This window comes from Burkholderia mycopellens, from assembly GCF_964265025.1.
Classification (GTDB): Bacteria; Pseudomonadota; Gammaproteobacteria; order Burkholderiales; family Burkholderiaceae; genus Burkholderia.
Genome location: NZ_OZ183802.1, coordinates 2,449,427 through 2,505,906 on the forward strand (window position 1 = coordinate 2,449,427; position 56,480 = coordinate 2,505,906).

The window sequence follows — 56,480 nt, forward strand, 5'->3', positions numbered from 1 at the left end:
GCGCCGGTCGCCTATGAAGAACACGCACCGCACCTGAACGTCATCGATTCGATCAAGCGGATCTCGATCACGCGCACCCACCAGCGGCTGCGCGTCGGCGGCGGCGCCGTGCTGCAGAGTCTGCCCGACACCGCGAAGCCGCTCGCCGAGCCGCTGTCCGAGACCGCGCTCGCGCTGCTCGGGCAGGCCGTCCACGATTGGGTGCCCGGCGCCGCGCGGATCTCGGCCGCGTTGTCGTGGCAAGGCACGCAGTTGCTGTCGCCGGACGGCCTGCCTGTCGTCGGTCCGACCCCGCATCCGCGCGTGTTCGTCAATTTCGGGCACGGCCCGGCCGGCTGGGGACTCGCGTGCGGGTCTGCTAAAGTGGTGACCGACTACCTGGGCGGCGACGTGCAGCACTGGCCCGCCGACACGCTCGCCGCGCTGCGCGCCGCGCGCTTCACGACCTGACCGCCGCGGGCCCGTCCCCGGCGGCCTCCTTGCCAGCCGCCACGACCCCGCGATGACCGTTACCCGCCCACTCCCCGATTCCGATCCGATCGCGCTGCTGCGCGTCGCCGACCTGCGCACGGCCGAAGCCGACGCCGCGGCGGCGCTGCCGCCGCATACGCTGATGGGCCGCGCCGGCGCCGACGCCGCACACTGGCTGTCGGCGCGCGTGGCCGGCGATGACCGTCCCGTATGGTTCGCGGTCGGCCCGGGCAACAACGGCGGCGACGCGCTCGTTGCCGCCGCTCACCTCCAGCAGCTTGGCGTCGCGACGCAAGCGTGGATGCCGATGCCGGTGAAGTCGGACGACGCACAATGGGCGCTCGGCCTCGCGCGCGCGGCCGGCGTGCCGCTGTCGGCCACACCGCCCGCGTCGCTGGACGGCTATGCGTGGGTCGTCGACGGGCTGTTCGGCATCGGTCTCGGCCGCGCGCTCGACGGCGCGTTCGCCGAGCAGGCCGCGCGCATCGCCGCGCATGCGCGCAGCGGCGGCCACGTGCTTGCGCTCGATGTGCCGAGCGGGCTCGACAGCGATACGGGCCAGATCGTCGGCGCGGGCGTCGCTGTCGCCGCCACCCATACGCTCACCTTCATCGCCGCGAAGCCTGGCCTCTACACCGGCGAAGGCCGCGATCTCGCCGGCGAGATCGACGTCGCATCGCTCGACGTCGCGCCGCCCACCGCGCCGGCCATCGTGCTGAACGCGCCCGCCCGATTCTCCGCCGCCCTGCCCGCGCGCGCATTCGCGTCCCACAAGGGCACGTTCGGCAGTCTCGCGGTGCTCGGCGGCGACACGGGCATGTGCGGTGCGCCGATCCTGGCCGCCCGCGCCGCGCTGTTCGCCGGCGCCGGCAAGGTACACGTCGGCTTTCTCGGCGCCGGCGCGCCGCCGTACGACCCGCCGTTCCCCGAACTGATGCTGCATCCGGCCGACGGCCTCGATCTCGGCGCGATGACCGCAATCGCGGCCGGCTGCGGGCTCGGCACGCGCGAGGCTGCGGCGACGCTCGTGCGCGACGTGCTCGCACACGATGCCGCGACGCTGCTCGATGCCGATGCGCTGAACCTCGTCGCGACACATGCCGATCTCGCGACAGCCGTTGCCACGCGCGGTACGCGCGGCAATCCGTGCGTGCTGACGCCGCATCCGCTCGAAGCCGCCCGGCTGCTCGGCAGCGACACGGCGACGATCCAGCGCGACCGCGTGGCCACCGCGCAGGCGCTCGCGGCTCGTTATGCGGCGAACGTCGTGCTGAAAGGCTCGGGCACGGTGATTGCGGCGCCCGACGGCCGCGTGACGATCAATCCGACCGGCAACGCCGCGCTCGCCACGGGCGGCACCGGCGATGTGCTCGGCGGCCTGATCGGCGCGTTGCTCGCGCAGCGCGTCGCACCGTACGAAGCGGCGCTCGCGGGCGTCTACCTGCACGGCCTCGCGGCCGACACGCTGACCGCACACGGCACGGGCCCGGCCGGACTCACGGCCGGCGAACTCGCGCCGATGGTGCGCACGCTGATCAATCGCCTTTTTTATGCGCCGCCGCGCGCCGACACATAAGGCCGCTATACTGGCTGCCCCGCCGCACGGCGGGCCCTCTCGTCCGCCGGCCTTACGATCCCGATGAGCCGGCGCGGCATTCCTCCCGATTCACGCTTCACTCGAACCGCCATGACGCTGAATTCGCTCCCCGCCTGGACTGCCCTTCAATCCCACTTCGAGCAAATCCGCCATGCTCGCCTGCGCGACTGGTTCGCGCCGGAAAACGACCGCACGCCGACGCGTGCCGAACGCTTCACGCTCGCGGGCGGCGGCCTCGCTGCCGATTTCTCGAAGAACCGCATCAACGACGATACGCTGCGCCTGCTCGTACAGCTCGCATGCGACGCGGGCGTCGAAGCCCGCCGCGACGCGATGTTCGCGGGCGAGATCGTCAACCCGACCGAAGGCCGTGCCGCGCTGCACACCGCGCTGCGCGCGACCGATCCGCAGGCGCCGTTCCACGCACAGATCAGCGCCGAGCGCGCGAAGATGGCGACCTTCGCGCGCGCCGTGCGCAGCGGCACGTGGACGGGCTACACCGGCAAGCGCATCCGCCACGTGATCAACATCGGCATCGGCGGCTCCGATCTCGGGCCGAAGATGGTCGTGCATGCGCTGCACCACGTCGCGACGCCTGAAATCTCCACGCACTTCGTGTCGAACGTCGACGGTGCCGATCTGGCGCGCGTGCTCGAACAGGTCGACCCCGAGGAAACGCTCGCGATCATCGTGTCGAAGACCTTCACGACGCTCGAAACGATGACGAACGCACGCTCGCTGCGCGACTGGTTCGTCGCGCGCGGCTGCCCCGAGGACGCGCTCGCGAAGCACTTCGTCGGCGTGTCGGCGAATCCGGCCGAAGTCGTGAAGTTCGGCATCGCCGCAGACAACGTATTCGAAATGTGGGACTGGGTCGGTGGCCGCTATTCGCTGTGGTCGGCCGTCGGCCTGTCGATCATGATCGCGATCGGCCCCGAGCAGTTCGACGAGTTGCTGGCGGGCGCGAACGACATGGACCGTCATTTCCGCGAAGCGCCGCTCGAGCGCAACCTGCCCGTGCTGCTCGGCCTGATCGGCATCTGGTACAGGAATTTCTTCGGTTCGCAGAGCTATCTCGTCGCACCGTATTCGGAAGCGCTGCACTACCTGCCGTCATACCTGCAACAGCTCGAAATGGAGAGCAACGGCAAATCCGCGCGCCTGGACGGCACCTTCGTCGACTACCCGACGTCGGCCGTCACATGGGGCGAGCCGGGCACCAACGGCCAGCATGCGTTCTTCCAGATGCTGCATCAGGGGCCGACGATCGTGCCGATCGACTTCATCGCGGTGCTGACGCCCGAGCATCCGCTCGCGAGCCATCATCCGAAGCTGCTGGCGAACTGCTTTGCGCAGAGCGAGGCCCTGATGCTCGGCCGCACGCTCGACGAAGCCCGCGAGGTCGCAGGACCGGGCAAGGAGGCGCTCGCGCCGCACCTGACGTTCCCGGGCAACCGCCCGACGACGACGCTGCTGGTCGACGCGCTGACGCCGCGCACGCTCGGCGCGCTGATCGCGCTGTACGAACACAAGGTGCTGGTGCAGGCAACGGTGTGGGACATCAATCCGTTCGACCAGTGGGGCGTCGAGCTCGGCAAGATCCTCGGCAAGGTGGTGGAAGCCGACTTGTCGGCCGAGTCGCTCGATCCAGCGAAGCACGACTCGTCGACCACCGCGCTGATCGAGCGCGCCCGTGCGGCGCTGAAGCGCTGAGGTATCGGCGTCTTACCGATGCCGGCCACGCAGCCCTGGCTGCACGGCCGGCCTAAACATTCAGGCGCCGCGCTGCGCGGCTTGCGGTGCGACGATGCGTCCGGCGTCGAGCGTCACGGTCGTCGCGCAGCGGCGTGCGAGTTCGACATCGTGCGTGACGAGCACGAGCGTGGCGCCATGCGTGCGGTTCAGTTCGAACATCAGGTCGATGACCGCATGGCCCGTGGCCGCATCGAGGCTGCCGGTCGGCTCGTCGGCGAACAGGATCGCCGGGCGCGTGACGAATGCGCGCGCAAGCGCGACACGCTGCTGCTCGCCCCCGGACAACAGCTTCGGATAATGCGCGGTGCGTTCGCCGAGACCGACCTGCACGAGCAGCGCCCGGGCACGATCGGCTGCTTCACGCGCGCTGATGCCCCCCTGCAGCTCGAGCGGCAGCATCACGTTCTCGAGCGCCGTCAGGTGCGGCATCAACTGGAACGACTGGAACACGAACCCGACAGCGCCGTTGCGCAGCGCCGCGCGCGCATCCTCGTCGAGCTGGTCGAGCGGGCGACCGAGCAGGCGAACCGTGCCGCTCGTCGCGCTGTCCAACCCTGCAAGCAGGCCGAGCAGCGTCGATTTACCCGACCCCGACGCGCCGACGATCGCGAGGCTGCTGCCCGGCGTCACGGCGAGCGTGATGCCGTCGAGGATCGTCAGCTCGCCCGTTGCATCGGCGACCCGCTTGCACACGTCATGGACTTCGATGATCGGATCGGTAATCTTGAACATGGACACGACATTTCGCTGGAAAGGATGCGCGGCGATCGCCGCGCTGCTGGGCACCCTGCTGGCCGCCACCGTGCCGGCACGCGCCGCGACGACACCGGCCGCGACATCGGGACAGCCCGTGATCGTCGTGCTCGGCGACAGCCTGTCGGCCGAATACGGGCTGCCGCGCGACACCGGCTGGGTGGCGTTGCTGCGGCAACGCCTCACGACCGAGCGAATCGATTATAGCGTCGCGAACGCCAGCGTCAGCGGCGACACCACGAGCGGCGGCCGCGCGCGGCTACCCGCGGTGCTGCAGCGGCTCAAGCCGTCGGTTGTCGTCGTCGAACTCGGTTCGAACGATGCGCTGCGCGGCGTGCCGCTCGCAACGACCGAACAGAACCTGCGCGACATCATCGCCGGTGCGCGGCAGGCACAGGCCAAGGTCGTACTGGTCGGCATGTATGTGCCACCCAACTACGGCCCCGACTACACGCAGAAGTTCCACGCGGTCTACACGCGGCTGTCGAAGGATCTCGGCGTGCCGCTCGTACCGTTCCTGCTGGCCGGCATCGAGAACAAGCCCGAGATGTTCCAGGCCGACCAGATGCATCCCGCGCGGCAGGCGCAGGGCATTCTGCTCGACAACGTCTGGCCGGCGCTGAAACCGCTGCTCGGCAAGCCGCGCGGCTGACGCCGCCGCCCCGCCGGAAAACAAAAAGCCCCGCATGAAGCGGGGCTCTTTTTTGTTGCGTGCGAAACGACGCTCAGTTGTCGCCATCCTGCGACTGGCTGGCCGTCGAGCCGTACAGCTTCACCTTCGAACGATCGCGCAGCGCGGCGAGATACGCTTCGCCTTCGCTTTGCGCGTCGACCTGCGCCATCTGCTGCTGCGCGGCGGCCAGTTGCTGCGGATCGACCGCCGAACCCGGGATCACCGCGTTCACGCGGTAGATCGCATAGCCGTCGGCGCCGAGATCGACCCCGACATAAGCCGGCAGCGTCTTCGCGTCGACCTTGTACACGGCGCTCAGTGCAGCCGGCGTCAGGCCCTGCGACTGCGTGCGCGACACCTTCTGCGCGGCCGAGAACCCGTCGGTCGACTTCGACTTCTGCAGTTCGGCGAGCTTCGCCGCACCGTCCTTCTTCGCGAGTTCCGCGGCCTGCTCGGCAACGACCTTCTGGCGCACGACGTCCTTGATCGCATCGAGCGCGGGCACGGCGGCCGGCTTGTAGTCGGTCACGCGCGCCGAGATCAGCGTGTTGTTGCCGACGTCGATCGCCTGCGTGTTGTTCTGGCTCTTCACCGAGTCGTTGGCGAACACGGCAGCCAGGAACTTCGGATTGTTCAGCGGGCTCGTCGGCGGCAGTTGCGGATTCGGCGTCGGCGTGACGGTGGCCGTCTGGATCGTCAGCTTGTACTTGTCCGCGGCCGGCTGCAGCGTCTTCGCCTTCTCATACACGGTGGACGTGAAGCCTTCTGCGTTGTCCGTGAATGCCTTCGACGCGTACTGCTGCTTCAGGTCGGCCGCGATCTGGTCCTTCACTTCCGCGAACGGCTTGACGGCCGCCGGCTTCACTTCCGTTGCCTTCAGGATGTGGAAGCCCAGATCCGACTGCACGATGCCGCTCACGTCGCCCTGCTTCAGCGCGAACGCGGCGTCGTCGAACGCCTTGCCGCCCGCCGTCGAGCCGCGCGTGATGAAGCCGAGATCGCCGCCCTTCGCGGCCGACGGTGCGTCCTGCGAGTTCTTCTGCGCGATCTGCGCGAACTGGTCCGGATGCGCCTTCACGTCGGCCAGCAACTGCTCGGCCTTCGCCTTCGCTGCAGCCTTGTCGGCTGCGCTTGCGCTGCCCGGCGCGGCGATGAAGATGTGGCTCACGCGCACCTGCGCTTCGGTGCGGAAGTGCGTCGGATTGTCGTCGTAGAACTTCTTGATGTCCGCATCGGTCGGCTGCGCGCTCGCGGCGGCTGCGGCCGGCGAATAGACGAGGTACTGGATCGTCGCGGTTTCCGGCGTCGCGAAGCTCTGCTTGTGCGCGTCATAGTACGCGACGAGCTGCGCATCGGTCGGCTGGACCTTCGCTGCGAAGTCGCTCGTCTTCAGCACGAGCGCCTGCACTTCGCGCTGCTGCGCGGCGAGTTCGGACAGGCGTTGCGCGAGGCTCTTCGGCGTGAACGCGCTTGACACGATGCTGGCCGGGATCTGCTGCAGCGAGAGGCTGTAGCGTACGCGCTCCTGATACTGCTCGGGCGTCATCCCCTGGAACGCGAGTAACTGCGCATAGCGTTCGACGTCGATCGAACCGTCGGGCTTCTTCAGCGACGCGATCATCGGGTCGCTCATCAGCGCGTCGCGCACGGCGTTGTCGGAGGCGGTCAGGTGCAGACGCTGAGTCTCGTCGGCCAGCACGCGTTGCTGGATCAGGCCGTCGAGCACCTGCTTGCGGTGCTCGGGCGTATCGAACATCTTGATGTCGAACTGCCCGCCGAGCGCCTGACGCGCCTGGTCGATCTGCTGGCGGAACGCGCCGTCGAATTCGACCCGCGTGATCTTGTGCCCGTTGACTGCCGCGACGTTCGCGCTATCGTCGAAGAAGCCGCGGAAGCCTTGGATCCCAACGAAACCTAGCCCCGGCAACACGATCAGGAGCAGGAGCGCCATCATCAGGCGCTGGTGATTACGGAAGAAATCGAGCATGCGTGACGGGAAAATTGGACAAAACGACCGATATTACAACATACGAGGTGGGACGGGAGAAAAGCAGACGTGTTGGTGGCGAGTGCAACGCGACAACCGGGTGCGCAAAACGAAAATGCCCGCACAAGGCGGGCATCTTCGTTTGTTTGGCGGAGCGGACGGGTCGCCTGCAACCCGCAGGCCGCGGCTGCGCTTGCAAGCGCAGCCTTTCGAGTCCCGCCGGACGCCGGCCGCGCAGGCGGCTTCCTCCACCCCTCAGTCACGCGAGCGGGCGCAACCGGAAACGCAAATGAAAAAGCCCGCGCAAGGCGGGCTTTTTCATTTTCTGGCGGAGCGGACGGGACTCGAACCCGCGACCCCCGGCGTGACAGGCCGGTATTCTAACCGACTGAACTACCGCTCCTTGGTCTGGCTGAATCAGGAAACTGGTGGGTGCTGAGGGGTTCGAACCCCCGACCTACGCCTTGTAAGGGCGCCGCTCTACCAGCTGAGCTAAGCACCCGTTTCCGATTCGTTCTGGCTGCGATCTGCGTTTCGGCATCAACAACCAGCGAGCCCGCAAGTTTAATTCATCCCCGATCATTTTGCAAAGCCCTGACGCGAATTTTTTAGCGTTCGCGCACGCGATTCGGCTACGCATAAAAAAACCCGCGGCCACGCCGCGGGTTTCGTGAACAACCGTCAGAAAGGACGGCGTCCCAATGCTTAGTGCTTGACGAATTCCGTCGAGCCGGCATCCTTCGCTGCATCGGCGACCGGTGCCGCCGCCTTCGCCTCTTCTTCAGGCGGCAGCGGGGTCGGCGAACGCTCGAGCGCGAGTTCCAGCACCTTGTCGATCCAGCGGACCGGCACGATCTCGATCGCGTTCTTCACGTTGTCCGGAATCTCGGCGAGATCCTTCACGTTCTCTTCCGGGATCAGCACGAGCTTGATGCCGCCGCGATGCGCCGCAAGCAGTTTCTCCTTCAGGCCACCGATCGGCAGGACTTCACCACGCAGCGTGATTTCGCCCGTCATCGCGACATCGGCACGCACGGGGATACCCGTCAGCACCGATACCAGCGCGGTCGTCATCGCACCGCCGGCGGACGGACCGTCCTTCGGCGTCGCGCCTTCCGGCACGTGGATGTGGATGTCCTGCTTCTCGAACGCTTCGTCCTTGATGCCCAGACGACGCGAACGCGAGCGCACGACCGAACGTGCCGCCTCGACCGACTCCTTCATCACGTCGCCGAGCGAACCCGTACGGATCACGTTGCCCTTGCCCGGCATCACCGCGGCTTCGATCGTCAGCAGATCGCCACCGACTTCCGTCCACGCGAGGCCCGTCACCTGACCGACCTGGTTTTCCTTCGCGGCAAGGCCGAAGTCGTACTTGCGTACGCCGAGGAACGTATCGAGGTTTTCGCCGTCGACCTTGATCGCGCCCGATGCCTTCTTCAGCAGCAGCATCTTCACGACCTTGCGGCAGATCTTCGACACTTCCCGCTCGAGCGAGCGCACACCGGCTTCGCGCGTGTAGTAGCGGATGATGTCGCGGATCGCCTGCTCGGTGACTTCGATCTCGCCTTCCTTCAGGCCGTTGTTCTTCTTCTGCTTCGGCAGCAGGTAACGCTGCGCGATGCTGACCTTCTCGTCTTCCGTGTAACCCGACAGACGGATCACTTCCATCCGGTCGAGCAGCGGCGGCGGGATGTTCAGCGAGTTCGACGTCGCGACGAACATCACGTCCGACAGGTCGAAGTCGACTTCGATGTAGTGGTCGGCGAACGTGTGGTTCTGTTCCGGATCGAGCACTTCGAGCAGCGCCGACGACGGATCGCCGCGGAAATCCATACCCATCTTGTCGACTTCGTCGAGCAGGAAGAGCGGATTGCGCACGCCGACCTTCGTGAGGCTCTGCAGGATCTTGCCCGGCATCGAACCGATGTACGTACGGCGGTGGCCGCGGATCTCGGCTTCGTCACGCACGCCACCAAGCGCCATCCGGACGAACTTGCGGTTCGTCGCACGGGCGATCGACTGGCCGAGCGAGGTCTTGCCGACGCCCGGGGGCCCGACGAGACACAGGATCGGCGCCTTGACCTTGTCGACGCGTTGTTGCACCGCGAGATACTCGAGGATCCGTTCCTTCACCTTCTCGAGGCCGAAGTGGTCCTCGTCGAGCACCTGCTCGGCGTTCGACAGGTCGTTGTTGACCTTGCTCTTCTTGCGCCACGGCAGGCCGATCAGCGTGTCGATGTAGTTGCGCACGACGGTGGCTTCCGCCGACATCGGCGACATCAGCTTCAGCTTCTTCAGCTCGGCATCGGCCTTCTTCTTGGCTTCCTTCGGCATGCGCGCGGCGTTGATGCGCTTCTCGAGTTCCTCGAGATCGGCACCCTCTTCGCCTTCGCCCAGCTCCTTCTGGATCGCCTTGACCTGTTCGTTCAGGTAGTACTCACGCTGGCTCTTTTCCATCTGGCGCTTCACGCGCCCGCGGATGCGCTTCTCGACCTGCAGGATGTCGATCTCGGCTTCGAGCTGCGCAAGCAGGTGCTCGAGGCGCTCGATGACCGGGAACATCTCGAGGATGTGCTGCTTCTGGTCGAGCTTCAGCGGCAGGCGCTCGGCGATCATGTCGGCGAGGCGGCCTGCTTCATCGATGCCCGACAGCGACGTGAGGATCTCCGGCGGGATCTTCTTGTTCAGCTTCACGTACTGGTCGAACTGCGACACGATCGCACGGCGCAGCGCTTCCGTTTCAGCGCTGTCGGCGTGATCGGGCTCGAGCGGCATCACTTCGCAGGAGAATTGCGTTTCCTGCTCTTCGATCGACAACGCCTTCGCGCGCTGCAGGCCTTCGACGAGCACCTTCACGGTGCCGTCCGGCAGCTTCAGCATCTGCAGGATGTTGGCGATACAACCGACCTCGTACATGTCCTTTTCGGTCGGTTCGTCCTTGGCCGCGGTTTTCTGGGCGACGAGCATGATGTGCTTGCCGCCTTCCATCGCTGCTTCGAGGGCCTTGATCGACTTCGGCCGGCCCACGAAGAGCGGAATCACCATGTGCGGGAAAACGACGACATCCCGCAGCGGCAGCAGCGGGAGCGTGATGCGTTCCGGCGGGAGAAGTTGGGTGCCTGACATTTCATTTCCCCATGAGTGGAATCAATTGTTCGGTAATTGAGGCCGCCACAACGAATTGCAAGCCTTCAAGTGCGGGAAATATTCGGTAAAAAAGTAACCACCGCGTGTCGAGTCAGAGTTACCCACAAGATAAACGAAAAAAAGCCGCCCACGGTCTCATGAACGGCCCTTTTTCGCAGAACATCGTCGGCAAGCCGGTCAGTTCGAACCCGCCACCTTCGGCGTGTCCTCGTAGATCAGCAAAGGCTTGCCGTCGCCATCGATGACGTTCTCGTCGATGATGACTTTGCTGACCCCTTTCATTGTCGGCAGTTCGTACATCACGTCGAGCAATGCCTGTTCGATGATCGAACGCAAACCGCGCGCGCCGGTCTTGCGGCGGATCGCCTTGCGGGCGACTGCCTGCAGTGCGCCCGGCCGGATCTCCAGCTCGACGCGCTCCATCGCGAACAGCTTGTGATACTGCTTGACGAGCGCGTTCTTCGGCTCGACCAGGATCTTCATCAGCGCGGCTTCATCGAGCTTGCCGAGCGTCGCGACCACCGGCAGGCGGCCGATCAATTCGGGGATCAGACCGAATTTGATCAGGTCTTCCGGTTCCGTTTCGCGCAGCACTTCACCCGCGTCGCGCTCCTGCTTGCTCTTGACCGTCGCACCAAAGCCGATGCCGGTTTTCTCGGTGCGATCGGTGATCACCTTTTCGAGGCCGTCGAATGCCCCACCGCAGATGAACAGGATGTTGGTCGTGTCGACCTGGATGAAATCCTGGTTCGGGTGCTTGCGGCCACCCTGCGGCGGCACCGACGCCATCGTGCCCTCGACGAGCTTCAGCAGTGCCTGCTGGACGCCCTCGCCCGACACGTCGCGCGTGATCGACGGGTTGTCCGACTTGCGGCTGATCTTGTCGATTTCGTCGATGTAGACGATCCCGCGCTGGGCCTTGTCGACCTCGTAGTTGCAGTTCTGCAACAGCTTCTGAATGATGTTCTCGACGTCCTCGCCGACGTAGCCGGCTTCGGTCAGCGTCGTCGCATCGGCGATCACGAACGGCACGTTGAGCAACCGCGCGAGCGTCTGTGCGAGCAGCGTCTTGCCGGAGCCCGTCGGGCCGATCAGCAGGATGTTGCTCTTCGACAGCTCGACGTCGTCCTTCTTGTCGAGATGCTTCAGGCGCTTGTAGTGGTTGTACACCGCCACCGCGAGGATCTTCTTCGCGCGCTCCTGGCCGATCACGTACTGATCGAGGATGTCGCGAATTTCCTGCGGGCTCGGCAGATCCGACCGCGACAGGCTGGCCTCGACGCCGGCGGCAGCCGCCTCGTCGCGAATGATTTCGTTGCAGAGGTCGATACATTCATCGCAGATGAACACCGACGGGCCCGCGATGAGTTTTTTCACCTCATGCTGGCTCTTCCCGCAAAACGAGCAATACAACAGCTTCTCGCTGTTCGAACCTTTTTTGTCCGCCATGAATGTAGAGCCTCCGGACAGGTAAATGACATGATACGCCGAATGCTCCGAACGCCGCGCCTAGGGCGCGACCGGAGCCGGCCGGATGCGCTTGCCGCAGAGGCTCAGGGCGTGCGGAACATAGCAGGGGCGCCGCGTGAATCGGGGCGGCACCCCACTTAAGTTTACGGGCGCTTCAGCAGCACCTGATCGATCAGTCCGTACGCCTTCGCGTCCTCGCTCGACATGAAGTTATCACGGTCGGTATCGCGCGCGATGCGCTCGACGTCCTGACCCGTGTGCTGTGCGAGCAACTGGTTCAGCCGCTCCTTCAGGTAGAGGATTTCGCGCGCCTGGATCTCGATGTCGGATGCCTGGCCACGCGCGCCGCCGAGCGGCTGGTGGATCATCACGCGCGAGTTCGGCAGCGCGAAGCGCTTGCCCTTCGCACCCGACGCCAGCAGGAACGCGCCCATGCTGGCCGCGAGGCCCATGCACAGCGTCGACACGTCCGGCTTGATGAACTGCATCGTGTCGTAGATCGCCATGCCGGCCGACACCGACCCGCCCGGGCTGTTGATGTACAGGCTGATGTCCTTGTCGGGATTCTCGCTCTCGAGGAACAGCAACTGCGCGACCACGAGGTTCGCGGTCTGGTCGTTCACTTCGCCGACCATGAACACCAGGCGCTCCTTCAGGAGACGCGAGTAGATATCGTACGAACGCTCGCCGCGGCCGCTCGTTTCGACGACGATCGGCACCAGCCCCAGCGCTTGCGCCTCGAAACCCTGCGGCGCGTTCGAAGCAAGCATGTCCAGCAATTCAGCGCGAGTGATCATTCAATGAACCTTGTTCGATTGGAAAATTGAACGGAGGGAAGCCGCCCGCTCAATCGCCATATTAATGGCAACCGTGCGCTTGACGTGAAAACGGCGTGCGGGCCGTCGCTCCGACAGCCGGCACGCCGCTAGAGCGACACTTACGCTTGCGCCGATGCGCTCGCGAGTGCCTCGAAGCTCACTTCCTTGTCCGTCACCTTTGCCTTGCCCAGCACGAAATCGACGACGTTGCTTTCAACGACGAACGCTTCCATCTCGGCGAGGCGCTGCTGGTTGGAATAATACCAGCGGACCACTTCCTTCGGGTCTTCGTAGCTTTTCGCGAACTCGTCGACTTCCGCACGGATCTGTTCCGGCTTCGCTTCGAGGCCGTTCGACTTCACGAGCTCGGCCAGCACGAGGCCCAGCTTCACGCGACGCTCGGCCTGCTCGGCGAACATCTCGGCCGGGATCGGTGCGTCCTTCGCGTTCGGCACGCCGCGCTGCGCCAGATCCTGGCGAGCCATTTCGACGAGACGTTGCTGATCCTGCTCGATCAGCGCCTTCGGCACGTCGAGTTCGGAGATCTTCAGCAGCGCGTCCATCACCTGGTTCTTGACGATCGACTGCGTGCGACGCTTCGCTTCACGCTCGAGGTTTTCCTTGATCTCGGCGCGCATCTTCGTCAGGTCGCCGTCTTCGATGCCGAGCGACTTCGCGAATTCGGCGTCGATTTCCGGCAGGTGCGGCCACTCGATCTTCTTCATCGTGACCGTGAATTGCGCCGTCTTGCCCGCGACGTCCTTGCCGTGGTAGTCCTCCGGGAATGCCAGGTCGAACGTGCGCGATTCGCCGGCCTTCAGGCCCAGCGCCGCGGTTTCGAATTCCGGCAGCATGCGGCCTTCGCCGAGCACGAACGGGAAGTCTTCGGCCGTGCCGCCCTGGAACGCGACGCCGTCGATCTTGCCGACGAAGTCGACCGTCACGCGGTCGCCGTTCTTCGCTGCGGTGTCCGCGCCGCCGTCGCCGTGCTCGCCGGCTTCGCCACGTGCGTGGAAGTGCACGCGCTGCTTGCGCAGGATGTCCAGCGTGCGGTCGATTTCAGCGTCGCCGATCGACGTCGTCGAGCGCTCGACTTCAGCCGTCGCCAGATCGCCGATCTTCACTTCCGGGTAGACCTCGAACGTCGCGTCGAACGCGTATGCATCTTCAGCCTGCTCCTGCTTCGGCTCGAAGCTCGGCTGGCCAGCGACGCGCAGGTTTTCCGCGCGGCTGATCGTGAAGAATTCCTGGCCGATCTTGTCGCTCAGCACTTCCGCTTCGACCTGACCCGCGTACTGTTGCGCGACCATCTTCAGCGGCACCTTGCCCGGGCGGAAACCCGGCATGCGCACGTTCTTCGCGAGTTTCTGGATACGGGCGTCGATTTCCTTCTGCACGGTGTCTTTCGGCAGGGAAATCGTCACACGGCGTTCAAGCTTGCCGAGGTTCTCAACAACGTTAGCCATGGCTTCAATCGTCCTAAAATTATTCGAGCAAATCGGGTTTTCCTTGCCGTGCCTGCCTGCGGCGTGATGTGCGTCACATCCACTCGCCGCGCCGGAGCGCCACGCCATCCCTGCACGCGCCGGATGGCTAGCGCAAGCGGCTCGGAGCACGGCTTTGGCCGGAAGAATCGACTATTCTAGCAAACAATTTTCATCACACCGCCAGATCGGCGCGACGCGCATGCGTCTGCGCCGCGCCAACAGCCCTTCGCACGGCAATGCACGCGGATCGCCGCTATGCCGAACGCCGTATCCTCCACGGGCCCGCCATCCTGTAAGCTCCAACTGAGGGTGCGCCGCCGTCGCGGCCCCAATTATTCTTCACACCAATCACGCCGTCCGGAGACACCATGCCGCATCACCCGTCCGCGCCTGTCGTCGTCATCGCGCCCGATTCGTTCAAAGGTTCGCTTTCCGCCGAACAGGTCGCGGACGCGATCGCCACCGGCATTCGCCGCGCCCGGCCCGACGCTGTCGTGCGCCGCTGCCCGATGGCCGATGGCGGCGAAGGCACGCTCGACGCGATGCTGGCAGGTGGCGGCACACGGCGCGCGCTGCGGGTGGCCGGCGCATCGCTCGCGGCACGCGACGCGGCGGTCGGCGTGATCGACGCGCGCACCGCGATCGTCGAGACGGCCGAAATCGTCGGCATCACGGATCCGGTCGGCATGAGCGTGCCCGTCGACGCGCGCAGCACGCGCGGGATGGGCGAAGCGATCCGCACGCTGCTCGACGAAGGCGTGCGCCGCTTCTTCGTCGCGCTCGGCGGCAGCAGCACCAACGACGCGGGCGCCGGGCTGCTCGCGGGCCTCGGCCTCCAATGCTTCGACGCCGGCGGCCAGCCGGTCGAGCCGGTTCCGTCGCGGCTCGCCGACATCGCACGCATCGACGCGTCGGGGCTCGACCCGCGCCTGAAGGAAACCGAATTCATCGGCATGTCCGACGTCGACAACCCGCTGACGGGCGCGCACGGCGCGACCGCCGTGTTCGGCCCGCAAAAAGGCGTGACGCCCGAGCAGGTTGCGACCCTTGACGCGGCCCTCGCCCGCTTCGCCGACCTGCTCGAAGCCGCGCTCGACCATCGCAGCCGCGACCTGCCGGGCGCCGGTGCCGCAGGTGGCCTCGGTTTCGCGCTGCACATGCTTGGCGCGCGGTTCGAAGCCGGCGCCGAAGTGGTCGCGCGTCAGGTCGGGCTCGACGCGGCGCTCGCGGGCGCGGACTGGCTGATCACCGGCGAAGGCCGCTCCGACGTGCAGACGCTGCACGGGAAAGCGCCGTTCATCGCGTGCCGCCACGCGCAGGCTGCCGGCGTGCCCGCGTCGCTGCTGTCCGGCGCAATCGACCCGGCCGCGCTGCCCCGCCTGTCCGAACATTTTTCCGGCTGCTTCTCGCCGGCTCCCGGGCCGATCACGCTCGACGTCGCGATCCGCGACGCGGCCAGCCTGCTCGCGAACGAAGCGGAGCAATTGACACGCCTGAAGTACGGCGCACACTGACCGTTGACCCGAGCGCGCGATACAGGAACAATCGGGCCCGCCCTTTTTCTTCAGGATTCGACATGAAAGGCCGTCAAGCCGGGCTCGATCAGTTTCTGACCTATCGCCTCCACGCGCTCACGAAGCGATCCGACCGCGGGATCGGCGAGGTGTACCGGCACAAGCTCGACATCTCGTTGCCCGAGGCGCGCGTGATCGCCGCCGTCGGCGCCTTCGGCCCGTTCTCAATCATGGATCTCGCGCGCCACACCAATCTCGACAAGAGCCAGGCGAGCCGGGCAGCCGAGGCGCTGCTGCGCCAGGGGCTGCTCGAACGCAGTGCAAACGAGGAAGATGGCCGGATCGTGCTGATCGCACTGACCGCCGACGGCCGCGCGCTGCATCGCAAGATCATGCCGATCGTACGCAAGTGGAACGACGGCTTGCTCGCGTGCTTGTCCGACAGCGAACGCCAGACGTTCGAGCGGCTGCTCGACAAGGTGGTCGCGCACGCGACCGAGCGGGACGACTGAAGCAGCAACACGGGCAACGCGCCCATACCATTGATCCGATGAATTCGACGAGCCGCCCCGGTCGCCTCACCAGCGACGCGGGCGGCCCGCTTTGCGTCATGCGCTGCGCACGGCAAGCGGATCGCCGCGCTTCGCGTCACCGGCGTCGCGCCTGCCGCGGCCCCGCCCGTACTACAACCCGCTGTTCGTCGCGCGCTGCCGGAGCAGCCCGAGCACTGCGTCGCAATACGGGGTCGGCACGCCGAGCTTGCGCCCGAGTTCGGGAAACACGCCGAGGATCGGCCCGATCTCGAGCGCGCGCCCCGCTTCGAAATCCTGCAGCATCGACGTCTTGAACGCGCCGAGCTTGCGCGTGACCGCGATCCGCTCGGGCCCGCTCATCCCCGTCGACAGGCCGAGCGTCGCGCCGATCGCGGCCGCCTCCTCCATCATCCGCAACGCGAGATCCTGCGTGAACGGATCGTCGAGCAACTGCTCGGCCGTCGACCCCGTCAGCGCGCTCAGCGGATTCATGTTCATGTTGCCCCACAGCTTCGTCCAGATCTCGGTCCGGATCGCGGGCGTCGACTCGACGTCGAAGCCACCCGCCGCGAGCGCCGCGGCAAACCGGGCGGTAGCCGCGTCGAGCCGCGCATCGGGCGCACCGACGATCAGCCGGTTGCCGCGCCCGCGGCGCACGACGCCCGGCGCGTCGGTACTCGACGACAGGTGCACGACGCAACCGATCGCCTGCGCGGGCGGCAAAGCCGCCGACACCGCGCCGGCCGGATCGACCGCATCGAGCGGCACGCCGTCAAGCGCCCCTTCGAGCCCGTGCGTGAACCACCACGGCAGCCCGTTCATTGCCGCGACGATCACGGTGTCCGGCCCAACCAGCGGCGCAATGCGCGCGGCCAGAGCCGGCAGCGCCTGCGCCTTCAGCGCGATCACCACGTAGTCCTGCACGCCGAGCGCGGCCGCATCGTCGCTCGCTCGCATCGGAACCGACGATGTGACGCCCGCCTCGTCGATCACGCGCACGCCGTGGGTGTTCAACGCGTCGAGCGTCGCGCCGCGCGCATACGCGCTCACGGTCATGCCGGCCCGCGACAACGCGGCCGCGAGCAACCCGCCGATCGCGCCGACCCCGACCACCGCCGCGCGCACCGACCCTGAATTCGTGTCGTTCATGATGGAATTCCGTCTGCTGGGAGCTGACGAGCATAACGCTCAATGGTTGCGGGCACAACCATTCGCGCGAGCGCGTGCAATGCGTGGCGGTCGTGCGACTCAGCGCGATTCAGCGCCGCTCGTCACCGGCTTCCACCGGCTCGTCGTCGGCCGTGCCGCCCGGCGTGCCGAGCACGCCGGCGATCTGGCTCTTGTCGTGCATGCCGAGCTTGCGGTACGCGCAGCGCAGGTAGTGGCGCACGGTCGTCGGCGAAATCGCCATCTGTTGCGCGACTTCCTTGTGCGAGCGCCCTGCGCCGTAATAGCGGATCGCCGCGAGTTCGCGCGGGCTCAGCCGGTCGAGCAGCGAGCGCGGCCGCGCCTCGATCTGGAACAGCCCCGCAACCGGCACGCACTGGATTCGCAGCGCATCGCCGACGAACGGCTGGCCCGACTGGCGCCGCAGGTGCGCGACGAGCGGCTCCGGCACGCGCGCACCGGCCCACGCCGGCCATTCGGTGCGCAGCACGTCGTCGAAACCGTGATCGGCATGGTGGAGCACGCCGAAGTTGTCGCACAGTGCGCGCGCCGCCGGCGCGACGGTATCGCCGCGTTCGCGCGTGAGCTGCGCGGCGCGATTGATCGTCAGCGCCGCCGCGAGATGCGGAATCACTTCCTCGAAACGGCGCGCATCGTCGTCGCCGAACGGGCGATTCAGGCCCTGGCGGTAGATCGACATGAACGTCGTCAGGCCGAACCGGCGATCGAGCGTGCACACGCACATCAGCTGCGCGAGCCCGTACTTCACGCACCAGTCGCGAAACCGGGCATCGAGCCCCGGCTCGACGACCGACAAACGCACCGCGTGGCCGTGCGCGCCGCGCAGCGTGCGGTGCGCAAGCGGGTCGCAATCGCGCACGCGCTTCCAGTCGCTGAAGAACGCGTGCGGCAGACGGTACAGGAAGCTGTTGTGCATCACCGGGCCGGTTGGCACATGGGTCGCGACGCCGGTCCATGCGGCGTCGAATGGAATGAGCGCCTGCAGCAGCGAAAAGAAGCGGTATTCGAATTCACCGATGCCGGACCGGGCGGCAACCGCGTACAGGTCGAGCAGCATCAGCCCGAGTTCGCGCTGCGATGCGTCGCCGTGCGTAACGCCGTCGAAATCGGCACGCCGGGGCGGCAGTGGCGGCCACGCGAAGTCGTCGAGCACGATGGCTGCCGGCACGTCGCGCAGCGCATCGAGATCCTGCCCGAAATCCGTCGTGATCCTCACCTTCCGCTCCCCTGCCCGATCGGGCTGCTGATGTGCGCAACGACACCGGTCGATTATAGCGACCGGCTTTTTTGACAGGCCACGGCGTCGGAACGGGCGTCAGCCCCATCCATTTGAACGGTGCACGGCACGTTGCTGCCCCGCAGCACGCCGCGCCAAGGCAGCCCGCCGCGTGCATGCCGTGCACCACGGGTTTTCCACACCGTTCATCTGTACGACTGTTCGAAGGTTTTCCCGCTGCGGACACTGCGTCGCGACAACACCAACGACAAACCGATGCAGGACGGTATGGAGAACCCAACGTGACGAAAACCCGCTTCATCCGTACGGCCGCGGCCGTCGCGACGCTCGCCGCGTGCAGCGCTGCCGCGCACGCGCAGTCGAGTCTCACGCTGTACGGCGCGCTCGATGCCGGCGTGCAATACCTGACGCATGCCGACGGGCGCCACTCGGCCGTGCAGTTGCAGAACTACGGCATCCTGCCTTCGCAGATCGGGCTGAAAGGCCACGAGGATCTCGGCGGGGGCTGGCAAGCGCTGTTCAAGCTCGAACAGGGCCTCAACCTCAATGACGGCACCGCAACCGTGCCCGGCTATGCGTTCTTCCGCGGCGCGTACGTCGGCATCGCGGGGCCGGTCGGCACCGTCACGCTCGGCCGACAGTTCAGCGTGCTGTTCGACAAGACGCTGTTCTACGACCCGCTCTGGTACGCGTCGTACAGCGGCCAGGGCGTCATCGTGCCGATCAACGCGAACTTCATCGACAACGCGGTCAAGTACCAGTCACCGACGTTCGCCGGCTTCGACGTGGAGGCGCTTGCCGCGACGTCAGGCGTCGCCGGCAAACCGCGCGCCGGACGCGTGCTCGAACTCGGCGGCCAGTACACGAGCAACGGCCTGTCGGTCAGCGCGGTGCTGCATCAGGCGCACGGCGACGTTTCCGCGGCCGGCGACACGTCGGCGCGCCGCCGCGAACTCGGCACGCTCGCCGCGCGCTATGCGTTCGCCACCCTGCCGCTCACCGTCTATGCGGGCGTCGAACGCCTGACCGGCGACCTCGACGCGGCGCGCACGATCGTCTGGGGCGGTGCGCGCTATCAGATGTCGAGCGAGATTGGCCTGAATGCGGGCGTCTATCACACCGACTCGCGCACGCCGGCGATCGGCCACCCGACGCTGTTCATCGCGAGCACCACGTACGCACTGTCGAAACGCACCGTCGCCTACGTGAACCTCGGCTACGCGCGCAACCGCGGCCAGAGTTCGCAGACCGTCTACGAATACGACCCGACGCCGCTCGCCGGCGCATCGCAGTTCGGCGCGATGGTCGGCATCTATCACCTGTTCTGACTCCCCACACGAGATCCCGCCATGAAAACCCTTTCTACGGATGCCGCACTCCCGCCCGACAGCCGCGCGCCGACCTTCGCGCGCTCGACGCTCGTCGCGCTCGTCGTGTTCGCGGCCATCACGCCGCTGCTGCTGCTCGTGGCGCCCGCCGTCGCCGGCCAGCTCGCGACGCAGCTCGGGTTGTCCGCGTCGCAGATCGGCACCTACTTCTTCGTCGAACTCGGCGCGTTCAGCCTCGCGACCGTGCCGTCGTACCTGTGGCTCGGCCGGGTCGACGCGCGCCGCGTCGCGGCGTTCGCCATCGCGCTGTTCGGCGCGGGCAACCTGCTGACCGCGCTGTGGATGCCGGACTTCGTCGCGCTGCTCGCGCTGCGCGCCGTCACCGCGCTCGGCGGTGGCTCACTGATGGTGCTCTGCATGACGAGCGCCGCGACGAGCGAGAACAGCGACCGTGTGTACGGCCTGTGGGTCGTCGGCCAGTTGATCGCGGGTGCGATCGGCCTGTTCGCGCTGCCGCATGTGTTCGCGGCGTTCGGGCTGCGCGCGCTGTATGTCGCGCTCGCCGCGCTCGCGCTGCTCGCGGCGCCGCTGTCGCGCGGCTTTCCGTCATCGCTCGGCGCGCGAACCGCGCCTGCGCAAAACGCGCGCGGCGCGGCGGCACATGCGCCGCAAGGTTTCGTCGTGCTCGCGATCGGCGCGGTACTGACGTTCTATCTCGCGATCGGCAGCGTGTGGACGTTCGCAAGCCGTGCCGCGAACGAAGCCGGACTCGATCCGCAGTCGACCGGCAACGTCCTCGCGATCGCGAGCGTGATGGGCATTGCCGGCGCGGCGCTCGCGTCGTGCGCGGGCGGCCGGCTCGCCCGGCGCGCGATGCTCGCGGCCGGTTACGCGCTGCTGGCCGCCTCGCTCGTCGCGCTCGCGGTGATGCGACACGCCGGCGGCTACAGCGCGGCGATCTTCGCATTCAAGTTCGCGTGGACGTTCGTGCTGCCGTTCATCCTCGCGACCGTTGCGCAGATCGACACATCGGGCCGCCTCGTCGCCACGCTCAATTTCGTGATCGGCGCGGGCCTCGCGGCCGGCCCGCTGCTGGCCGGGCTGATGCTCGACGCCGGCGGCACGATGCACGCGCTGTTCGCGGCCGCGACGGCCGTCGCGATCGTGTCTTTCGCCGCGCTGCGCCACATCGATCGCCGCACGCGCCCTTCCGTTTCCTCCCAACCGTGACAGGTCACGCAATCCATGAATCGCACTGCCTTCTTCACCGACGAACGCACTTTCTGGCATACCGGCGGCACGCATGCGCTGTTCTTCCCGGTCGGCGGCTGGGTCCAGCCGCCGTCGAGCGCAGGCTACGCGGAATCGCCCGATTCGAAGCGCCGTTTCCTGTCGCTGGTGCAGGCCTCGGGCCTGGCCGCTCAGCTCGACCTGCGCGGCGCCGAACCGGCCTCGACCGCCGACCTGCTGCGCATTCATCCCGCGCACTATCTCGACGCGTTCCGCGCACTCAGCGATGCGAACGGCGGCGACCTCGGCGATCTCGCGCCGTTCGGCAAGGGTAGCTACGAGATCGCTGCGCTGTCGGCCGGCCTCGCGATCGCGGCTGTCGATACGGTCGTCGGCGAACGTGCGGCGAACGCGTTCTCGCTGTCGCGGCCGCCCGGCCACCACTGCCTGCGCGATCGCCCGATGGGCTTCTGCCTGCTGGCGAACATCCCGATCGCGGTCGAGGCCGCCCGCGCGAAACACGGCATCGAGCGGGTCGCGGTGATCGACTGGGACGTGCATCACGGCAACGGCACGCAGTCGATCTACTACGACGATCCGGACACGCTGACGATCTCGCTGCACCAGGACCGCTGCTTCCCGCCCGGCTACAGCGGCGCGGACGATCGCGGCCAGGGCGCGGGCGTCGGCGCGAACCTGAACGTGCCGCTGCTCGCGGGCAGCGGCGACGATGCGTATCGCTACGCGTTCGAACGGATCGTGCTGCCGGCGCTGGCGCGTTTCCGGCCCGAGCTGATCGTGGTCGCCAGCGGCCTCGACGCCAGCGCAGTCGACCCGCTCGCGCGCATGCAACTGCATACCGACAGCTACCGGTTCATGACGCGCGCGGTGAAGGATGCCGCGCAACGCCATTGCGGCGGGCGGCTCGCGATCGTTCACGAAGGCGGCTATTCGGAAGCGTACGTGCCGTTCTGCGGGCTCGCGATCGTCGAGGAGCTGGCCGGCATTCGCACCGACGTCGCCGATCCGATGCTCGACCTCGCGATCGCGCAGCAGCCTGGCAAGCGGTTCGTCGCGTTCCAGCGCGAACTGCTCGATGAACTGGCGGTGTCGTTCGGGTTGTAACGCGCGCTGGCGGACGCGACGAGGGCCGGCCTGCGCCGGCCCTCTTGCGCGATCGGTGCGGATGGGGTTTCCTGTGCTTTTATCCCCGCTCCGGCCCGAAGCCGCACTCTTCCGATGAAACCGTCCCCGCGCGACAACAATGACGATGCCAAGACGCGCCGCCAGCCCTCGAAGCTGGTCCTGAACATCGCCGCCGTGACGGTCGGCCTCATCACGTTCGCGATCGGCGCGGCGTGGGTGATCTATAGCTGGATCGTCGATCGGGAAGCACAATACTTCGCGATCCCACTGGTCTTCTCGGTGCCGGTGATCGTGGCGGTCGCGATCCGGAGTTTCTGGGAATAAGCGCGCCTGAAACGACGAAGCGCCGCGGGTCGGGCGACGCGCGGCGCTGGGTGTCGTGCTTGTTTCAGATGAGGCGGAGATCTCCGCGGTTCGCCTGAGGGCCGGTCACAGGCCCGGGCGCGGGCACGGATTGGAGACTGCGCCCTGATATCCGCCGGTGACGATGCCGAGCGCGGTAGCGGCCAGCGACGTGCCGACGGCTTTCAGCACGTTTTCCGTGGAGAACGTCTCGCCGCTCGTCATCACCCGCCCCGAGTACGCGGAGCACGCCGACGACGATGAAACCGTCTGCGCGGGCCTCGCGCTCCATGCAATGTTCTCGGCAGGCGTATTGGCAAAAGCCGGCGCGACCAGCATCAGCGCCAGTACGGACATCGGAATGCGTACGGTGTTTTTCATCGGTGGTCCTCGGTGTAATTGCGTTTCTTATATGGGAGGTGAACACGACATTACACGCGGCACGAATTTTCGCGCACCGCTTGCCCAGGCTCGCGTGCCGGGAAAGGCAACGACATCAACGAAAAAGCGCTGCGGTCAATCGACCGACAGCGCTTCTTGATGAACGGCCCCTGACAGAGGTGCGTTCGACTTCTGGTGCGTGAGGCCGGACTCGAACCGGCACACCCTTGCGGGCGTCAGGACCTAAACCTGGTGCGTCTACCAATTTCGCCACTCACGCGGATTTTCCGTCGCCTGACCACGCGGCACGCAAGATGCGTTTCCACGCGCCCGGGACACCGCGCCGGCCTGTAACCGACACGCCCGATCAGGCGAGCGCGAGATTCTACCCGATCCGCGCGGCGTTGTCTCGCCCTCGCCGACACCCGTCGTGCAGCGGTGCTAGAATGCCGCGCTCGACGTTTCGGCATCGCGCCGCCGCGCGTCCCCCGAACCCGCCCCCACCCGATTCCGCCCGTGAACTTCGACGACTACTGTCAGCAAAAGGCCGCCCCTGCGGGCTCCAGCGTCTACTACGCGCTGCGTCAGGCGCCGCTCGCCGCGCAACCGCGCCTGACCGCGCTGTTCGCGTTGCGTCGCGAACTCGAGGAAACCGTCAAGGAAACCAGCGACCCGACCATCGGGCACACAAAGCTCGCGTGGTGGCACAAGGAACTCGCGGCGCTGGCCGACGGGCAGCCGTCGCACCCGGTCACCAAGGCGCTCGCGCAGCATCATCCGGCGATCGCCGCCGAGACCGACGCATTGCGCACGCTCGTCAACGGTTACGGGATGGATCTCGAACAAGCCCGCTACCTCGATTTCGCGAACCTGCAGCGCTATATCGCCCAGGTCGGCGGCACCTTCGCGTCGCTGGTCGCGCGCGCCAGCGCCGCGAACCCGGCCGACCCGCAACCGTGGGCCGCGGATGCCGGCCGCGCGCTGATGCTCGCGCAATTCGTGCAGGAACTCGGCAACGATGCGCGCCACGGCCGCATCTACCTGCCGATCGACGAACTGCAGCGCTACAACGTGACCGCGGCCGATCTGCTGAACCGCCGCTACAGCCCGGCCTTCACCGAATTGCTGCAATTCCAGACGGCCCGCGCGCGCGAAGCGCTCATGGCCGCCGAAGCAGCGATTCCCGCGTCCGAACGCCGCGCGCAGCGCACGCTGCGTGCACAGATCGCCCTGGCCGGCGCACTGCTCGACGAAATCGAGCGCGACGGCTTCCAGGTACTGCACCAGCGCATCGCGCTGACGCCGATCCGCAAGCTGTGGGTCGCGTGGCGCACCGCGCGCCGACGCTGACCCGGGCGCCTCACGCCTTCAACAACGGCAGCGTGTCGAAGCGCTGCTGCAGCACGCGCGTCGCGTCGAGCCCCCACCACGGCCCGAGCACGGTCGCGTAAAGCTGGCGGAAATCGACCGCGACCGGCAGGTTGCCGTTGCCGTCGAGCCGCCCGAGCGCCGGCGGCGCACCATACAGCCCGCCGGCCACGCGCCCGCCCATCACGAAATGCGGCGCGGCCGTGCCGTGATCGGTGCCGTTGCTCTGGTTCTCCCGCACGCGCCGCCCGAATTCCGCATACGTCATCACGAGCGTCTGGTTCCAGCGGCCGAGTTCGATCAACGCACCGCGCATCGCGCTCATCCCCTCCGCGAACTGCTTGAGCAGCGCGGCTTGCTGCCCCGGCTGGTTCTGGTGCGTATCGAAGCCGTTGAGCGTCAGGCGCAGCACCGCGACACCATCCTGTGCGCCCGGCCCGGACGCTTCGCATGCGGCCAGCACCTGCATCGCCGTCTTGACCGACGTGCCGAACGCGCCGGCCGGAAAGGCCGTCCGGAATTCACGCATCCCGCCGCGCGGGCGCAGCCGGTCGGCCGCCTTCACGATATCGTTCTCGACGTCGATGATGTGTGCGAGCGCGGGGTTCTGTTCACGCAGCGACGACGGCTCGGCAAGCCGGGCCGCACGAATGAACTGCGCGGGATTGACGAGCGCGATCGCGCGTGCACCGTTCGAGAGCGGCCCCATCTCGGCGCTGCCGAGCACGACGCCGTCCGCCGCGAAACCGGGCGGCACGGGCGCCTGCGCGAACGTGCGCGTGAGCCAGCCTTCGTGCAGGTACTGGTCCGAACGCGACGCCGTATCCCAGATCTCGATCGAGCGGAAATGCGACAGGTTCGGCTGCGGATAGCCGACGCCCTGCACGACCGCGACCTGCCCGTCGCGCCACAGCGGCATCAGCGGCGCAAGCGACGGATGCAGCCCCGTGTGCGCGTCGAGTTGCAGCACTTGCTCGCGCTTGATGCCGATGCTGCGCCGGAACTGGTAATAGAGCGGGTCCGCATACGGCACCACGGTGTTGAGGCCGTCGTTGCCGCCCTTCAGCTCGACGAGGATCAGCACGTTCGCATACCCGGCCGCCGGTTGGCGCCCCGCCTGCGCCACGGAAGCCGCCATTGCAGGCGCCTGCCACATCGACACGCCGGCCGCGGCCGCAGCGCCCGTGAGCGTCAGAAAATCACGTCGGTTCATCGCGCATCCTTTGGTTCGCCGCCCGGCACCTTTGCCACACCGGCTCCCCGCTTCATCGTCGTTCGAATCATTTCAGTTGATAGGCCGGATCCATCAGCAGCGCTTCGAGATACGCGCTGCCGGTGGAATCCGTGTCGATCGCCGCGACCGGCGACAGTTGCAGCACCGCGTGCTGTAACTGAAGCTCGGTCGACAGACCCGCGGTCGCCTGCGGCCGTGCGCGATATTGTGCAAGCCAGCGTTCGAGGTCGAAACGCAGGCCGGCGCGCGCGGGCTTGGCTGGCGCTCCGCGCATGCCGGCTGCCGACGCCGTCTCGACCACCGGCATCGCATGCGCGCGGGCATTCGGCGGCGGCACCACCGGATGCGCCGGCGGGTGCATGCCGGCCGTCTCCGTCGCGCGGAACAGTTGCTCGACGAACTGCTTGCGCGCGAGCAGCGTGGTGCTGTTGATCCACAGCGCGCCGCCCGGCCAGCCCTTCACGTTCGGCGGGTAAAACAGGTTCTGCCCGAGCGTGCGCACGGTGTTCGCGAGCATCTGCGGATCGCCGTATGAAACGTCGAACAGCCGCACCGACCCGACGACGAATTCCGCCGGCGACTTGACGAGCACGCCGCGGTTGCGCGGATCCCAGAAGGCGTCGGTCGACCACAGCGCGGCGAGCGCCGCGCGAATGTCATAGCCACTCGATCGAAACCGCTCGGCCACCGCATCGAGCGCGCCCGGGTCGGGCGTATCGGACACGAACTCGCGCCACAGCTTGGCGGCGATGAAGCGCGCGGTGCCCGGCCGCTTCAGCAGGATGTCGAGAAAGCCGTCGCCGTCGAACGGCCCCGTTTCGCCGAGAATCGTCTTGTCGCCCGCATCGTGCCAATCCGGCCGCACCGCGAAGCGCAACGTATCGGGATCGACCGTCCAGCCCGTCATCGCCCGCGCGGCTTCGGTCACGTCGTTTTGCGTGTAATGCCCTTCGCCGAGCGTGAACAACTCCATCACCTCGCGCGCGAAATTCTCGTTCGGGCGCCCCTTGCGATTGCTCGCGCCGTCGAGATACTGCAGCATCGCCGGATCCTTCGCGACCGCGTGCAGCAGCGTGCCGAAGTTGCCGAGCGCCTCGCGGCGAAACAGCGCGTTCTGCGCGGCCATCGTCTGCGGGTATGGCACCTTGTCCTGCCCCGACGTGAAGTGCCCATGCCAGAACAGCGTCATGCGCTCGGTGAGCGGCGACGGCGTCACGATCATCTCGTTGACCCATGCCGCGCGCAGCGCATCGTACCGAACGTTGCGCTCGCGCTGCTCGTCGCGCCGCATGTCGGGGGTCAGCGCCTGGCGCTGCGCGCGCGTCGGCGGCAGCTCGGCGATCCAGTCGGGCCACGTCGTGACGGGGTCGCGGCGAACGTTGCCGAGCGTATCGGCCACGACCTGCGCGCGCGTCATGCCGACGACGCGCGCAACATCGGCGGGCGCGGGAGAGAAGCCGGTACGACTCAGGATAAACAATGCATCGTCGGCGTCGAGCGACGACTGCATCGCGGGCGACGGCGCCGGTGCGGCAGCGTTCGCTTTCATCGTCATGGACTCCCGGAGCGCACCGGCGGTGCGGATGCCGGTATAACGGCAATCGGCAGGCGAAAGTTGACGGGAAAATTGCTACGAATCTTTTCAGCGCGAAGGATTTCGCGCAGGGCGAAAGACGGCGCGTCAGCGCTTGTACAGCTCGCGAACGGCGTCCTCGATGTGCTGGCGCAAAAGGTGGCGCTCCTCGGGCGTCATGTGCCCGTCGCGGCGGCGCTGTTCGAGATCGGGAGGCACGGCGGAACGGGCCGTCATCTCGGCGGTACGATCGGCCTGCGGCGCCTTGCCGCGCGGCAGCTTGCGCGACGATGCGCCCTGCTCGGGGCGCTGCGCATACGCGAAGTTCGACGCATACGGACCGGCAAGCGCGATCGTCAGCATCAGTGCAATCCGGGCAGATCGCATGACCGTCCTCGCTTCTTTGGTCGATTTGTTCCCTTCGTCACGCGGCAACCGGTTACCTCTGGTACTTGAAAAACCCTGCGGAATTCGGGTGTGCAAAGATGAAAGATGGAGTGCAGGGGAGTATCTACCGAATTTCGGCTTCGAGTAAAGGAATCTCTATAGCCTGCCTTTACTCCGCGCGACACTACGGGTAAATTTTGTAACCGACTGTAACGCCCGAAAATACGCGGCCGTGCGTCAATTCCCATTCGCGATAAGATGCCGATCATGGAAACGAAAAACCCCTCCAAGATTCTCGTCGTCGACGACGACCCGCGCCTGCGCGATCTGCTGCGCCGCTATCTCGGCGAGCAGGGTTTCAATGTCTACGTCGCCGAAAACGCGACCGCAATGAACAAGCTCTGGGTACGCGAGCGTTTCGACCTGCTCGTGCTCGACCTGATGCTCCCGGGCGAAGACGGCCTGTCGATCTGCCGCCGCCTGCGCGGCAGCAACGACCGCACGCCGATCATCATGCTCACCGCGAAGGGCGAGGATGTGGATCGCATCGTCGGCCTCGAGATGGGCGCCGACGATTACCTGCCGAAGCCGTTCAACCCGCGCGAGCTCGTTGCGCGCATTCATGCGGTGCTGCGCCGCCAGGCGCCGGCCGAACTGCCCGGCGCTCCGTCGGAAACCACCGAGGTGTTCGAGTTCGGCGAGTTCTCGCTGAACCTCGCCACGCGCACGCTGACGAAGTCCGGCCAGGAAATTCCGCTCACCACCGGCGAATTCTCGGTGCTGAAGGTGTTCGCACGTCATCCGCGCCAGCCGCTATCGCGCGAGAAGCTGATGGAACTCGCCCGCGGCCGTGAATACGAAGTGTTCGACCGCAGCCTCGACGTGCAGATTTCGCGCCTGCGCAAGCTGATCGAACCGGATCCGGGCAGCCCGCGCTTCATCCAGACCGTCTGGGGCCTCGGCTACGTGTTCATCCCGGACGGCGCTGCCTGATCTTTTTCCTTCCCGGTTTCGCCCGCCCACGGCCCGTCCCATGCGTATCGACCGGCGCCTCCTGCAGCTTGCGTTCGGCGGGCTGTTCTGGCGCACCTTCCTGCTGATCGCGCTGCTGATCTCGGTCAGTCTCGCCGCGTGGTTCCAGAGCTTTCGCGTGATCGAGCGTGAGCCGCGGGCGCAGCGCGTCGCGCTGCAGCTCGTCGCGGTCGTGAAGCTCACGCGCACCGCCCTGCTCTACTCCGATCCCGATCTGCGGCGCGCGCTGCTGCAGGATCTCGAGAGCAACGAGGGCGTGCGCGTTTACCCGCGCGAGAAAACCGACAAGTTCAAGCTGCAGCCCGACGAATCGCTGAACCGCCTGATCGAACACGACATCCGCAGCCGCCTCGGCGACGATACCGTGATCGCGCAGTCGGTCAACGACATTCCTGGTGTGTGGATCAGCTTCAAGATCGACGACGACGATTACTGGGTCGCGCTCGACCGCGACCAACTCGACAACGTCACGGGCTTGCAGTGGGCCGGCTGGGGCCTGTTCGCGCTCGCGTTGTCGCTGTTCGGCTCCGCGTTCATCACGAGCCTCGTGAACCGGCCGTTCTCGCGGCTCGCGCTCGCCGCGCGCCAGATCGGCTCGGGCCAGAGGCCCGAACTGCTGCCCGAGCGCGGGATGGGCGTCGCGGCCGACACCAACCGCAGCTTCAACCAGATGGTGCGCGACCTCGAGCAGCTCGAGGCTGATCGCGCGCTGATGCTCGCGGGCATCTCGCACGACCTGCGCACGCCGCTCGCGCGGCTGCGGCTCGAAACCGAGATGAGCCCGTCCGATCAGGCGACCAAGGACGCGATGGTCGACGACATCGAACAGATGGACCGCATCATCGCGGCCTTCATCGACTACGCGCGCCCGTCGCAACGCAAGCCGGAACCCGTCGACCTGTCGTCGATCGCGCAGGAAGTCGCCGCGCGGGTAGCAGGCGAGGATGGCGTCGAGATCCGCACGCGGCTCGCGCCGAGCGCGGTGATCGAAGCCGACGAGACTGACATGCGCCGCGTAATCGGCAACCTCATCGAGAACGCGCGCAAGTACGGCCAGAGCAAGCAGGACGGCGTGTCGCACATCACGCTCGAGACACGCGTGTCGCACGCCCGCGTCGAGCTGTCGGTGAGCGACGAAGGCCCCGGCATCCCCGAGGATCAACTGCCGCTCGTGATGCGGCCGTTCTACCGCGTCGACACCGCCCGCACCAAGGCGGACGGCACGGGCCTCGGGATGGCGATCGTGCTGCGCCTCGTCGGCCGCTACCGCGGCGCGCTGCGCCTGCGCAACCGCAACCCCGAAGCAGGCCTCGAAGTCACGCTCGAATTCCCCGGCGCCGGCAAGGCGCGTGCGACGGCGTGACGCGCTCGCGCACGCTTCTTGCGCTGCACACTATCGATCCGGTTGAAAAAAACTATGAAGATAGTTAGTCAAAATCTATTGAAGCGCTTTACTAATAGTGTTATAGTTTGCGCAGGCTGTCACATCATCGTTGCAGCACCGAGGTAGCTTGACTCAGTCTTCTTCCCAACTCATACAGGAGTATCCGCATGAAAACCGTGGGCGATAAACTCGAAGCTTTCACCGTCGTAGCCGCGAAGCCGGGCTTCAACCATCACGAAGAAAACGGGCAGTCGGCATTCGAGACCGTCACCGAAGCATCGTTCCCGGGCAAGTGGAAGATCATCTACTTCTATCCGAAGGATTTCACGTTCGTGTGCCCGACGGAAATCGTCGAGTTCGCGAAGCTCACGAAGCAGTTCGAAGAGCGCGATGCCATCCTGCTGGGCGGCAGCTCGGACAACGAATTCGTCAAGCTCGCATGGCGCCGTGAGCACAAGGACCTCGACAAGCTGAACCACTACTCGTTCGGCGACGTCAAGGGCGAGCTGATCGACCAGCTCGGCGTGCGCGACAAGGAAGCCGGCGTGGCGCTGCGTGCAACGTTCATCGTCGATCCGGACAACACGATCCAGCACGTTTCGGTGAACAACCTGAACGTCGGCCGCAGCCCGGAAGAAGTCCTGCGGATTCTGGACGGCCTGCAAACGGACGAACTGTGCCCGTGCAACCGTGCAGTCGGCGGCGCAACGCTGTAAGCGCATCGATGCACGAAGCCCGCGGCGCACGTCCTGCCTGCGGGCTTTTTTAACGGCCAACCCATAGGAGATATCAATGGAATTCATCGATTCGATTAAGGCACGTATTCCCGACTACGCGAAGGACATTCGCCTGAACCTCGACGGCACGATCTCGCGCTCGTCGCTCGAGGGCACCGACGCGGTCGGCGTCGCGCTGGCGGCGGCAATCGCGGCGAAGAGCACGGTGCTCATCAAGACGATCCGCGAAGCCGGCGTCCTGTCGCCCGAAGAAACGAACGCCGTGCTGACGGCGGCCGCGCTGATGGGGATGAACAACACCTGGTATCCGTATGTCGAGATGGCCGACGATGCCGACCTGAAGACGCAACGCGCCGAGCTGCGGATGGGTGCGTATGCCACGCACGGTGGCGTCGACAAGCGCAAGTTCGAGATGTACGCGCTCGCCGCGTCGATCGTCGGCAAGTGCCACTTCTGCGTGAAGTCGCACTATGCGCTGCTGAAGAACGAGCAAGGGATGACCGTCACGCAGTTGCGCGACGTCGGCCGCATCGCGTCGGTGATCAACGCCGCCGCGCAGGTGATCGCCGCCGAAGGCGAATAAACGGCTGCTTGAGCGGTCTCGCCGTGCGACCGGCAGCCATGCCGGAGCGGCCGTCGCTCCAAACGAAAATGCCACGCATCAGCGTGGCATTTTTTCATTTCCGCAGCACGGCGCGCGGAGCGAACCGCACGCCGCCACCGCCGGGCGTCAGCCGCCCTGCCTGACCAGCAGCGCGGCGGCCTGCGCCTCGATGCCCTCGCCGCGGCCGAGATAGCCGAGCTTCTCGTTGGTCTTCGCCTTCACGTTCACGCGGTCGAGCGGCAGCCCGAGATCGGCCGCGATGTTCGCGCGCATGCCGTCGATATGCGGCGCGAGCTTCGGCGCCTGCGCGATCACGGTGCTGTCGACGTTCTGGATCGCGAAGCCGGCCGCTTTGACGCGGGCCACGCACTCACGCAGCAGCACGCGGCTGTCGGCGCCCTTGAACGCCGCGTCCGTGTCGGAGAAATGGCGGCCGATGTCGCCGAGCGCGGCCGCGCCGAACAGCGCGTCGGTGATCGCGTGCAGCAACACGTCCGCGTCCGAGTGGCCGAGCAGGCCGCGTTCGTAAGGAATCGTCACGCCGCCGATGATGAGGGGGCGCCCCGGGACGAGCTGGTGCACGTCGTAGCCTTGTCCAATTCTGAAATCCATGCGTGTTCCGATTGAGATGGGGTGAAAGTCAGGAAGCGTGCGCGGGGCGCGCGAGGATCGCTTCCGCGAGCGCGAAATCTTCCGGGTACGTGACCTTGAAGTTGCGCAGGCTGCCCTGCACGACGCGCGGCGTATGGCCGGCCCATTCGATCGCGCTCGCTTCGTCGGTCAGGTCGTGCCCTTCGCGCTGCGCGCGCAGGATCGCGTCGCGCAGCATGCCGATGCGGAACATCTGCGGCGTCTGCGCCTGCCACAGTGCGTCGCGCGACTCGGTGCGCGCGATCGCGTCGCCGCCGGCCGGCACGCGCTTGAGCGTATCGGCCACCGGCAGCGCGACGATGCCGCCGACCGGATCGTCCTTCAGCGTCGCGACGAGCGTGCGGATCAGCTCCGGCGTGATGCCCGGGCGGGCGGCATCGTGCACGAGCACCCAGTCGCGGTCGGTCGCGCCGAACTCGGTCAGCTCGAGCAGCCCGTTCAGCACCGACGCCTGGCGCGAGCCGCCGCCGCAGCGGCGCACCGCGAAGCGCAGGCCCGCGAAGCGGCGCGCGTCGAAATGGGAATCGTCGGGCGCGAGGACGACGAGCGTCTGCGCGAATTCGCTGCACGCATCGAACGCGGCGAGCGTGTAATGCAGCAGCGCGCGGCCGGCCAGCGTGCGATATTGCTTCGGCACGGCCGAACCGGAACGGCTGCCCGTGCCGGCACAGGGAATCAGGGCGAAAAGTCGGGGAGTCACGAAAGGAAACGCCGGAAAGATGAAATCGAGAAGCGGATTTTATAATAGGTCTTTCGTCTCGACCGGCGCACCGCGATGCGCCCGTGTACGCCACCCCTGCCGTCCCTATGCCAGATAACGCTTCCACCCCGTCCGCCTCGCCCGTTGCCCGCGTCAAACCCGGCCAGCGCTTTGCCTTCGACGGCGCGCACGGTTCCGCCGACGCGCTCGCCATTGCCCGTTATCTTGACGATAACCGCCAGGACGTGCCGCTTCTGGCGGTGATCTGTGCGAACGCGGTCGACTCGCAGCGGCTCTCGCAGGAAATCCGCTACTTCTCGCCCGATGCGCGCGTGCGCCTGCTGCCGGACTGGGAAACGCTGCCGTACGACACGTTCTCGCCGCACCAGGACCTCGTGTCCGAGCGGCTCGCGACGCTGCACGACCTCGGCGAAGGCCGCTGCGACATCCTGCTCGTGCCCGCGACCACCGCGCTGTACCGGATGCCGCCGGCGTCGTTCATGGCCGCGTACACGTTCGCGTTCGCGCAGGGCGAACGGCTCGACGAGGCGAAGCTGAAGGCGCAGCTCACGCTGGCCGGCTACGAGCACGTGAGCCAGGTCGTGCGGCCCGGCGAATACTGCGTGCGCGGTTCGCTGATCGACCTGTACCCGATGGGTTCGCCGCTGCCGTACCGGATCGACCTGTTCGACGACCAGGTCGACTCGATCCGCGCGTTCGACCCCGACACACAGCGCAGCCTCTACCCGGTGCGCGACGTGCGCCTGTTGCCCGGCCGCGAGTTTCCGTTCGACGAAGCCGCGCGCACGGCCTTCCGCAGCCGCTGGCGCGAGACCTTCGAAGGCGACCCGAGCCGTGCGCCGATCTACAAGGACATCGGCAACGGCGTGCCGTCGGCCGGCATCGAGTATTACCTGCCGCTGTTCTTCCACGAGACGGCCACGCTGTTCCACTACCTGCCGCAGGACGCGCACCTCGTGTTCACGGGCGATCTCGAGGCTTCGATCCGCCGCTTCACGGCCGATACGAAGCAGCGCCACGCGTTCCTGTCGCACGATCGCGAACGGCCGATCCTCGAGCCGCAGCGCCTGTTCCTGTCCGATGAGGATTTCTTCGCGTTCGCGAAACCGTTCGCACGCGTCGTGCTGCCCGCGCAACCGGCCGGCGGCTGGGCAACGGCGCTGCCCGAGCTCACCGTCGACCGGCATTCCGACGATCCGCTCGCGTCGCTGCGCACGTTCGTCGAATCGTCAGGCAAGCGCGTGCTGCTGACCGTCGAATCGGCCGGCCGCCGCGAGACGATCCTGCAACTGCTCGCCGAGCATCACCTGCGCCCCGCGTCGAACGACCACTTCGCGGGCTGGCTCGCGAGCGACGAACGCTTCGCGCTCGGCGTCGCGCCGCTGTCGAGCGGCTTCGCGGTGCCGGGCGAAGGTTATGCGATCGTCACCGAAACCGAGCTGTACGGTGCGCTCGGCCGCCGCGCGGGCCGCCGCCGGCAGGAACAGGCCAGCAACGTCGACGCGATGGTGCGGGACCTGTCGGAGCTGAAGGTCGGCGACCCGGTCGTCCACGCGCAGCACGGCATCGGCCGCTACATGGGCCTCGTGTCGATGGATCTCGGCGAAGGCGAGACCGAATTCCTGCATCTCGAATACTCGGGCGACAGCAAGCTCTACGTGCCCGTCGCGCAATTGCACGTGATCTCGCGCTACAGCGGCGCCGATCCCGACAGCGCGCCGCTGCACGCGCTCGGCTCCGGCCAGTGGGAACGCGCGAAGCGCAAGGCCGCACAGCAGATCCGCGACACGGCCGCCGAGCTGCTGAACCTGTACGCGCGCCGCGCGGCCCGCGAAGGCCACGCGTTCTCGCTCGATCCGCGCGACTACGTGAAGTTCGCCGAAAGCTTCGGTTTCGAGGAAACCCCCGACCAGGCCGCCGCCATCGCGGCCGTGATCGGCGACATGACGAGCGGCAAGCCGATGGACCGCCTCGTATGCGGCGACGTCGGCTTCGGCAAGACCGAGGTCGCGCTGCGCGCGGCGTTCATCGCGGTGCTGGGCGGCAAGCAGGTCGCGCTGCTGTCGCCGACCACGCTGCTCGCCGAGCAGCACACGCAGACCTTCGTCGACCGCTTCGCGGACTGGCCGGTGCGGATCGTCGAGCTGTCGCGCTTCAAGACCACGAAGGAGGTCAACGCGGCGATCGCGCAGATCAACGAAGGCAGCGTCGACATCGTGATCGGCACGCACAAGCTGCTGTCGTCGGACGTGCAGTTCAAGCGCCTCGGCCTCGTGATCATCGACGAGGAACACCGCTTCGGCGTGCGCCAGAAGGAAGCGCTGAAGGCGCTGCGCGCGGAAGTCGACGTGCTGACGCTCACCGCGACGCCGATCCCGCGCACGCTCGGGATGGCGCTCGAAGGGCTGCGCGATTTCTCGGTCATTGCAACCGCGCCGCAGAAGCGGCTCGCGATCAAGACCTTCGTGCGTCGCGAGGAAGAAAGCGTGATCCGCGAGGCGATGCTGCGCGAACTGAAGCGCGGCGGCCAGGTGTACTTCCTGCACAACGAAGTCGAGACGATCGAGAACCGCAAGGCGATGCTCGAGGCGCTCGTGCCCGAAGCACGCATCGTGATCGCGCACGGCCAGATGCATGAGCGCGAGCTCGAACGGGTGATGCGCGATTTCGTCGCGCAGCGCGCGAACGTGCTGCTGTGCACGACCATCATCGAGACCGGCATCGACGTGCCGAGCGCGAACACGATCATCATGCACCGCGCGGACAAGTTCGGCCTCGCGCAGCTTCACCAGCTGCGCGGCCGCGTCGGCCGCTCGCATCACCAGGCATATGCGTACCTGCTGGTCCACGATCCGCAGGCGCTGACCAAGCAGGCACAGCGCCGGCTCGAAGCGATCCAGCAGATGGAGGAACTCGGTTCGGGCTTCTATCTCGCGATGCACGACCTCGAGATCCGCGGTACCGGCGAAGTGCTCGGCGACAAGCAGTCGGGGGAAATTCACGAGATCGGCTTCCAGCTCTATACGGACATGCTGAACGACGCGGTGAAGGCGCTGAAGAACGGCAAGGAGCCCGACCTCACCGCCCCGCTCGCCGCGACGACGGAAATCAACCTGCACGCGCCGGCGATCCTGCCGGCCGACTACTGCGCGGACGTGCAGGAGCGGCTGTCGCTGTACAAGCGTCTCGCGAACTGCGAGCACGGCGACGCGATCGACGGCATCCAGGAAGAGCTGATCGACCGCTTCGGCAAACTGCCGCCGCAGGCGCACGCGCTCGTCGAGACCCATCGGCTGCGGATCGCCGCGAAGCCGCTCGGCATCGTGAAGATCGATGCAAGCGAGGTTGCGATCGGGCTGCAGTTCGAGCCGAATCCGCCGATCGATCCGATGCGGATCATCGAGATGGTGCAGAAGCATCGGCACATCAAGCTCGCGGGCCAGGACAAGCTGCGCATCGAGACGCGCTCGCCCGACCTCGCGATCCGCGTGTCGACGATCAAGGAAACGCTGCGCGCGCTCGCGCCGAAGCAGGGAGCGGCTGCCGCGGTGCGCTGACGCGATCCCGACGGGTGCGGCGTTGCTGCACCGCACTGCGCCCGGCGCGGGCGGGCCGACGCGTTTTTGAGTATGATTTTCCCATTCATCAGACGGAGTTTTGCCATGTCCACTCTCGACGCGACGGCGCCGTCCGCCGCCGACCAAGGCGACACGTCCCTCGTCAGCCTGCCCTGGATCAAGCAACTGGTGTCGATGGACACGACGAGCCGCGTGCCGAACCTCGGCCTGATCGAAACGGTGCGCGATGCGCTCGCGGCGAAGGGCATTGCATCGACGATCACGCACGATCCGCGTGAAGGCTGGGCGAACCTGTTCGCAACCGTGCCCGCGCACGACGGTTCGACGAACGGCGGCATCGTGCTGTCGGGGCATACCGACGTCGTACCGGTCGACGGCCAGCAATGGGACAGCAACCCGTTTGCGCCGGAAATCCGCGACGGCCGCCTGTATGGCCGCGGCACCTGCGACATGAAGGGCTTCATCGGCGCCGCGCTCGCGCTGCTGCCCGAGATGCAGGCGACCAGGCTCGCGAAGCCGATCCATTTCGCGCTGTCCTACGACGAGGAAATCGGTTGCGCAGGCGCGCCGCTGATGATCGCCGACCTCGTCAAGCGCGGCGTGCAACCGTCCGGCTGCATCGTCGGCGAGCCGACCAGCATGCGGCCGATCATCGCGCACAAGGGCATCAATGCGTACCGCTGCTGCGTGCGCGGCCACGCGGCGCATTCGTCGCTGACGCCGAAGGGGCTGAACGCGATCGAGTACGCGGCGCGCCTCATCTGCCATATCCGCGACATCGCCGAGCGCTTCCGCGCCGAAGGCCCGTTCGACGCGCTGTACGACGTGCCGTTCACGACCGCGCAGACAAGCACGATCCAGGGCGGCAACGCGATCAACACGGTGCCGGCCGAATGCCGGTTCGACTTCGAGTTCCGCAACCTGCCGACGCTCGATCCCGAGCAGATCTTCACGCGCATCGAAGCGTATGCGCGGGAAACGCTGCTGCCGCAGATGCTTCGCGAGCATCCGAATGCCGCGATCGAGTTCTCGAAGATCGCCGCGGCGCCCGGCCTCGACGCCACCGAACAGGCCGCGATCACGCAGCTCGTACGCGCGCTGACGGCCGACCAGGACAAGCGCAAGGTCGCCTACGGCACCGAGGCCGGCCTGTTCGAACGCGCGGGCATCCCGAGCGTCGTGTGCGGGCCCGGCAACATCGAGCAGGCGCACAAGCCGAACGAATATGTCGAGCTCGCGCAGCTCGCCGGCTGCGAGCAGTTCCTGCGCAAGTTCATCCGCAGCATGTCGGTCGACGCACACTGACTGCCCCCGCCACGCCGGCCCGCGTGTGCGGGCCGGCCCACTCCGCCACCCGCCACGTCATGTCGACTGAACAACAGGGCAACGCCCATACGACGATCGACGGCGAGCCGATCCCGACGCTCGACGACATCGCCGCGCAGCATTTCGCGCTGTCGCCGTGGGTCGCGCGCACGCCCGTGTTCGAACGCGCCGACCTGCCGTCCCTCGAGGGCACGCACGTCAACTTCAAGTTCGAGTTGCTGCAGGTCAGCGGCAGCTTCAAGGCGCGCGGCGCATTCACGCACTTGCTCGCACTCGACGAGGCGCGCAAGAACGCCGGCGTCACCTGCGTGTCGGCCGGCAATCACGCGGCGGCCGTCGCGTATGCGGCGATGCGGCTCGGCAGCAGCGCCAAGGTCGTGATGTTCCATACCGCGAGCCCGTCGCGCATCGCGCAGTGCAAGCAGTACCGCGCGGAAGTCGTGCTGGCCGGCAGCGCGTCGCAGGCGTTCGATCTCGTCCGGCGGATCGAGGCCGAGGAAGGCCGCTTCTTCATCCATCCGTTCAACGGCTATCACACGATCCTCGGCACCGCGACGCTCGGTTACGAATGGGCGACCCAGACGCCCGACCTCGACGCGGTGATCGTGCCGATCGGCGGCGGCGGGCTCGCGGCCGGCATGGCGACCGCGCTGCGGCTCGCGAATCCGCGCGTGCACGTGTACGGCGTCGAGCCGGAACGCGCCGACGCGATGAGCCGCAGCTTCGCGGCGAATCACACGATCAAGATGAGCGCGATGCAGACGATCGCCGATTCGCTGATGGCGCCGCATACCGAGGAATACAGCTACCAGCTGTGCCGGCGCCACGTCGACCGCATCGTCACCGTCTCCGACGACGCGCTGCGTGCCGCGATGCTGTTCCTGTTCTCGCAACTGAAACTGTCGGTCGAACCGGCGTGCGCCGCCGCACTGGCCGCACTGCTCGGCCCGCTGCGCGAAACGCTTCAAGGAAAGCGCGTCGGCGTGCTGCTGTCAGGCACCAATACCGACCCCGGCACGCTCGGCATGCACCTCGCGCACGCGAAACTGCAGCACTGACCCCACATCGGGCACGCGTGGACAAACCTAGGGTTATCCCCAGATTATGTTGACAGCCCTGTTGATAACCCGCCGGACAAGCACGCAAGTGGTTGAGCGCGCAGCGTTTTGCACGCGCGAAGGTCGATCGTCACGAATTGGGCAAATGCGGTCGCTGGCCGTATGCACAATGGCGATCGCGCTGCTCGCCGGTTGCGCGGCACCACCCTCGCCCGTCGTCGGCGCGCCGTCGGCCTGCACGCAGCCGGGCGGGAACCCTATGCTGCTGGCCGACCTGCTGTTCGGGCGAGACATCGCGGGGCGCGGCCCCGTCACCGATGCCGAACGCGCGGCATTCCTCGCCGACACGGTCACACCGAGGTTCCCCGACGGCCTCACCTACTGGGACACGCACGGCCAGTGGCGCGACCGCGCCGGCGGGGGAATCACCCGCGAAGACAGCTTCGTGATCCGTATCATCGCCGACGATACGCCCGACACGCGTGCACGGCTCACCGCGATCCGGCAAGCGTACATACAGCGGTTCCATCAGCAATCGGTCGGCATCACGCTCGTACCGGCCTGCGCGTCGTTCTGATTCCCCTTCTCCCTACCGACACTTCGCTCAAAAAAAACGGGCGCCCGAAGGCGCCCGTCGCATGCCGGCACGGCGGCATGCCGCTTACTTGTTCTCGAACATATCCATGATCTGCTGCTTCTCCTGCGGCGTGACGGGCGGCGGCGCAAGCCCCGCCGCGCCGGCCGAGCCGAGCGCGTCGTTCGCGCTGATCGAATTTTCGGCCGGGTTGATGTCGACGTTCGCGACGAAGCCGTTGCCCGGCGTGCGATCGGCGTAGTACAGCTCGCCGTCGATCGAGGTCAGGCCGTCCGGCATCGGCATCTGCTGCTCGGGCACGCCGTTCAGCGCGGTGCGCATGTAATTGACCCAGATCGGCAACGCGAGCTGCGCGCCGAATTCGCGGCTGCCGAGGCTCTTCGGCTGGTCGAAGCCCATCCACGCAACCGCGACGAGCGACTGCTGGTAGCCGGCGAACCAGCCGTCCTTCGCGTCGTTCGTCGTACCGGTCTTGCCCTGCAGGTCGCTGCGGCCCAGTACGTTGGTGCCCGCGCCCGTGCCGGCCGTCGCGACCGAATGCAGCAGGCTGTTCATCACGTACGCGTTGCGGCCTTCGATCGTGCGCGGCGCCGTGCTGCCCGCGAGCACCGGCTGCGACTTCTGCAGCGGCTGGCCGCGTGCGTCGTCGACCTCGGCGATCAGGTACGGATCGACCTTGTAGCCGCCGTTCGCGAACACCGCATAGCCGGTCGCGAGCTGCAGCGGCGTCACGAGGCCCGCGCCGAGCGCCATCGGCAGGTAAGGCGGCGTCTTCGCGGGATCGAAGCCGAAGCGCTGCGTCACGTACTGCTGCGCATACTGCGTGCCGATCGACGCGAGGATCCGGATCGACACGAGGTTCTTCGAACGCTGCAGGCCGGTGCGCATCGTCATCGGGCCGTCCGGCTGGTCGTCGTCCTTCGGCTCCCATGCGGTGCCGCCCGGCACGCTCGGCGGGAAGTACAGCGGCGCGTCGTTGATCATCGTCGCCGGCCCCATGCCCTTGTCGAGCGATGCCGAGTAGATGAACGGCTTGAACGACGAGCCCGGCTGCCGCCACGCCTGCGTCACGTGGTTGAACTTGCTCTTGTTGAAGTCGAAGCCGCCGACGAGCGAGCGGATCGCGCCATCCTGCGGCGCGATCGCGACGAGCGCGCCTTCGACCTGCGGCAGCTGCACGACCTGCCAGCCCGTCTTGCCGTCCTTCAGCACGCGCACGACCGAACCCGGCTTGATGCGCAGCGTGTCGTTCGCGCGGGGGCCGAGCGCGGCCGCCACGAAGCGCAGCCCGGCCGGACCGATCGTCGTGGTCGCGCCGCCGACGAACTGCACCTCGACCGCGTTCGGCGACGCCGACAGCACGACCGCCGACTGCAGGTCGCCGTTGTCCGGGTGATCGGCGAGCGCGTCGTCGATCGCCTCGTCGCGGTCGTCGCCGGCCGCGGGCAGCTTGATCGACGCTTCCGGCCCGCGATAGCCGTGGCGGCGCTCGTAGTCGAGAATGCCGCGACGCACGGCCTGGTACGCAGCTTCCTGGTCGGACGAGTTGATCGTCGTCGTGACGGTCAGCCCGCGCGTATAGGTCTCGTCCTTGTACTGCTGGTACATCATCTGCCGCACCATCTCGGCAACGTACTCGCCGTGCACCGCGTACTGGTTGCCCGGCGTACGCACGTGGATCTCTTCCTTCACGGCCGCGTCGTACTGCGGCTGCGTGATGTAGCCGACCTCGAGCATGCGCTTCAGGATGTATTCCTGGCGCACCTTCGCGCGCTTCGGATTGACGACCGGGTTATACGCGGACGGCGCCTTCGGCAGCCCCGCGAGCATCGCCGCTTCCGCGAGCGTAATGTCCTTCAGGTCCTTGCCGAAATAGACGCGCGCGGCGGCTGCGAAGCCGTACGAGCGCTGGCCGAGATAGATCTGGTTCATGTACAGCTCGAGGATCTGGTCCTTCGTCAGGGCCCTCTCGATCTTGTACGCGAGCAGCATTTCGTAAATCTTGCGCGTATAGGTCTTCTCGCTCGACAGGAAGAAGTTGCGCGCGACCTGCATCGTGATCGTGCTCGCACCCTGGCGCGCGCCGCCGTGCATCAGGTCGGCGACGCCCGCGCGAAGGATACCGACGAAGTCGACGCCGCCGTGTTCGTAGAAGCGGTAGTCCTCGATCGCGAGCACGGCCTTCTTCATCACGTCCGGAATGTCCTGGAAGCGCACGAGGCTGCGGCGCTCCTCGCCGAACTCGCCGATCAGCACATGATCGGCCGTGAACACGCGCAGCGGCACCTTCGGCTGGTAGTTGGTCAGCGCGTCGAGCGACGGCAGCTGCGGCGCCATCACGACCAGCGCGTAGCCGACGATCAGCGCGCCGACGATCGCCAGCGTCGCGAACAGGCCGGCGAACCACAGCACGACGCGCGAGCCGAACGAGCGGCGGCGCCCGCCGCCGCTGCGCTGGGTGCGGCGGTCGTCGTTGCGAGGGTCGCGATCGTCGTCATCGGGGTAATAGGCTCCGGACGGCGAACGGCGCAGCGTGTAGTGGGGTTCGTTCCTGTCGGAAGAAGAAGGCGGTCGTTTGATAATTGGCATGTCGGAATGGCGGGTGTACGTGGCACCCTCGGACGCATGCGGAAATGCAGGCGAATGAATCAGAGCGGATACGGCGTGATACGGCTGTCACGTCGACAGACCCCGCCGCGCGGCAATCCGTTCCCGCGACGTGACAGCGCATTTTAATGAAATCGACCGGGTGCCTTCGCGATTTTTTGTAAAAATTCCCGCAATGCCGTGATTTGAGGAACGTATTGTCGGCATCCTCTGCCTATCATGGACACGCAATATGGCGCGCATGGCCGATATTCTTTCAATCGCGAAAGGTTCGACATCCTGATGCGCAAGCCGCTTGAACTCGCGCGTTTAAGCCGTATTTAAGTGAACCGGTGGTGTAATATCCGCCGGCTCATGCGGGTCGAAACCGGCTCGCAACGGGCACTGCCGCGGTCACGCGGCGCCTTTCAACCACGGAGGATTTCATGTCGCTTTTCGACTCTGTTTCGCGCACGATCAAAGGCCTGCTGAACGATGCGGCCGATTCGGTACAGGATCCGTCGCGCGACGCACGGCAGATCGTGCGGGAGCTCGACGACAGCATCGGCCGTGCCGAGAATTCGCTGATCGAGATCGAGGCACAGGTCGCGACCCAGCGCAGCAAGCGCGATGCGGCCGACGACAAGGTGAAGAAGTACGAGGACGGCGCGAAGCGCGCGCTGCAGGCCGGCGATGAAGCACTCGCACGCGAGGCACTCAGCGCACAGTCGAACGCGGAAGCCGAGCGTGACGCGCTCGCGGCCGAGCTGTCGACGCTCGAGCCGTCGGTCGACAAGCTGAAGGGGCAGATCGCCGACATGCGTCAGCGCCGCAACGACCTGAATGCACGCTCGAACATCCTGCAGGCCAAGCAGGAAATCGCGCAGGCGAAGGACGTCGCGGCCAGCGCCCTGGGCGGCATCGGCGGCAAGAACCTGTCCGAGGATTTCCAGAAGCTCGAGGACAAGGTCGCGCTGCAGAACGCACGCTCGGACGCGCGCCTGAATTCGGCCGACACGTCGAGCGGCAAGGCGCTCGACGACAAGCTCGCCGCGCTGAACAAGGGCCCGTCGGTCGAGGATCGCCTCGCCGCGCTGAAGAAGCAGCTCGATACGCCCGCGCAGTAACGGCAACCGCGGGCAACCGCGCCGCCGCCCGCCCCGGGCGCGGCGCGAACCGATCGTCAGGAGACGGGCGCCTGCGCCCGGTTCGACCATGAAGAAATCTCTCGCCGCACTCGGCCTCTCGCTGATGTTGCTGTCGTCCGCCGCGTTTGCGGTCCCGTCGCTGCAGCAGGTCGAGCAATCGATCGCGCAACGCAACTGGCAGCAAGCCGACACGCAGCTGTCGCAAGTCATCGACGCCCATCCGAACAACGCGCACGCGCGCTACCTGTACGCACAGGTGCTGGATCGCGAAGGCCGGGCGTCCGACGCCCTCGAGCAATTACAGCGCGCCAAGTCGCTCGATCCGCAACTCAAGTTCACCGACGCATCGCGCTTCGCGCAGACGGAGTCGCGCATCCGCGCCGACGCCGCGCGCGTGAACGGCAACGTGCCTTCGGCCACGCAGGCCGGTACGCTGCAATCGTCGCTCGCGCCCGCCGTCGCGCCGGCCGAAAAACACGGCCCGTCGACCGGCATGTGGATCGGCCTCGGGCTGATCGTCGCGGTGATCGCGCTGGTGCTTCGCTGGACGCTGCGGCGTGCGCGCACGGCCGACGACAGCCGCGCCGACGACGAACGCCGCACGCAGCTCAAGCGTGCCACCGACGTGCTGAACGACATCCGTCCGCTGAAACTCGACGCGAAGCTGTCCACGGCGCCCGGCGCCGCGGCGCTCACGGGTGAACTCGACGCGATCGAGACCGATGCGCGCACGCTCGTCGAATCGCTATCGAACGGCAAGAATCCGGTGCCGCCGTATCGCATCGACGAACTCGAACAGCGTCATGCGAGCGTGAAGGCACGCGTCGAAGGCCGCCCCGATCCGGCCGCGCAACCCGCGGCACCGGCGAACGGCAGCGGCTCCGTGTATGCGCAGGAAGCCGATCGCATGACGGGCGCGCAAGGCCAGCCGTATCCGCAGCAGCCCTACCCGCAACAGCAGCCGCCGGTCGTGATCCAGCAAGGCGGCGGCGGTTTCGGCGGCGGCATGGGTGGGCTGCTGACCGGCGTATTGCTCGGCGAAGCGATGTCGAGCGGCCGCGAGCGCGTGGTCGAACGCGACGTGATCGTCGACGGCGAGCGCCGCCGGCAAGACAACGACCCGGGCTTCGACCTCGGCCGCGGCGACAGTTCGAACTGGAGCGACGGCAACGGCGGCGGCGGCATGGATCTCGGCAGCAACGACGACGGCTGGACCGACGACAACACCTGACGCTGCGCAGCGCGTCGACGCATCCGCGACGCGCTGCAATGCACGCCACGCTCCCCTGCATGCCGGCCGCGCGGACGCGCGGATTTGTCAATCATTTCAAGATGGACTACCGGCAATGGGGAGCGTTCGCTATCATGCGGCCATCGGCGTGCCACCGACCCTCATTCGACGCTCTGCATCCCTGCGCGTCGCGGCACGCCTCCTCTCGCCCCAATCAGGAGAAAGCCGCTCATGAGCATCATCAAGGAATTCAAGGAGTTCGCCGTCAAGGGCAACGTCATGGATCTCGCCGTCGGCGTGATCATCGGCGGCGCGTTCTCGAAAATCGTCGACTCGGTCGTGAAAGACCTCATCATGCCGGTCATCGGCGTGCTGACCGGCGGCCTGGATTTCTCGAACAAGTTCGTTCTGCTCGGCACCATTCCCCCGACGTTCAAGGGTAATCCCGATTCGTTCAAGGACCTGCAGGCCGCAGGTGTCGCGGCGTTCGGCTACGGCTCGTTCATCACGGTGGCGATCAATTTCGTCATCCTCGCGTTCATCATTTTCCTGATGGTGAAATTCATCAACAAGCTGCGCAAGCCGGAAGAAGCCGCACCGGCCGCGACGCCGGAAGACACCGTGCTGCTGCGCGAGATCCGCGATTCGCTGAAGCAGCGCTGATCGCCAAGCGTCCCGCCAGCCAGGCCCGCCCCGTGCGGGCCTTTTTATTGCGCGCGCGATGCACCGCCGCATGCGGCCTATCTCACTTTTTTGTGACGGGCGAATGCACGCGCGGGGAAAGCAGGTCTATGATGGAGACTAAACGACAGTACGGGCGCCAAGACGCTGGCTGTGTCGATCATGGCGAGCAGGTCGACGGGAGACATTGATCGTCGTACTGCACGAAGGCAGCATTTTCGTGTGCTATAAAGGATCGACATGCGGCGTACATAGCCGGGAGTGGGTCGCATGAAAGTGCCGCATTTCTTGCAATTGTTTTTGAGGCGAGTGTTTATGTCCTTCCCGAAAAAACGTCGGCGTGCCCAGCAGGATGGCCAGGAGTCATTCCTCGCGGTATTGCGCCACTCGAAACCGTTTGCCCAGCTCGACACCAAGATTGCCCGCGCCCGCGCGCAGGACGAACCCGTCCTGTACGCGCATGTGCTGCCCGGTCTCGACGTGCTCCTGTGCAGCGTGCGCGGCGCACAGCCGCCCTATCCGGCCATCGCCGAGCTGCGCAAGCGCTGCATCGAGTCGATCGCCAACGCGCTCGAGCAGCCGCTGGACGGCCTCGAGAACGGCGGATACTGGTATGAAGCAAATGGCTTCGGCTTCCTCGTGTTCGCCAGCCGTGCGCGTGCGCGCATCCTGCCCGAGTTTGGTGCAGGCACGAAAGCGAGCCTGCGCGGCGGGCTCGGCCGCCAGAACGCCGGCGACACGACACCACGCTCCCTCGGCTGATCAACCTGCCATTCGATGGGCCGCCTCCGGGCGGCCCATCTGCCATTCACGCCCCCTCCTGCCCGTCACGACGCCAGCTCACTGACGCCCGTTGCCGGGCCGCACGATGTCGATGAACGCAGCGAAATCGGCACCGGCGAGCCCTTGCGCGGCGCCGAGCCGCAACACCTGCTGGACGGTCGCCGACACGGGCATCACCGCACCGGTGTCGCGCGCCGCGTCGGCAATCGCATCGACGTCCTTCTGGAACGTACCGAGCGCGCCGATGGGTGCATGACCGCCCGACGTCATGCGCGGCACGAACGTCTGCAGCAGCACCGAATCGGCCCAGCCACCGGCCAGCGCTTCGGCCAGCCGCGCGGCATCGATGCCGCTCGCCTGCGCAAGACCGACGGCCTCGGCAATCGCGGTCACCGTCGCGGTGACGATCGCCTGGTTGCACAATTTCGCCGTCTGCCCCGCTCCCGCGTCGCCCATATGCGTGATCCGCGACGCGTACGTGTCGATCAGCGGCCGCACCGCGTCGAGATCGGCCGTGCGGCCGCCGGCCATCACCGCAAGCGTGCCGGCCTGCGCGCCGGGCACGCCGCCCGACACCGGCGCATCGACCCAGCCGACGCCGAGTGCGGCCGCGCGCGCCGCGTAATCGCGCGTCGCGGCAGGTGGAATGCTCGAATGATCGACGATGCGCTGCAGGCGGCGCGCAGCGGCGTCGCCGGAGAGCAGACCGTGCTCGCCGAACACGACGTCGCCCACCGCGCGGCCGTCGAGCACACACACGAATACCGTATCGACGCGCTCCGCCAGTTCGCGCGGCGTGCCGACCACCTGCGCGCCGTCCTTCACGAGCGCCTCGGCCTTGTCGCGCGAGCGATTCCACACGCTGACCCGATGCCCGGCCGCCAGCAAATGCCGAATCATCGGCGCGCCCATCAATCCCGGTCCGCAAAATCCGACTTCCACGATGTTCCTCGTCTCCGATATGGGTTGAACTTGCCGCCCATCATACCTATCACTCAAGAAGCCGGGCACGCGCGGCGCCGCCTCGGGACCACGGCTTGCACCGGCAATCCATACCGATATCCCAGGGAGCGCATCATGAGCGAGCACGTGTACAAGATGATCGAGCTGACCGGTTCGTCGCGGCAATCAAGTGACGATGCCATCCGCAACGCGATCTCGAAAGCCGGCAAGACGCTGCACAACCTGCACTGGTTTCAGGTAACCGAAACGCGCGGCCACATCGAAGGCGACCAGGTCGTGCACTGGCAAGTGACGCTGAAGGTCGGCATGCGCATCGACGACTGACGCGCACGCCACATCACACGCCGCGCCGCGATCCGGATACGCGCCCCGCGCATCCGCGCGGCGCCGCGCGCCCCGCATTCCGCCCCGTTCGGGCCCCTTGTCCATGCCCGGCCGGCGGGTGCCTGCGGGTATCCATCTCTTGACGCTGATTTTCGTTCATATTAAAAACGATATACCCACAGTACCCCTCGATCAGCCCAGACATATAACCCGGAGAAATCATGAGTCAGCAACGCGAGGCGATCGACACGTACCTCTTGCGCGTCTTGCACACCTTGTTGATGGAGCGCAGCGTCACGCGCGCGGCCGTCAAACTGAACCAGTCGCAACCGGCGATCAGCGCCGCGCTGCGGCGCCTGCGCGACATTACCGGCGATCCGCTGCTGGTGCGCGGCAAATCCGGCATGGTGCCGACCGAATACGGGCTGCGCCTGCTCGAGCCCGTGCAGAATGCGCTGCGTGAAATCGAGCGCATCAAGTTCCAGCAGCACAACTTCGACCCGGCCACGTCGATCCGCTGCTACCGGATCGGCTGCCCCGACTACCTGAACGTGCTGTTCGTGCCGACCGTCGTCGAGCGCTTTCGCCAGGCCGCGCCGAACGCAACGCTCGAATTCCATTCGCTCGGCCCCGCGTTCGACTACGAACTCGCGCTGGAAGACGGCAAGCTCGACATCGTCGTCGGCAACTGGCCCGAACCGCCCGAGCAGTTGCACCTGTCGAACCTGTTCGTCGACGAAATCGTCTGCCTGATGAGCAACACGCACCCGTTCGCGAAGCGTGGCGGGCTCACGCTCGACCAGTACCTGAACGCACCGCATCTCGCGCCGACGCCTTACTCGGTCGGCCAGCGCGGCGCGATCGACGTACATCTCGCGCGCGAACGGCTCAAGCGCCATGTGGTCGTCACGCTGCCGTACTTCAACCTCGCACCGTACGTGCTCGTGAAGTCCGACCTGATCTTCACGACGACGCGCCTGTTCGCCGATCACTACGCGAAGTTCCTGCCGCTGTCGGTCGTGCCCGCGCCGCTCGACTTCCCGCCGATGCAGTACTACCAGCTGTGGCACGAGCGCTGCCACTACTCCGACGAAGTGCGCTGGCTGCGCAGCCTTGTCGCCGAAGCCACCCGCACGCTGATCGAGGCGTAACGGCACACGCCGCCCGCGCCGTTACGGGCGCGGCGCGATGGCGCGCCAGCGGCAGGCTCGGCCAGGCCGCCGCAGCCCGGCTTCAGGATTGCTTCAGCGCGATGCCGCGACGAGCGCGTGCGCAAGCGCGTTGTGGCGCTCGATCACGGGCGGCAAGTCGATCGTCGCCAATCGCCCTTCCCGCACCACCACCTTCCCGTTCACCACCGTGTATGCCGTCTGCGACGGCGCGCAGAACACGAGCGCCGCAACCGGATCGTGCAGCGCACCCGCGAACAGCGGCTGGCGCAGGTCGAATGCGGCGAAGTCCGCGGCCATGCCGGGCTTCAGCGCGCCGATATCGTCACGGTTCAGCACCTTCGCGCCGCCGAGCGTCGCAATCTCGAGCGCTTCGCGCGCGGTCATCGCATCGGGCCCGAAACCGACCCGCTGCAGCAGCAGCGCCTGCCGCACTTCCGCAACCATCTGCGCGCCGTCGTTCGACGCGGAGCCGTCGACACCGAGGCCGACCGGCACACCTGCGAGACGCATCTTCTTCACCGGCGCGATACCCGACGCGAGCCGCATGTTCGAGCATGGACAATGCGCGACACCCGTGCCGGTGCGCGCGAACAGGCCGATGCCCGCATCGTCGAGCTGCACGCAGTGCGCATGCCACACGTCGTGACCGACCCAGCCGAGATCTTCCGCATATTCGGCGGGCGTCATGCCGAATTTCTCGCGGCTGTACGCGATGTCGTTGACGTTCTCCGCGAGGTGCGTGTGCAGCGACACGCCGTATTCGCGGGCGAGCACGGCCGCGTCGCGCATCAGGTCGCGGCTCACCGAGAACGGCGAGCACGGTGCGACGACCACGCGCAGCATCGCGTACCGGCCTTCGTCGTGATAGGTCTCGATCAGGCGCTGCGTGTCGCGCAGGATGTCGGCCTCGCGCTCGACGACGGAATCGGGCGGCAGCCCGCCGTCGCGCTGGCCGACGCTCATCGCGCCACGGCTCGCATGAAAACGCATGCCGATCCGCTGCGCGGCGCCGATGCTGTCGTCAAGGCGGCTGCCGTTCGGGTAGATGTACAGATGATCGCTCGACGTCGTGCAGCCCGACTGCAGCAGCTCGGCCATCGCGGTGAGCGTCGACACCTCGATCATCTCGGGCGTCAGGTGCGCCCAGATCTTGTACAGGTTCGTGAGCCAGCCGAACAGTTCGGCGTTCTGCGCCGCCGGCACCGCGCGCGTCAGGCTCTGGTACATGTGGTGATGCGTGTTCACGAGCCCCGGGATCACGAGGTGGCCGCGCAGGTCGAGCACTTCGTCGGCCGTAGCGGGCAGCTCGGCGGTCGGGGCGACCGCGACGATCCGGTTGTCTTCGATGTAGAGCCCCGCGTCGCGCAATTCGCGGCGCGCGTCGTCCATGGTCACGAGCACGTCGGCGTGCTTGACCAGCAGGGTTTTCGGACGGGATGGGGAAGTGTTCGTGTTCGGCGCGCGTGCGCCAGCGTGCTGCTCGAGGTTCATGCGTTCTCCGCGTCGGTCTGCCCCCAGGGGAGGATCCTGAGGACGGTCACACAGCCGTTCGAACGCTGAATCGCGGCACGCTCCGGTGCCTGCGTCCGTTCGAACGCCCTGGCCCGGTTACCCGGCGTGCTCGCCGTCTTCGGGGTACGCGCGGGCCACCGGCCGACGCGCACGGCGGCAGGATCGCCCAAGCACGCGCCGCACACAATGCGCGATCCGGAATACCGCGATTCACGGTTTCGATATGGTACGCCGCGCAACGCCCCGCCGGTGCGCCGAAACGCCCGCCGGAAGCCGTATCCGGCGTGCCGTCGACAGCCGCTCATGCGCGGCGCATTATCTTTGATATCGCGCCCGTATTTGCGCGGGGAACCTTTTTACAATACCTGCACGGCGCTCGCTTCAATCTCGCCGACGGGTATGTAGCCACGTGACGTGGAGCCTCGATCCGCCGCACAGTCAATGGATCGAGTCGCCGCCGAACCTCGCATTCACACAAGGACAATTGCGAATGGGAAAGCTCACTACCCACGTACTCGATACGGCGCACGGCCGTCCCGGCGCTGCAATCAAGGTTGACCTCTACGCGCTCGACGGCGAATCGCGCCGCGCGATCAAGACCGTGCTGACCAATAGCGACGGCCGCTGCGACGAACCCCTGCTCGAAGGCGCCGCGCTCGCCGCCGGCGAATACGAACTCGTGTTCCATGCCGGCGACTACTTCGCGTCGCTCGGCGTGAAGGTGCCCGAACCCCGTTTCGTCGATCGCGTCGTGCTGCGCTTCGGCATCGCCGACGCCGGCTCGCACTACCACGTGCCGCTGCTCGTGTCGCCGTGGTCGTACAGCACCTATCGCGGCAGCTGACATACGCATCAGCGCCCGCATCAAGACAAAATCTGAGTCTGGAGGAGTTTCATGGAAGGCTTCATCACCGACTGGCTAAACCTCGCATTGCGATGGCTGCACGTCATCGTCGCCATTGCGTGGATCGGCGAGTCCTTCTATTTCGTCGCGCTCGACAACAGCCTGAAACCGCCGACCGACCCGAACCAGCGCAAGCGCGGTGTGTTCGGCGAGCTGTGGCACGTCCACGGCGGCGGTTTCTACAACATGCAGAAGTACACCGTCGCCCCGCCGGAAATGCCGGATGACCTGCACTGGTCGAAGTGGCCGTCGTACACGACCTGGCTGTCGGGCTTCTCGCTGTTCTTCGTGCTGTACCTGCTCGCGCCGAACACGTACCTGATCGACAAGAGCGTGCTCGACATGGGCCCGGTGGTCGCCGTCGCCTCCGCACTCGGCTTCCTCGCGGCCGGCTGGATCGTCTACGACTCGCTGTGCCGCATCCTCGGCACCAACGACCGCGTGCTCGGCATCTGCGTCGGCATCTACGTGGTCGCCGCCGCCTACCTCGCGTGCCACATCTTCGCGGGTCGTGCGGCGTACCTGATCGTCGGCGCGATGCTCGCGACGATCATGTCGGCGAACGTGTTCTTCGTGATCATCCCCGGCCAGCGCAAGATGGTCGACAAGATGCTCAAGGGCGAAGAGCCGAACCCGATCTACGGCAAGCGCGGCAAGCAGCGTTCGGTTCACAACACGTACTTCACGCTGCCGGTCGTGTTCGCGATGCTGTCGAACCACTATGCAATGACCTACACGAACAAGTTCAACTGGGTCGTGCTCGTGATGATCATGCTGGCCGGCGCACTGATCCGCCAGTTCTTCGTGATGCGTCACCGCGGCAAGCAGCTGTGGTACCTGCCGATCGGCGGCGTCGCACTGCTGTCGGGTGCGCTGGTGTGGACGATGCCGAAGCCGATCGCACCGGAAGCGCAGGCCGCGAACGCACCGAAGGTCGTGATCAACGACATCATGCCGATCCTGCAGCAGCGCTGCATCGAGTGCCACTCGGCCAAGCCGACGCTGATGGGCAGCGCGCCCGCAGGTGTGATGTTCGACACGCCGGACGAAGTGTCGAAGAATGCGCAGCGCATCTACGAACAGGCCGTGCGCCTGAAGGCGATGCCGATCGGCAACGTCACGCACATGACCGACGACGAGCGCACGAAGCTCGCCGCCTGGTTCGAGAGCGGCGCGAGCAAGTAAGCCGCCGTGCGCCGTGAGTCGTTTCCGGCGCCATCCTCTCCGTTCGCGGGCCCGGTGACGGGCCCGTTCTTCTTTTTTGCGTGTCCCGGACGCCCTTCGCGCGTCAGCCGCGCATCGCGTCGCGCTGAAGCGCGACGAGCGTATCGAGCGCGCGCGGGCCGTCATCGAACGGCACGAAGATGTGATCGTGATACGCGGCGGCCATCACGTTGCAACTGATCCCGGCCACGCCGAGCGCCCGCGCGAACGCCGCGGTGAGCCCGACGGCAGCGAGATCGGAATGCACGGTCAGCGTGATCCACGCGGCGCGGAACAGCACCGGCCAGCCGCGACGCGCGGCCACCTCCTCGCAGACGACGACCGTCAAGCCTTCCGCTTCTCGAAACGTTGCAATGGTTTCGGATAACGATACGTCTGCATCGGTCGGCAGCGATACGAAATCGAACGCGCCCGGATGCAGTTCGGGTTGCATCGTGCGCAGCAGGATCGCGAGGTCGTTTTCAGGTTGGCTCATCGGAGGAACACGTCCGGAACCGGACGTCGTGCGGTGGCGATGCGGGCACGATAGCACGCGCAGGCACCACCGCTACGCGCGCATCGTCGCGACTTCGTCCGCGAGCCAGTCGCGCAATGCGGCGGTACGCGGATCGTCCTGCGTGCGCGCCGGATACACGACGTGATACTCGCCACGCGCCGCTTGCGAACCGGCGTCGCGGCGTCGACAGGTCGCGCGACACGCGTAACAATGCGGCGACCTGAACCTCGCCGAAGCGGCCGCGCATAAAAAAACCCGCGCACGATGCGCGGGTTTCATCGGATGACGGTAGAAACGCCGGTGACTCAGGCCGTCAGCGCGTGCAGCGCCTCGTCGGTGAGCCACAGCGATTCCCGCAGGTCCTGCTCATTCAGGTTCAGGCCGTCGCCGCCGCGATCGACGACGATGAAATCGCTGACGCCGCCCAGCGCGATCAGCGGGTGATGCCACACGCCCTTCGCATAGTTGACGCCCTGCCACCCGCTCGTCACGAACGCGCGGATCTTCGCCGGATCGAGATCGCCCGCGGGCGCCACGACGACGAGATACGGCTGGTCGTTCAGCGGCACGAAGGCCTGGCTGCCGAGCGGGTGCCGCTCCAGCATCTTCACTTCGAACGGCAGCGTGCGCGGCTGGCCGCGGAACAGGTTGACGAGCGTGCGGCCGCCTTCATCGTTCACGTCGACTTTCGCGAGATCGTGAAAGCGGATCGTGGTGCCGAGGTTGATCGGGATCTGCTTCGCCCCTTCCGTTTCGATCACGTCGCCGAACGGCGCGAACGCTTCCTTGGTCAGCGGTTCGATAACAAGCGTCTTCATTTGTCGAGCGTCCCCCACAGACGCAACCGCGACACGCCGCCGTCCGGAATGATGTTCAGCCGCACGTGCGTGATGGGGCCGAGCGACGCGATGTCCTGTTCGAAGTAGTGCTGCTTGTCCATCTGCAGCTTCTGTTCGCCGAGCAGCACGGGCCAGAACATCGACTGCGTGATCAGCGAGCTGTCCGTGCCGCCCGACACGTACGCGGCCTGGATCGAGCAGCGATCCGGGTAGTTGCCCTTGAAGAACGCGGTATCGACTTCGATCTTGCGGATCACCCCCGGCTGCGCGAGCGCAATGATCGCCCAGTCGTTGCCCGGTTCGCGGCGGCGGCGGGTTTCCCAGCCGTCGCCCATGTTCACGCCGCGGCCCGGCAGCAGCAGGTTCGACGCGACGCCGAAGTGCTGGTTGTTCGCGGCCACCACGTAACCGCCGTTTTCCATCGCCGCGAGATCGAACTGCTCGGTCGCGCTCGCGCCGGCCCAGTCGAGCTGCGGCTGGCCGTACACGCGCAGGCGTGCAATGCCGCCGTCCGGATAGATGTTCACGCGCAGGTGCGTAAACGCTCGCGCATCGCTCGCTTCGACGTAGTGATGGCTGTTGCCCTGCAACGTCGTCGACGGCACGATCTCGACCCACTCGGTCGCATGCGTCGGCGCGCCGTCGGCCACGAACGCGGCCTCGATCGACGCGGCCGGCGGAAAGTTGCCGGTGAAGTGGCTCGTATCGATGTCGAAGCCCTTGATCACGCCCGGGCGCGCGAGCTTGACGATGCACCAGTCGTAGCCCGTCGTGCGCTTGCGGCGCGTTTCCCAGCCGTCCATCCACTTGCCGTGGTCGTCGTACTTGCCGGGGATGAAGACGGCCGGCTCGGGGTTCAGCATCCGGTCCTTCGGCGCGAAGAAATCGTCGCTGGCTTCGAGCGCCTGCGCACCGAGGCGCGGGTCGGCAAGGTTCACGTAGCGCCGCGTGAAGTCGGGTGCGTTGGGATCGAGAAGCGGAACAGCCATGATGTTTCCTTGGTTTCAGTGATGCGATCAGGCCGCTGCGCCGCAGCAGGCCGTATTGCGATGTCAGGCGTCGATCAGGTCGTCGAGGCGAAAGCGCGCGATCCGGTAGATCTGGTCGAGGCTCGCCCGCAGTTCCTCGGTGCGCGAATGATTCACGCGCGATTCGAAGTTCGCGATGATGCCGTGCCGGTCATAGCCGCGCACCGCGAGGATGAACGGAAAGCCGAACTTCTCGCGATACGTGCGGTTCAGCGTCAGCAGCTTGTCGAACTCTTCCTGCGTGCACTGGTCGAGGCCCGCGCCGCTCTGCTCGCGCGTCGACTCGGCGGTCAGCTCGCCGCGCACCGCAGCCTTGCCGGCCAGCTCCGGGTGAGCATTGATCAGTGCGAGCTGGCGCACTTCGCCGCTCGTTTCCACCGCGCCCGACATCGTCTTGTGCAGCGCGTCGATGCTCGCGAACGGTCGCTCGCCCGCGGCGACTTCGGCCACCCACGGCGAATGTTCGAAAATCCCCGACAACGCCGCGACAAATGCGCTCGGCGCCATCGTGTTCAGTTGTTCCAACGTGTAGCGCATCGCCTTCATGCTTTCCCTTCGTTTCGATGGTTGGGCTGATACGGATGATGTTCACGCCAGTGACGCGCGATATCGACACGGCGCGTCACCCATACGCGATCGTGTTTCTCGATGTGATCGAGGAACCGCTGCAGCCCGCGGAATCGGCCCGGCCGGCCGAGCAACCGGCAGTGCATGCCGATCGACAGCATCTTCGGCGCTTCGTCGCCCTCCGCGTACAGCACGTCGAATGCGTCGCGCAGGTAGTCGAAGAAGTGATCGCCGGTGTTGAAGCCCTGCGGCGTCGCGAAGCGCATGTCGTTCGTGTCGAGCGTGTACGGCACGATCAGCTGCGGCGACTTCTTGCCGCCCGACACGTCGACGTCCATCCAGAACGGCAGGTCGTCGCCGTAGTTGTCGGAGTCGTACAGGAAGCCGCCGTATTCCGCGACGAGGCGGTGCGTATTGGGGCTGTCGCGGCCGGTGTACCAGCCGAGCGGGCGCTCGCCCGTCACGCGCTCGATCGCTTCCATCCCGAGGCGCATGTGCTCGGCCTCGAGTTCCGGCGTCATGCTCTGGTAGTGAATCCAGCGCCAGCCGTGGCACGCGATTTCATGACCCAGCTCGACGAATGCGCGCGCGAGTTCCGGGTGGCGCTCGATCGCCATGCCGACGCCGAATACCGTCAGCGGCATCCCGCGCTTCTCGAATTCGCGCAGGATGCGCCAGACGCCGGCCCGCGATCCATATTCATAGATCGACTCCATGCTCATGTGGCGGTCGGGATACGCGGCCGCGCCGACGATTTCCGACAGGAACTGCTCGGAGCCCGGATCGCCGTGCAGCACGCAGTTCTCGCCGCCCTCCTCGTAGTTCAGCACGAATTGCACGGCGACGCGGGCGCGCCCCGGCCAGTTCGCCTGAACGGGATGGCGGCCGTAGCCGATCAGGTCGCGAGGATAGTTGGGATCGAGTGACATGGTTCGAATGCGGCGAAAGCTCGCTGAAATAATGGGTTCGCATCGACTGCGCGGGTGCCGGAGGCCGGCTGCGCAAGCCGATGCGATGACGGCCCAGTGTAGCGAAAACGCCCATACGCGCCCATACAGCGGCGCAGATAGTGCGTGTCAGACGGTGTGTATGTGCGGTTGCGGCAAATTCGGGACCGGTTCGGCCGCATCCCCGTCCGGCGGGCTGAAGCGGGCGAACGCGCCGTCATAGCGCTTCGGCAGCGGCCGCGCGTAGTCGCCGCGCTTCGCGGTCGCGAGGCGCAGCGCGACGAGCGCCTCGGCCCACTTGACGGCCGCGGTGACGCCCTCGACCACCGGCGCGCCGATCTGCTGCTCGATCTCGTGCGCGAACTCGGCCATCCCCGCGCAGCCAAGCACGATCGCGTCGGCGCCGTCCTCGTCGAGTGCGCGCCGACATTCGTCGACGATGATCCGGCGCGCGGCCGAGCCCGGCCGGTCGAGTTCGAGCACGGCCACGTCGGTCGCGCGCACGTTGCGGCAGAACCGCTTCATCCCGTAGCGCTCGGCGAGATGCCATGCCATCCCGCAGGTGCGCGCGAGCGTCGTGACGACCGAGAAGCCCGGCGCGAGCACGCTCGCCGCATGCATCGCGGCCTCGGCAATGCCGATTACCGGCCCGCGTGCCAGCTCGCGCGCCGCGTAGAGGCCGGGATCGCCGAAGCACGCGATGACGTACGCGTCACAGCCGTCGCGCTCGCCCTGCGCGATCTCGGCGAGCAGCCCCGGCGTCGCAA

The 56,480-nt window shown here is 66.7% G+C and carries 50 protein-coding genes and 3 tRNA genes (2 of these 53 running past the window's edge); 27 read left to right on the forward strand and 26 right to left on the reverse strand.

Annotation, left to right across the window (positions count from 1 at the left end):
* From ACPTTC_RS11300 to pgi, 3 genes are all read left to right on the forward strand, one after another.
* On the forward strand, positions 1 to 450 hold the 3' portion of the coding sequence (locus ACPTTC_RS11300) for an FAD-dependent oxidoreductase (RefSeq protein ID WP_423392532.1). Its footprint begins 852 nt before the window's first position; the window shows 450 of its 1,302 coding nt (coding positions 853-1,302); the start codon falls outside the window, past its left edge; the stop codon is at positions 448 to 450.
* Between the two features lie 52 nt (positions 451 to 502).
* Positions 503 to 2,047 carry an NAD(P)H-hydrate dehydratase gene (locus ACPTTC_RS11305; RefSeq protein WP_423392533.1) on the forward strand — a complete coding sequence of 515 codons (1,545 nt, stop codon included), beginning with the start codon at positions 503 to 505 and terminating at the stop codon, positions 2,045 to 2,047.
* Between the two features lie 111 nt (positions 2,048 to 2,158).
* Positions 2,159 to 3,781 carry a glucose-6-phosphate isomerase gene (gene pgi / locus ACPTTC_RS11310; protein WP_423392534.1) on the forward strand — a complete coding sequence of 541 codons (1,623 nt, stop codon included), beginning with the start codon at positions 2,159 to 2,161 and terminating at the stop codon, positions 3,779 to 3,781.
* Between the two features lie 60 nt (positions 3,782 to 3,841).
* Here the strand turns inward: pgi and ACPTTC_RS11315 are convergent, their stop codons facing one another.
* Positions 3,842 to 4,555: an ABC transporter ATP-binding protein gene (locus ACPTTC_RS11315; protein ID WP_423392535.1), complete on the reverse strand. Its 714-nt coding sequence runs from the start codon at positions 4,553 to 4,555 to the stop codon at positions 3,842 to 3,844.
* Here ACPTTC_RS11315 and ACPTTC_RS11320 point away from each other — a divergent pair.
* Positions 4,554 to 5,228, forward strand: coding sequence for an arylesterase (locus ACPTTC_RS11320; protein ID WP_423392536.1), 675 nt, complete (start codon positions 4,554 to 4,556; stop codon positions 5,226 to 5,228). The genes ACPTTC_RS11315 and ACPTTC_RS11320 overlap by 2 nt on opposite strands.
* Positions 5,229 to 5,301: 73 nt before the next feature.
* Here ACPTTC_RS11320 and ACPTTC_RS11325 read toward each other — a convergent pair whose 3' ends face one another.
* From ACPTTC_RS11325 to tig, 7 genes are all read right to left on the reverse strand, one after another.
* Positions 5,302 to 7,236 carry a SurA N-terminal domain-containing protein gene (locus ACPTTC_RS11325; protein ID WP_423392537.1) on the reverse strand — a complete coding sequence of 645 codons (1,935 nt, stop codon included), beginning with the start codon at positions 7,234 to 7,236 and terminating at the stop codon, positions 5,302 to 5,304.
* A 326-nt stretch (positions 7,237 to 7,562) separates the two neighbouring features.
* Positions 7,563 to 7,639 (reverse strand) — tRNA-Asp (locus tag ACPTTC_RS11330).
* 23 nt (positions 7,640 to 7,662) lie between these two features.
* Positions 7,663 to 7,738, reverse strand: a tRNA-Val gene (locus ACPTTC_RS11335).
* A 203-nt stretch (positions 7,739 to 7,941) separates the two neighbouring features.
* Positions 7,942 to 10,365, reverse strand: a complete 2,424-nt coding sequence (lon, locus tag ACPTTC_RS11340) for an endopeptidase La (RefSeq protein ID WP_011352361.1) — start codon at positions 10,363 to 10,365, stop codon at positions 7,942 to 7,944.
* A gap of 198 nt (positions 10,366 to 10,563) precedes the next feature.
* Positions 10,564 to 11,835 (reverse strand): ATP-dependent Clp protease ATP-binding subunit ClpX, encoded by a 1,272-nt coding sequence (gene clpX / locus ACPTTC_RS11345; protein ID WP_006489345.1) that lies wholly within the window; start codon positions 11,833 to 11,835, stop codon positions 10,564 to 10,566.
* Between the two features lie 164 nt (positions 11,836 to 11,999).
* Positions 12,000 to 12,653 carry an ATP-dependent Clp endopeptidase proteolytic subunit ClpP gene (clpP, locus tag ACPTTC_RS11350; protein WP_010092137.1) on the reverse strand — a complete coding sequence of 218 codons (654 nt, stop codon included), beginning with the start codon at positions 12,651 to 12,653 and terminating at the stop codon, positions 12,000 to 12,002.
* Positions 12,654 to 12,793: 140 nt separating this feature from the next.
* The gene (tig, locus tag ACPTTC_RS11355) at positions 12,794 to 14,140 is read right to left on the reverse strand and encodes a trigger factor (protein WP_175955840.1); all 1,347 of its coding nucleotides are present in this window, start codon (positions 14,138 to 14,140) and stop codon (positions 12,794 to 12,796) included.
* 389 nt (positions 14,141 to 14,529) lie between these two features.
* Here tig and ACPTTC_RS11360 point away from each other — a divergent pair, with 389 nt between their 5' ends.
* Together ACPTTC_RS11360 and ACPTTC_RS11365 are read left to right on the forward strand one after the other, a co-directional pair.
* A complete protein-coding gene (locus ACPTTC_RS11360; RefSeq protein WP_423392538.1) occupies positions 14,530 to 15,675 on the forward strand; it encodes a glycerate kinase in 1,146 nt (381 codons plus the stop codon).
* 62 nt (positions 15,676 to 15,737) lie between these two features.
* Positions 15,738 to 16,187 carry a MarR family winged helix-turn-helix transcriptional regulator gene (locus ACPTTC_RS11365; RefSeq protein ID WP_423392539.1) on the forward strand — a complete coding sequence of 150 codons (450 nt, stop codon included), beginning with the start codon at positions 15,738 to 15,740 and terminating at the stop codon, positions 16,185 to 16,187.
* Between the two features lie 171 nt (positions 16,188 to 16,358).
* Here the strand turns inward: ACPTTC_RS11365 and ACPTTC_RS11370 are convergent, their stop codons facing one another.
* Positions 16,359 to 17,357, reverse strand: a complete 999-nt coding sequence (locus ACPTTC_RS11370; RefSeq protein ID WP_423392540.1) for a 2-dehydropantoate 2-reductase — start codon at positions 17,355 to 17,357, stop codon at positions 16,359 to 16,361.
* 109 nt (positions 17,358 to 17,466) lie between these two features.
* Positions 17,467 to 18,612: a response regulator transcription factor gene (locus ACPTTC_RS11375; RefSeq protein ID WP_423392541.1), complete on the reverse strand. Its 1,146-nt coding sequence runs from the start codon at positions 18,610 to 18,612 to the stop codon at positions 17,467 to 17,469.
* Positions 18,613 to 18,914: 302 nt separating this feature from the next.
* On the opposite strand from ACPTTC_RS11375, the gene ACPTTC_RS11380 reads away from it, so the two are divergent.
* From ACPTTC_RS11380 to ACPTTC_RS11395, 4 genes are all read left to right on the forward strand, one after another.
* Positions 18,915 to 19,961 carry a porin gene (locus tag ACPTTC_RS11380; protein WP_423392542.1) on the forward strand — a complete coding sequence of 349 codons (1,047 nt, stop codon included), beginning with the start codon at positions 18,915 to 18,917 and terminating at the stop codon, positions 19,959 to 19,961.
* Positions 19,962 to 19,982: 21 nt separating this feature from the next.
* A complete protein-coding gene (locus tag ACPTTC_RS11385; RefSeq protein ID WP_423392543.1) occupies positions 19,983 to 21,191 on the forward strand; it encodes an MFS transporter in 1,209 nt (402 codons plus the stop codon).
* A gap of 15 nt (positions 21,192 to 21,206) precedes the next feature.
* Positions 21,207 to 22,316 carry a class II histone deacetylase gene (locus ACPTTC_RS11390; RefSeq protein ID WP_423392544.1) on the forward strand — a complete coding sequence of 370 codons (1,110 nt, stop codon included), beginning with the start codon at positions 21,207 to 21,209 and terminating at the stop codon, positions 22,314 to 22,316.
* A gap of 114 nt (positions 22,317 to 22,430) precedes the next feature.
* Positions 22,431 to 22,661 (forward strand): hypothetical protein, encoded by a 231-nt coding sequence (locus tag ACPTTC_RS11395; protein WP_423392545.1) that lies wholly within the window; start codon positions 22,431 to 22,433, stop codon positions 22,659 to 22,661.
* Between the two features lie 105 nt (positions 22,662 to 22,766).
* Here ACPTTC_RS11395 and ACPTTC_RS11400 read toward each other — a convergent pair whose 3' ends face one another.
* Positions 22,767 to 23,060, reverse strand: coding sequence for a hypothetical protein (locus tag ACPTTC_RS11400; RefSeq protein ID WP_423392546.1), 294 nt, complete (start codon positions 23,058 to 23,060; stop codon positions 22,767 to 22,769).
* 193 nt (positions 23,061 to 23,253) lie between these two features.
* A tRNA-Leu gene (locus ACPTTC_RS11405) sits at positions 23,254 to 23,340 on the reverse strand.
* A 236-nt stretch (positions 23,341 to 23,576) separates the two neighbouring features.
* Here ACPTTC_RS11405 and hpnD point away from each other — a divergent pair.
* Entirely contained in the window at positions 23,577 to 24,410 is an 834-nt protein-coding gene (hpnD, locus tag ACPTTC_RS11410; RefSeq protein WP_423392547.1) for a presqualene diphosphate synthase HpnD, read from the forward strand.
* 10 nt (positions 24,411 to 24,420) lie between these two features.
* On the opposite strand, the gene ACPTTC_RS11415 is transcribed toward hpnD, so the two are convergent.
* From ACPTTC_RS11415 to ACPTTC_RS11425, 3 genes are all read right to left on the reverse strand, one after another.
* Positions 24,421 to 25,641, reverse strand: a complete 1,221-nt coding sequence (locus ACPTTC_RS11415; RefSeq protein ID WP_175969568.1) for a DUF1501 domain-containing protein — start codon at positions 25,639 to 25,641, stop codon at positions 24,421 to 24,423.
* A gap of 67 nt (positions 25,642 to 25,708) precedes the next feature.
* Positions 25,709 to 27,211, reverse strand: a complete 1,503-nt coding sequence (locus tag ACPTTC_RS11420) for a DUF1800 domain-containing protein (protein WP_423392548.1) — start codon at positions 27,209 to 27,211, stop codon at positions 25,709 to 25,711.
* Between the two features lie 132 nt (positions 27,212 to 27,343).
* Positions 27,344 to 27,622 (reverse strand): hypothetical protein, encoded by a 279-nt coding sequence (locus tag ACPTTC_RS11425; protein WP_175969566.1) that lies wholly within the window; start codon positions 27,620 to 27,622, stop codon positions 27,344 to 27,346.
* 258 nt (positions 27,623 to 27,880) lie between these two features.
* Here ACPTTC_RS11425 and ompR point away from each other — a divergent pair, with 258 nt between their 5' ends.
* The 4 genes from ompR (at position 27,881) to ACPTTC_RS11445 (ending at position 31,358) form a co-directional block, all read left to right on the forward strand.
* A complete protein-coding gene (ompR, locus tag ACPTTC_RS11430; protein WP_006478565.1) occupies positions 27,881 to 28,615 on the forward strand; it encodes a two-component system response regulator OmpR in 735 nt (244 codons plus the stop codon).
* A 40-nt stretch (positions 28,616 to 28,655) separates the two neighbouring features.
* Positions 28,656 to 30,017: an ATP-binding protein gene (locus ACPTTC_RS11435; RefSeq protein ID WP_423392549.1), complete on the forward strand. Its 1,362-nt coding sequence runs from the start codon at positions 28,656 to 28,658 to the stop codon at positions 30,015 to 30,017.
* Between the two features lie 188 nt (positions 30,018 to 30,205).
* Positions 30,206 to 30,754 (forward strand): peroxiredoxin, encoded by a 549-nt coding sequence (locus ACPTTC_RS11440; RefSeq protein ID WP_175955823.1) that lies wholly within the window; start codon positions 30,206 to 30,208, stop codon positions 30,752 to 30,754.
* A 76-nt stretch (positions 30,755 to 30,830) separates the two neighbouring features.
* On the forward strand, positions 30,831 to 31,358 hold the full coding sequence (locus ACPTTC_RS11445; protein WP_011352388.1) for a carboxymuconolactone decarboxylase family protein: 528 nt from the start codon (positions 30,831 to 30,833) through the stop codon (positions 31,356 to 31,358).
* A gap of 147 nt (positions 31,359 to 31,505) precedes the next feature.
* On the opposite strand, the gene ispF is transcribed toward ACPTTC_RS11445, so the two are convergent.
* Together ispF and ispD are read right to left on the reverse strand one after the other, a co-directional pair.
* Positions 31,506 to 31,991: a 2-C-methyl-D-erythritol 2,4-cyclodiphosphate synthase gene (gene ispF, locus ACPTTC_RS11450; RefSeq protein ID WP_175955821.1), complete on the reverse strand. Its 486-nt coding sequence runs from the start codon at positions 31,989 to 31,991 to the stop codon at positions 31,506 to 31,508.
* Positions 31,992 to 32,019: 28 nt separating this feature from the next.
* Positions 32,020 to 32,730, reverse strand: a complete 711-nt coding sequence (gene ispD, locus ACPTTC_RS11455; protein ID WP_226196846.1) for a 2-C-methyl-D-erythritol 4-phosphate cytidylyltransferase — start codon at positions 32,728 to 32,730, stop codon at positions 32,020 to 32,022.
* A 107-nt stretch (positions 32,731 to 32,837) separates the two neighbouring features.
* On the opposite strand from ispD, the gene mfd reads away from it, so the two are divergent.
* From mfd to ACPTTC_RS11475, 4 genes are all read left to right on the forward strand, one after another.
* Positions 32,838 to 36,308 carry a transcription-repair coupling factor gene (mfd, locus tag ACPTTC_RS11460; protein ID WP_423392550.1) on the forward strand — a complete coding sequence of 1,157 codons (3,471 nt, stop codon included), beginning with the start codon at positions 32,838 to 32,840 and terminating at the stop codon, positions 36,306 to 36,308.
* A 105-nt stretch (positions 36,309 to 36,413) separates the two neighbouring features.
* On the forward strand, positions 36,414 to 37,634 hold the full coding sequence (gene argE / locus ACPTTC_RS11465) for an acetylornithine deacetylase (RefSeq protein WP_423392551.1): 1,221 nt from the start codon (positions 36,414 to 36,416) through the stop codon (positions 37,632 to 37,634).
* A gap of 59 nt (positions 37,635 to 37,693) precedes the next feature.
* Complete coding sequence (locus tag ACPTTC_RS11470; protein ID WP_175955813.1) at positions 37,694 to 38,713, forward strand: threonine/serine dehydratase; 1,020 nt, start codon at positions 37,694 to 37,696, stop codon at positions 38,711 to 38,713.
* 145 nt (positions 38,714 to 38,858) lie between these two features.
* Positions 38,859 to 39,290 carry a DUF3574 domain-containing protein gene (locus tag ACPTTC_RS11475; RefSeq protein ID WP_423392552.1) on the forward strand — a complete coding sequence of 144 codons (432 nt, stop codon included), beginning with the start codon at positions 38,859 to 38,861 and terminating at the stop codon, positions 39,288 to 39,290.
* 84 nt (positions 39,291 to 39,374) lie between these two features.
* On the opposite strand, the gene ACPTTC_RS11480 is transcribed toward ACPTTC_RS11475, so the two are convergent.
* The gene (locus tag ACPTTC_RS11480) at positions 39,375 to 41,897 is read right to left on the reverse strand and encodes a penicillin-binding protein 1A (protein WP_423392553.1); all 2,523 of its coding nucleotides are present in this window, start codon (positions 41,895 to 41,897) and stop codon (positions 39,375 to 39,377) included.
* A 443-nt stretch (positions 41,898 to 42,340) separates the two neighbouring features.
* On the opposite strand from ACPTTC_RS11480, the gene ACPTTC_RS11485 reads away from it, so the two are divergent.
* The 4 genes from ACPTTC_RS11485 to ACPTTC_RS11500 all read left to right on the forward strand — a co-directional run bounded on the left by ACPTTC_RS11485 (position 42,341) and on the right by ACPTTC_RS11500 (position 45,716).
* The gene (locus ACPTTC_RS11485) at positions 42,341 to 43,021 is read left to right on the forward strand and encodes a PspA/IM30 family protein (RefSeq protein WP_113045091.1); all 681 of its coding nucleotides are present in this window, start codon (positions 42,341 to 42,343) and stop codon (positions 43,019 to 43,021) included.
* 88 nt (positions 43,022 to 43,109) lie between these two features.
* On the forward strand, positions 43,110 to 44,273 hold the full coding sequence (locus ACPTTC_RS11490) for a tetratricopeptide repeat protein (protein ID WP_423392554.1): 1,164 nt from the start codon (positions 43,110 to 43,112) through the stop codon (positions 44,271 to 44,273).
* Positions 44,274 to 44,504: 231 nt separating this feature from the next.
* Positions 44,505 to 44,936: a large conductance mechanosensitive channel protein MscL gene (mscL, locus tag ACPTTC_RS11495; protein ID WP_006487991.1), complete on the forward strand. Its 432-nt coding sequence runs from the start codon at positions 44,505 to 44,507 to the stop codon at positions 44,934 to 44,936.
* A gap of 333 nt (positions 44,937 to 45,269) precedes the next feature.
* Complete coding sequence (locus ACPTTC_RS11500; protein ID WP_027784713.1) at positions 45,270 to 45,716, forward strand: hypothetical protein; 447 nt, start codon at positions 45,270 to 45,272, stop codon at positions 45,714 to 45,716.
* Between the two features lie 78 nt (positions 45,717 to 45,794).
* Here the strand turns inward: ACPTTC_RS11500 and ACPTTC_RS11505 are convergent, their stop codons facing one another.
* A complete protein-coding gene (locus ACPTTC_RS11505) occupies positions 45,795 to 46,679 on the reverse strand; it encodes an NAD(P)-dependent oxidoreductase (protein WP_423392555.1) in 885 nt (294 codons plus the stop codon).
* Positions 46,680 to 46,814: 135 nt separating this feature from the next.
* Here ACPTTC_RS11505 and ACPTTC_RS11510 point away from each other — a divergent pair, with 135 nt between their 5' ends.
* The gene (locus ACPTTC_RS11510; protein ID WP_034199458.1) at positions 46,815 to 47,024 is read left to right on the forward strand and encodes a dodecin; all 210 of its coding nucleotides are present in this window, start codon (positions 46,815 to 46,817) and stop codon (positions 47,022 to 47,024) included.
* 221 nt (positions 47,025 to 47,245) lie between these two features.
* Entirely contained in the window at positions 47,246 to 48,175 is a 930-nt protein-coding gene (locus ACPTTC_RS11515; RefSeq protein ID WP_006762467.1) for a LysR substrate-binding domain-containing protein, read from the forward strand.
* Between the two features lie 93 nt (positions 48,176 to 48,268).
* On the opposite strand, the gene ACPTTC_RS11520 is transcribed toward ACPTTC_RS11515, so the two are convergent.
* Complete coding sequence (locus ACPTTC_RS11520; RefSeq protein ID WP_423392556.1) at positions 48,269 to 49,687, reverse strand: 8-oxoguanine deaminase; 1,419 nt, start codon at positions 49,685 to 49,687, stop codon at positions 48,269 to 48,271.
* A gap of 511 nt (positions 49,688 to 50,198) precedes the next feature.
* Here ACPTTC_RS11520 and uraH point away from each other — a divergent pair.
* Both uraH and ACPTTC_RS11530 read left to right on the forward strand, forming a co-directional pair.
* Positions 50,199 to 50,552, forward strand: a complete 354-nt coding sequence (gene uraH / locus ACPTTC_RS11525) for a hydroxyisourate hydrolase (RefSeq protein ID WP_175947483.1) — start codon at positions 50,199 to 50,201, stop codon at positions 50,550 to 50,552.
* 51 nt (positions 50,553 to 50,603) lie between these two features.
* Positions 50,604 to 51,797 carry a urate hydroxylase PuuD gene (locus tag ACPTTC_RS11530; RefSeq protein ID WP_423392557.1) on the forward strand — a complete coding sequence of 398 codons (1,194 nt, stop codon included), beginning with the start codon at positions 50,604 to 50,606 and terminating at the stop codon, positions 51,795 to 51,797.
* Between the two features lie 103 nt (positions 51,798 to 51,900).
* On the opposite strand, the gene ACPTTC_RS11535 is transcribed toward ACPTTC_RS11530, so the two are convergent.
* The 6 genes from ACPTTC_RS11535 to ACPTTC_RS11560 all read right to left on the reverse strand — a co-directional run.
* On the reverse strand, positions 51,901 to 52,311 hold the full coding sequence (locus ACPTTC_RS11535) for an ACT domain-containing protein (RefSeq protein WP_423392558.1): 411 nt from the start codon (positions 52,309 to 52,311) through the stop codon (positions 51,901 to 51,903).
* 326 nt (positions 52,312 to 52,637) lie between these two features.
* The gene (locus ACPTTC_RS11540) at positions 52,638 to 53,150 is read right to left on the reverse strand and encodes an ureidoglycolate lyase (RefSeq protein ID WP_423392559.1); all 513 of its coding nucleotides are present in this window, start codon (positions 53,148 to 53,150) and stop codon (positions 52,638 to 52,640) included.
* On the reverse strand, positions 53,147 to 54,160 hold the full coding sequence (alc, locus tag ACPTTC_RS11545) for an allantoicase (protein ID WP_175953361.1): 1,014 nt from the start codon (positions 54,158 to 54,160) through the stop codon (positions 53,147 to 53,149). Before alc ends, ACPTTC_RS11540 begins: the two co-directional genes overlap by 4 nt.
* Before the next feature lie 63 nt (positions 54,161 to 54,223).
* Positions 54,224 to 54,745 (reverse strand): 2-oxo-4-hydroxy-4-carboxy-5-ureidoimidazoline decarboxylase, encoded by a 522-nt coding sequence (gene uraD, locus ACPTTC_RS11550; protein ID WP_089425659.1) that lies wholly within the window; start codon positions 54,743 to 54,745, stop codon positions 54,224 to 54,226.
* Positions 54,742 to 55,695 (reverse strand): allantoinase PuuE, encoded by a 954-nt coding sequence (gene puuE / locus ACPTTC_RS11555; protein WP_043187981.1) that lies wholly within the window; start codon positions 55,693 to 55,695, stop codon positions 54,742 to 54,744. The genes uraD and puuE overlap by 4 nt, the downstream gene beginning before the upstream one ends.
* Positions 55,696 to 55,842: 147 nt before the next feature.
* On the reverse strand, positions 55,843 to 56,480 hold the 3' portion of the coding sequence (locus tag ACPTTC_RS11560; RefSeq protein WP_174960932.1) for an aspartate/glutamate racemase family protein. Its footprint extends 154 nt past the window's final position; only the last 638 of its 792 coding nucleotides appear in the window; its start codon lies beyond the right edge, outside the window; its stop codon occupies positions 55,843 to 55,845.

Coding starts and splice junctions, on each gene's coding strand:
- ACPTTC_RS11305 (WP_423392533.1), top strand. CDS start 503: ATGACCGTTACCCGCCCACTCCCCGATTCCGATCCGATCGCGCTGCTG.
- pgi (WP_423392534.1), top strand. CDS start 2,159: ATGACGCTGAATTCGCTCCCCGCCTGGACTGCCCTTCAATCCCACTTC.
- ACPTTC_RS11320 (WP_423392536.1), top strand. CDS start 4,554: ATGGACACGACATTTCGCTGGAAAGGATGCGCGGCGATCGCCGCGCTG.
- ACPTTC_RS11315 (WP_423392535.1), bottom strand. CDS start 4,555: ATGTTCAAGATTACCGATCCGATCATCGAAGTCCATGACGTGTGCAAG.
- ACPTTC_RS11325 (WP_423392537.1), bottom strand. CDS start 7,236: ATGCTCGATTTCTTCCGTAATCACCAGCGCCTGATGATGGCGCTCCTG.
- lon (WP_011352361.1), bottom strand. CDS start 10,365: ATGTCAGGCACCCAACTTCTCCCGCCGGAACGCATCACGCTCCCGCTG.
- clpX (WP_006489345.1), bottom strand. CDS start 11,835: ATGGCGGACAAAAAAGGTTCGAACAGCGAGAAGCTGTTGTATTGCTCG.
- clpP (WP_010092137.1), bottom strand. CDS start 12,653: ATGATCACTCGCGCTGAATTGCTGGACATGCTTGCTTCGAACGCGCCG.
- tig (WP_175955840.1), bottom strand. CDS start 14,140: ATGGCTAACGTTGTTGAGAACCTCGGCAAGCTTGAACGCCGTGTGACG.
- ACPTTC_RS11360 (WP_423392538.1), top strand. CDS start 14,530: ATGCCGCATCACCCGTCCGCGCCTGTCGTCGTCATCGCGCCCGATTCG.
- ACPTTC_RS11365 (WP_423392539.1), top strand. CDS start 15,738: ATGAAAGGCCGTCAAGCCGGGCTCGATCAGTTTCTGACCTATCGCCTC.
- ACPTTC_RS11370 (WP_423392540.1), bottom strand. CDS start 17,357: ATGAACGACACGAATTCAGGGTCGGTGCGCGCGGCGGTGGTCGGGGTC.
- ACPTTC_RS11385 (WP_423392543.1), top strand. CDS start 19,983: ATGAAAACCCTTTCTACGGATGCCGCACTCCCGCCCGACAGCCGCGCG.
- ACPTTC_RS11390 (WP_423392544.1), top strand. CDS start 21,207: ATGAATCGCACTGCCTTCTTCACCGACGAACGCACTTTCTGGCATACC.
- ACPTTC_RS11395 (WP_423392545.1), top strand. CDS start 22,431: ATGAAACCGTCCCCGCGCGACAACAATGACGATGCCAAGACGCGCCGC.
- ACPTTC_RS11400 (WP_423392546.1), bottom strand. CDS start 23,060: ATGAAAAACACCGTACGCATTCCGATGTCCGTACTGGCGCTGATGCTG.
- ACPTTC_RS11415 (WP_175969568.1), bottom strand. CDS start 25,641: ATGAACCGACGTGATTTTCTGACGCTCACGGGCGCTGCGGCCGCGGCC.
- ACPTTC_RS11420 (WP_423392548.1), bottom strand. CDS start 27,211: ATGAAAGCGAACGCTGCCGCACCGGCGCCGTCGCCCGCGATGCAGTCG.
- ACPTTC_RS11425 (WP_175969566.1), bottom strand. CDS start 27,622: ATGCGATCTGCCCGGATTGCACTGATGCTGACGATCGCGCTTGCCGGT.
- ompR (WP_006478565.1), top strand. CDS start 27,881: ATGCCGATCATGGAAACGAAAAACCCCTCCAAGATTCTCGTCGTCGAC.
- ACPTTC_RS11435 (WP_423392549.1), top strand. CDS start 28,656: ATGCGTATCGACCGGCGCCTCCTGCAGCTTGCGTTCGGCGGGCTGTTC.
- ACPTTC_RS11440 (WP_175955823.1), top strand. CDS start 30,206: ATGAAAACCGTGGGCGATAAACTCGAAGCTTTCACCGTCGTAGCCGCG.
- ACPTTC_RS11445 (WP_011352388.1), top strand. CDS start 30,831: ATGGAATTCATCGATTCGATTAAGGCACGTATTCCCGACTACGCGAAG.
- ispF (WP_175955821.1), bottom strand. CDS start 31,991: ATGGATTTCAGAATTGGACAAGGCTACGACGTGCACCAGCTCGTCCCG.
- mfd (WP_423392550.1), top strand. CDS start 32,838: ATGCCAGATAACGCTTCCACCCCGTCCGCCTCGCCCGTTGCCCGCGTC.
- argE (WP_423392551.1), top strand. CDS start 36,414: ATGTCCACTCTCGACGCGACGGCGCCGTCCGCCGCCGACCAAGGCGAC.
- ACPTTC_RS11470 (WP_175955813.1), top strand. CDS start 37,694: ATGTCGACTGAACAACAGGGCAACGCCCATACGACGATCGACGGCGAG.
- ACPTTC_RS11475 (WP_423392552.1), top strand. CDS start 38,859: ATGCGGTCGCTGGCCGTATGCACAATGGCGATCGCGCTGCTCGCCGGT.
- ACPTTC_RS11480 (WP_423392553.1), bottom strand. CDS start 41,897: ATGCCAATTATCAAACGACCGCCTTCTTCTTCCGACAGGAACGAACCC.
- ACPTTC_RS11485 (WP_113045091.1), top strand. CDS start 42,341: ATGTCGCTTTTCGACTCTGTTTCGCGCACGATCAAAGGCCTGCTGAAC.
- ACPTTC_RS11490 (WP_423392554.1), top strand. CDS start 43,110: ATGAAGAAATCTCTCGCCGCACTCGGCCTCTCGCTGATGTTGCTGTCG.
- mscL (WP_006487991.1), top strand. CDS start 44,505: ATGAGCATCATCAAGGAATTCAAGGAGTTCGCCGTCAAGGGCAACGTC.
- ACPTTC_RS11500 (WP_027784713.1), top strand. CDS start 45,270: ATGTCCTTCCCGAAAAAACGTCGGCGTGCCCAGCAGGATGGCCAGGAG.
- ACPTTC_RS11510 (WP_034199458.1), top strand. CDS start 46,815: ATGAGCGAGCACGTGTACAAGATGATCGAGCTGACCGGTTCGTCGCGG.
- ACPTTC_RS11515 (WP_006762467.1), top strand. CDS start 47,246: ATGAGTCAGCAACGCGAGGCGATCGACACGTACCTCTTGCGCGTCTTG.
- ACPTTC_RS11520 (WP_423392556.1), bottom strand. CDS start 49,687: ATGAACCTCGAGCAGCACGCTGGCGCACGCGCGCCGAACACGAACACT.
- uraH (WP_175947483.1), top strand. CDS start 50,199: ATGGGAAAGCTCACTACCCACGTACTCGATACGGCGCACGGCCGTCCC.
- ACPTTC_RS11530 (WP_423392557.1), top strand. CDS start 50,604: ATGGAAGGCTTCATCACCGACTGGCTAAACCTCGCATTGCGATGGCTG.
- ACPTTC_RS11535 (WP_423392558.1), bottom strand. CDS start 52,311: ATGAGCCAACCTGAAAACGACCTCGCGATCCTGCTGCGCACGATGCAA.
- ACPTTC_RS11540 (WP_423392559.1), bottom strand. CDS start 53,150: ATGAAGACGCTTGTTATCGAACCGCTGACCAAGGAAGCGTTCGCGCCG.
- alc (WP_175953361.1), bottom strand. CDS start 54,160: ATGGCTGTTCCGCTTCTCGATCCCAACGCACCCGACTTCACGCGGCGC.
- uraD (WP_089425659.1), bottom strand. CDS start 54,745: ATGAAGGCGATGCGCTACACGTTGGAACAACTGAACACGATGGCGCCG.
- puuE (WP_043187981.1), bottom strand. CDS start 55,695: ATGTCACTCGATCCCAACTATCCTCGCGACCTGATCGGCTACGGCCGC.